The 54016-nt window shown below is 40.0% G+C and carries 44 protein-coding genes; 12 read left to right on the top strand and 32 right to left on the bottom strand.

Annotation, left to right across the window (positions count from 1 at the left end; translation table 11 throughout):
- Positions 1 to 3381, top strand: a 3381-nt coding sequence (locus tag RM553_RS17750; protein WP_311536304.1) for a DUF5689 domain-containing protein, incomplete at its 5' end; no start/stop codon positions are given.
- Between the two features lie 139 nt (positions 3382 to 3520).
- Here RM553_RS17750 and RM553_RS17745 read toward each other — a convergent pair.
- The 3 genes from RM553_RS17745 to proC are packed head-to-tail and all read right to left on the bottom strand — an operon-like array spanning position 3521 to position 6351.
- Positions 3521 to 4720, bottom strand: coding sequence for a glutamate-5-semialdehyde dehydrogenase (locus RM553_RS17745; RefSeq protein WP_432271472.1), 1200 nt, complete (start codon positions 4718 to 4720; stop codon positions 3521 to 3523).
- A gap of 30 nt (positions 4721 to 4750) precedes the next feature.
- Positions 4751 to 5521: a glutamate 5-kinase gene (proB, locus tag RM553_RS17740; RefSeq protein WP_311536303.1), complete on the bottom strand. Its 771-nt coding sequence runs from the start codon at positions 5519 to 5521 to the stop codon at positions 4751 to 4753.
- A 23-nt stretch (positions 5522 to 5544) separates the two neighbouring features.
- Positions 5545 to 6351: a pyrroline-5-carboxylate reductase gene (proC, locus tag RM553_RS17735; protein WP_311536302.1), complete on the bottom strand. Its 807-nt coding sequence runs from the start codon at positions 6349 to 6351 to the stop codon at positions 5545 to 5547.
- A gap of 788 nt (positions 6352 to 7139) precedes the next feature.
- On the opposite strand from proC, the gene RM553_RS17730 reads away from it, so the two are divergent.
- From RM553_RS17730 to RM553_RS17710, 5 genes are all read left to right on the top strand, one after another.
- The gene (locus RM553_RS17730) at positions 7140 to 10784 is read left to right on the top strand and encodes a chemotaxis protein CheB (protein ID WP_311536301.1); all 3645 of its coding nucleotides are present in this window, start codon (positions 7140 to 7142) and stop codon (positions 10782 to 10784) included.
- The gene (locus RM553_RS17725) at positions 10785 to 13007 is read left to right on the top strand and encodes an ATP-binding protein (RefSeq protein WP_311536300.1); all 2223 of its coding nucleotides are present in this window, start codon (positions 10785 to 10787) and stop codon (positions 13005 to 13007) included.
- A gap of 30 nt (positions 13008 to 13037) precedes the next feature.
- Positions 13038 to 13595, top strand: a complete 558-nt coding sequence (locus RM553_RS17720) for a response regulator transcription factor (RefSeq protein WP_311536299.1) — start codon at positions 13038 to 13040, stop codon at positions 13593 to 13595.
- Complete coding sequence (locus RM553_RS17715; protein ID WP_311536298.1) at positions 13585 to 14142, top strand: biliverdin-producing heme oxygenase; 558 nt, start codon at positions 13585 to 13587, stop codon at positions 14140 to 14142. Before RM553_RS17720 ends, RM553_RS17715 begins: the two co-directional genes overlap by 11 nt.
- Before the next feature lie 233 nt (positions 14143 to 14375).
- Positions 14376 to 15938 (top strand): hypothetical protein, encoded by a 1563-nt coding sequence (locus RM553_RS17710; RefSeq protein ID WP_311536297.1) that lies wholly within the window; start codon positions 14376 to 14378, stop codon positions 15936 to 15938.
- A gap of 79 nt (positions 15939 to 16017) precedes the next feature.
- Here the strand turns inward: RM553_RS17710 and RM553_RS17705 are convergent, their stop codons facing one another.
- The 8 genes from RM553_RS17705 to RM553_RS17670 form a co-directional block, all read right to left on the bottom strand.
- Positions 16018 to 16596: a pseudouridine synthase gene (locus tag RM553_RS17705; RefSeq protein ID WP_311536296.1), complete on the bottom strand. Its 579-nt coding sequence runs from the start codon at positions 16594 to 16596 to the stop codon at positions 16018 to 16020.
- Between the two features lie 23 nt (positions 16597 to 16619).
- On the bottom strand, positions 16620 to 17003 hold the full coding sequence (locus tag RM553_RS17700) for a DUF3037 domain-containing protein (RefSeq protein WP_311536295.1): 384 nt from the start codon (positions 17001 to 17003) through the stop codon (positions 16620 to 16622).
- Positions 16981 to 17772 carry a HipA family kinase gene (locus RM553_RS17695; protein ID WP_311536294.1) on the bottom strand — a complete coding sequence of 264 codons (792 nt, stop codon included), beginning with the start codon at positions 17770 to 17772 and terminating at the stop codon, positions 16981 to 16983. The genes RM553_RS17700 and RM553_RS17695 overlap by 23 nt, the downstream gene beginning before the upstream one ends.
- Before the next feature lie 14 nt (positions 17773 to 17786).
- Entirely contained in the window at positions 17787 to 19925 is a 2139-nt protein-coding gene (locus RM553_RS17690; protein WP_432271473.1) for a M3 family metallopeptidase, read from the bottom strand.
- Positions 19926 to 20023: 98 nt separating this feature from the next.
- A complete protein-coding gene (locus RM553_RS17685) occupies positions 20024 to 20638 on the bottom strand; it encodes an alpha/beta hydrolase (RefSeq protein ID WP_311536292.1) in 615 nt (204 codons plus the stop codon).
- Entirely contained in the window at positions 20638 to 21597 is a 960-nt protein-coding gene (locus tag RM553_RS17680) for a ring-cleaving dioxygenase (protein ID WP_311536291.1), read from the bottom strand. Before RM553_RS17680 ends, RM553_RS17685 begins: the two co-directional genes overlap by 1 nt.
- A gap of 146 nt (positions 21598 to 21743) precedes the next feature.
- Positions 21744 to 22097, bottom strand: coding sequence for a SpoIIAA family protein (locus RM553_RS17675; RefSeq protein ID WP_311536290.1), 354 nt, complete (start codon positions 22095 to 22097; stop codon positions 21744 to 21746).
- Positions 22098 to 22194: 97 nt separating this feature from the next.
- Positions 22195 to 23118 (bottom strand): cation diffusion facilitator family transporter, encoded by a 924-nt coding sequence (locus RM553_RS17670; RefSeq protein WP_311536289.1) that lies wholly within the window; start codon positions 23116 to 23118, stop codon positions 22195 to 22197.
- A 131-nt stretch (positions 23119 to 23249) separates the two neighbouring features.
- Here RM553_RS17670 and RM553_RS17665 point away from each other — a divergent pair, with 131 nt between their 5' ends.
- Complete coding sequence (locus tag RM553_RS17665; protein WP_311536288.1) at positions 23250 to 24332, top strand: acyl-CoA dehydrogenase family protein; 1083 nt, start codon at positions 23250 to 23252, stop codon at positions 24330 to 24332.
- A 5-nt stretch (positions 24333 to 24337) separates the two neighbouring features.
- On the opposite strand, the gene RM553_RS17660 is transcribed toward RM553_RS17665, so the two are convergent.
- Together RM553_RS17660 and RM553_RS17655 are read right to left on the bottom strand one after the other, a co-directional pair.
- Positions 24338 to 24742 carry a hypothetical protein gene (locus RM553_RS17660; RefSeq protein ID WP_311536287.1) on the bottom strand — a complete coding sequence of 135 codons (405 nt, stop codon included), beginning with the start codon at positions 24740 to 24742 and terminating at the stop codon, positions 24338 to 24340.
- A gap of 5 nt (positions 24743 to 24747) precedes the next feature.
- Positions 24748 to 25302, bottom strand: coding sequence for a hypothetical protein (locus RM553_RS17655; RefSeq protein ID WP_311536286.1), 555 nt, complete (start codon positions 25300 to 25302; stop codon positions 24748 to 24750).
- A gap of 98 nt (positions 25303 to 25400) precedes the next feature.
- On the opposite strand from RM553_RS17655, the gene RM553_RS17650 reads away from it, so the two are divergent.
- Complete coding sequence (locus tag RM553_RS17650) at positions 25401 to 26654, top strand: cation:proton antiporter (RefSeq protein ID WP_311536285.1); 1254 nt, start codon at positions 25401 to 25403, stop codon at positions 26652 to 26654.
- 71 nt (positions 26655 to 26725) lie between these two features.
- On the top strand, positions 26726 to 27340 hold the full coding sequence (gene wrbA / locus RM553_RS17645; RefSeq protein WP_311536284.1) for an NAD(P)H:quinone oxidoreductase type IV: 615 nt from the start codon (positions 26726 to 26728) through the stop codon (positions 27338 to 27340).
- Positions 27341 to 27537: 197 nt separating this feature from the next.
- Here the strand turns inward: wrbA and RM553_RS17640 are convergent, their stop codons facing one another.
- Positions 27538 to 28998, bottom strand: coding sequence for a glycosyltransferase family 2 protein (locus RM553_RS17640; protein ID WP_311536283.1), 1461 nt, complete (start codon positions 28996 to 28998; stop codon positions 27538 to 27540).
- 338 nt (positions 28999 to 29336) lie between these two features.
- Between RM553_RS17640 and RM553_RS17635 the strand changes: the two genes are divergently transcribed.
- Positions 29337 to 29822, top strand: coding sequence for a DUF4494 domain-containing protein (locus RM553_RS17635; protein WP_311536282.1), 486 nt, complete (start codon positions 29337 to 29339; stop codon positions 29820 to 29822).
- A gap of 436 nt (positions 29823 to 30258) precedes the next feature.
- Entirely contained in the window at positions 30259 to 34749 is a 4491-nt protein-coding gene (locus RM553_RS17630) for an ATP-binding cassette domain-containing protein (protein WP_311536281.1), read from the top strand.
- Positions 34750 to 34914: 165 nt separating this feature from the next.
- On the opposite strand, the gene RM553_RS17625 is transcribed toward RM553_RS17630, so the two are convergent.
- From RM553_RS17625 to RM553_RS17595, 7 genes are all read right to left on the bottom strand, one after another.
- On the bottom strand, positions 34915 to 35898 hold the full coding sequence (locus RM553_RS17625; protein ID WP_311536280.1) for a type II toxin-antitoxin system HipA family toxin: 984 nt from the start codon (positions 35896 to 35898) through the stop codon (positions 34915 to 34917).
- The gene (locus RM553_RS17620; RefSeq protein ID WP_311536279.1) at positions 35895 to 36227 is read right to left on the bottom strand and encodes a HipA N-terminal domain-containing protein; all 333 of its coding nucleotides are present in this window, start codon (positions 36225 to 36227) and stop codon (positions 35895 to 35897) included. Before RM553_RS17620 ends, RM553_RS17625 begins: the two co-directional genes overlap by 4 nt.
- A 5-nt stretch (positions 36228 to 36232) precedes the next feature.
- The gene (locus RM553_RS17615; protein WP_311536278.1) at positions 36233 to 36442 is read right to left on the bottom strand and encodes a helix-turn-helix domain-containing protein; all 210 of its coding nucleotides are present in this window, start codon (positions 36440 to 36442) and stop codon (positions 36233 to 36235) included.
- Between the two features lie 349 nt (positions 36443 to 36791).
- A complete protein-coding gene (locus RM553_RS17610) occupies positions 36792 to 36998 on the bottom strand; it encodes a hypothetical protein (RefSeq protein ID WP_311536277.1) in 207 nt (68 codons plus the stop codon).
- Positions 36999 to 37266: 268 nt separating this feature from the next.
- Positions 37267 to 37617, bottom strand: a complete 351-nt coding sequence (locus RM553_RS17605) for a hypothetical protein (protein ID WP_311536276.1) — start codon at positions 37615 to 37617, stop codon at positions 37267 to 37269.
- 125 nt (positions 37618 to 37742) lie between these two features.
- Positions 37743 to 37922 (bottom strand): hypothetical protein, encoded by a 180-nt coding sequence (locus RM553_RS17600; protein WP_311536275.1) that lies wholly within the window; start codon positions 37920 to 37922, stop codon positions 37743 to 37745.
- Positions 37923 to 37936: 14 nt separating this feature from the next.
- Complete coding sequence (locus RM553_RS17595; RefSeq protein ID WP_311536274.1) at positions 37937 to 38113, bottom strand: type I restriction enzyme endonuclease domain-containing protein; 177 nt, start codon at positions 38111 to 38113, stop codon at positions 37937 to 37939.
- Positions 38114 to 38660: 547 nt separating this feature from the next.
- Between RM553_RS17595 and RM553_RS17590 the strand changes: the two genes are divergently transcribed.
- Complete coding sequence (locus tag RM553_RS17590; RefSeq protein ID WP_311536273.1) at positions 38661 to 40673, top strand: hypothetical protein; 2013 nt, start codon at positions 38661 to 38663, stop codon at positions 40671 to 40673.
- A 284-nt stretch (positions 40674 to 40957) separates the two neighbouring features.
- On the opposite strand, the gene RM553_RS17585 is transcribed toward RM553_RS17590, so the two are convergent.
- From RM553_RS17585 to RM553_RS17535, 11 genes are all read right to left on the bottom strand, one after another.
- Positions 40958 to 43960 carry a type I restriction endonuclease subunit R gene (locus RM553_RS17585; protein ID WP_311536272.1) on the bottom strand — a complete coding sequence of 1001 codons (3003 nt, stop codon included), beginning with the start codon at positions 43958 to 43960 and terminating at the stop codon, positions 40958 to 40960.
- Positions 43957 to 45213, bottom strand: a complete 1257-nt coding sequence (locus RM553_RS17580; protein WP_311536271.1) for a restriction endonuclease subunit S — start codon at positions 45211 to 45213, stop codon at positions 43957 to 43959. The genes RM553_RS17585 and RM553_RS17580 overlap by 4 nt, the downstream gene beginning before the upstream one ends.
- A 21-nt stretch (positions 45214 to 45234) precedes the next feature.
- Positions 45235 to 47394: a KAP family P-loop NTPase fold protein gene (locus RM553_RS17575; RefSeq protein ID WP_311536270.1), complete on the bottom strand. Its 2160-nt coding sequence runs from the start codon at positions 47392 to 47394 to the stop codon at positions 45235 to 45237.
- An 85-nt stretch (positions 47395 to 47479) separates the two neighbouring features.
- On the bottom strand, positions 47480 to 47902 hold the full coding sequence (locus tag RM553_RS17570; RefSeq protein WP_311536269.1) for a hypothetical protein: 423 nt from the start codon (positions 47900 to 47902) through the stop codon (positions 47480 to 47482).
- A 1-nt stretch (position 47903) separates the two neighbouring features.
- Complete coding sequence (locus RM553_RS17565; RefSeq protein ID WP_311536268.1) at positions 47904 to 48695, bottom strand: hypothetical protein; 792 nt, start codon at positions 48693 to 48695, stop codon at positions 47904 to 47906.
- Positions 48696 to 48829: 134 nt separating this feature from the next.
- Positions 48830 to 49927, bottom strand: a complete 1098-nt coding sequence (locus tag RM553_RS17560; protein ID WP_311536267.1) for an SEFIR domain-containing protein — start codon at positions 49925 to 49927, stop codon at positions 48830 to 48832.
- A 58-nt stretch (positions 49928 to 49985) separates the two neighbouring features.
- Positions 49986 to 51578, bottom strand: coding sequence for a type I restriction-modification system subunit M (locus RM553_RS17555; RefSeq protein ID WP_311536266.1), 1593 nt, complete (start codon positions 51576 to 51578; stop codon positions 49986 to 49988).
- A gap of 233 nt (positions 51579 to 51811) precedes the next feature.
- Positions 51812 to 52483: an SLATT domain-containing protein gene (locus RM553_RS17550; RefSeq protein WP_311536265.1), complete on the bottom strand. Its 672-nt coding sequence runs from the start codon at positions 52481 to 52483 to the stop codon at positions 51812 to 51814.
- A complete protein-coding gene (locus RM553_RS17545; protein ID WP_311536264.1) occupies positions 52480 to 52626 on the bottom strand; it encodes a hypothetical protein in 147 nt (48 codons plus the stop codon). Before RM553_RS17545 ends, RM553_RS17550 begins: the two co-directional genes overlap by 4 nt.
- A 252-nt stretch (positions 52627 to 52878) precedes the next feature.
- Positions 52879 to 53547 (bottom strand): hypothetical protein, encoded by a 669-nt coding sequence (locus RM553_RS17540; RefSeq protein WP_311536263.1) that lies wholly within the window; start codon positions 53545 to 53547, stop codon positions 52879 to 52881.
- Between the two features lie 166 nt (positions 53548 to 53713).
- On the bottom strand, positions 53714 to 54016 hold a 303-nt coding region (locus tag RM553_RS17535; protein ID WP_311536262.1), incomplete at its 5' end, for a helix-turn-helix domain-containing protein.

Here is a 54016-nt window from a genome sequence, read left to right as displayed (position 1 = left end):
ATTGTTTTTATTAATGAACTGCATTATGATAATGAAAGCTCAGATGCCGGGGAAGGCGTGGAGCTGGCAGGAACAGCCGGAACAAATCTGGACGGTTACAGCCTCATTTTATATAATGGATCCTCAAGCCAGCTGAAACCTTATGAAACCGTTAATCTTTCCGGGACTTTTGCTGATCAGCAGAATGGTTATGGAACTTTGGATTTTGCAGTTGAAGGGATTCAAAACGGCCCCGATGGGCTGGTTTTGTTGAATCCTGAAGGAGATGTAATCCAGTTCCTGAGCTATGAAGGTACTTTTACCCCTGTTGAAGGGCCTGCTGCCGGGATGGAAAGCACAGATATTGGCGTGGAAGAGGGAAGCAATACTCCGGCCGGATATTCCCTTCAGCTAACCGGGGAAGGCAGTTATTATTCAGATTTTACCTGGGCGCCGGAAGCTGTAAACACTTTTGGGCAGGTAAATAACGGGCAAACCTTTATTTCGCCGGAACCTGTATTATTTATTAATGAATTGCATTATGACAATGCGAGTACCGATACCAATGAAGGTGTGGAAATCGCAGGAACCGCCGGGACAGACCTTAGCGGGTACAGCATCGTGCTTTACAATGGCTCCAGCAGTCAGTTAAAAGATTATGGAACGCAGTCCCTTAGCGGCGTTATACCTAATCTCGATAATGGCTTTGGAACGCTTGCTTTTCTTATAGATGGGCTTCAAAATGGTAGTCCGGACGGCCTCGCTTTAGTAGATCCTGAAGGAAATGTATTGCAATTCCTTAGTTACGAAGGCACGTTTATTCCTGTTGAAGGCCCGGCAGCCGGAATGGAAAGTATAGATATTGGAGTGGAGGAAACGAATTCCACCCTGGCAGGTTATTCTTTGCAGCTGGAAGGAACAGGAACAAATTATGAAGATTTTACCTGGCAGGAAGCAATTGCCAGTACTTTTGGCGCGGTTAATACCAATCAGTCCTTTGGTTCGGGCCCGGTAGAGCCTGAGCCGGAACCAGAGCCGGGAATTACTGAACCTATAGATATTGCAGCAGCAAGAGCGACCAGTATTGGCACTAAAGTTATTGTTGAAGGAACACTTACAGTTTCAGATCAACTGGGGAATACAGCCTACATTCAGGATGAAACAGGCGGAATTGCCATTTTCGGTGATTTGGTTACAGAAGAAGGCCTTTATAATATAGGGGATAGTTTAAGAGTAACCGGGGTTAGGGCTGTTTATAATGAATTGATACAGATTTCAGATGTGGAGTCTGTTGAATATCTTGGGGTTGCTGAAAATCCTATTGAACCGGTTAGCATCAGCCTTGCTGAAATGGAAAATTACCGCGGCCAGCTGGTACAAATTTCCGATATGCTTTTTCCTGAACCGGGACAATTGTTCTTCGGAAATGCCAATTACCAGGTTTCTGACGAAAGCGGAAGCGGGGAATTGCGTATTGATGGAGATGTGGAAGGCTTGGTTGGAAAAACCCAGCCGGAATCCTGCGCAGAAGTTGTTGGCGTGGTAGGAAGGTATAATGATATCAATCAACTGCTTCCAAGAAATGAAGCCGATTTGCCTTGTGCTGAAGAATTTAACCCTACTTATCCGGGCTCTGATATTTCCAGGGATCTCACACTTGATGCTGCTACCTGGAATATCGAGTGGTATGGGGATGAAGCAAATTCTCCTGCTGCGGGCAGTGAAAATTCAGATGAGGTTCAAAAGGAAGCAGTAAAGGAAATCCTCCTTGGCCTTGATGCCGATGTGATCGCGGTGGAAGAAATTTCAGATGAGGTGCTTTTTGATGAAATGATTTCAGAAATGCCCGGGTACGATTATGTCCTTTCCGATGCTACTTCTTATCCGGATAGTCCCGGAGGCCAAAAAGTCGGGTTCGTCTTTAAAACTGAAACAGTTTCTATAAACTCCACAAGAGCCATGTTTACTTCCCTCCATCCTTTTTATGATGGAAGTGATGCCGGTTTACTTGTGGATTATCCTGCTGAAGTGGACCGGTTTTATGCCAGCGGAAGGTTACCTTTTCTAATGAACGCAGATGTCACTCTTAATGGTGCGACCAGCAATATTAACTTTATCGCGCTTCATGCCAGGGCCAACAGCAGTTCCGGGCCGCTTAACCGCTATGAAATGCGAAAATATGATGTAGAGGTGCTGAAAGATTCTTTAGATGCTCATTATGCGGATAAAAACGTTATGATCCTTGGGGACTATAATGATGATGTGGATGAAACTGTGGCCGATGTGAGCACCAGCGTTTCCAGCTATGTGGAATATGTAAATGATGCTGAAGATTATACTGTTTTAACGGCAATTTTGAGCGAACAGGGATACCGCTCTTACGCTTTTAATAATGATGTAATAGATCATATTACTGTTACCGATGAATTAGATGATAATTACATTGATGGTTCCGCGCGTGTTCATTATGAATTCTATAGCAGTGATTATACCTATACCGCATCAGATCATTTCCCGGTATCGGTACGGCTTCAGCTAAAACCGCTTTCCGCTTCTGTGGAAGGACAGGGTAACATTTGTAATGATGCTGAGACAGGTACATTAACCGCGAATGTTGAAGGTGGGATTGCGCCATACACCTTTAAGTGGAGCAATGGTGAAACCAGCCAGACTATCACAGGTTTGAGTGAAGGAACCTATTCTGTGGTAGTGGAAGATGCTTTAGGAAGCTCCGCTACGGCAGAATTTACTATTGAAGCTTATGATGCCATTGTTGTTGAAATGATCGAAGACCAGACATATTATCTGGGATATGACGGGGAGCTGGTTAAACTGGAACCGGAGAATATAAGCGGAGGTTCAGGGAAGTACACTTATTTATGGAGTAATGGAGAAACTACAAGAGCGATTGAAGTTACGCCTGAAGAAACCATTACCTATACTTTAGAAGTTACAGACGAAAATGGATGTACTGCTTCCGGGAGTGTAACTGTAAATGTGGAAGATGTTTCCTGCGGAAATAACAAATGGCACGAAAAAGTACAGGTTTGTTTCAGGGGGAAATCCCTTTGTATTGCAAAAGCAGCGGTTCCCACATTTTTAAGAAGAGGAGCCAGCCTTGGGAGTTGTAATGAGGCGCCGGTGGTGATAAAGGAAGTTAAGGCTTTTCCAAACCCAACAAGGGGAGCGGTAAACCTGGAAATAATTTCAGCGAAAAATGAAAAAGTGTCTGTTGAGGTCTATAATCTTTTTGGAAGAAGGGTGTTAAAAGATAACCTAAAACTTTCCGAAGGGAAAAATATACACCACATGGACCTGAGCCGCCAGTTTAGAGGAATTTATGTAGTAATTATTCAAGGTTCAGACTTTAAAACAGATCCTCTCAAGATTATAAAAATCTAATTACTTATCTACCTGAATAAAAGAAAGGCTGTCTAAATGGGCAGCCTTTTCTGTTTTCATAAAGTCTTAAAAAAACTTCCTGAAAGTTAAAAAGCCATCCTTTTCGGACGGCTTTTTTATTCTTATAAATTAGGAATTTTTAAGCCCTTATGTGGCCTTCTCCCAATACATAATATTTATTGGTAACCAGTTGCTTTAAACCAAGCGGGCCACGGTGGTGAAGCTTATCTGTACTTATAGCCAGTTCAGCGCCAACACCCATCTGTCCGCCATCGGTGAATCGGGTGGAAGCGTTGTGATATACCGCAGCACTGTCTACCTGTTCCATAAATTTAACGGCTTCTTCTTTATCGGTAGTGATAATAGAAGCAGAATGCCCGCCGGAATATTTATTTATTTTTTCAATTGCGGCGTCCAGCCCATCAATGCTTCCAATTACCATTTTCATGGCCAGAAATTCTTCATACCAGGTATCTTCTGAAGGAACTTTAGATTGCGAAGTCGCAATTTTAGACACTTCTTCATCCACAAGCACTTCCACTTTATGATCTTCCATAAACTGGATGAGCTCTTTAATCCGCTCTTCATACTGCGGAAGGTTTTTATCTACCAGTACCTTATCCAGGGCATTACAACCGGAAATCTTATCGGTTTTAGCATTTAAAATTACCTTTTTGGCAGTTTCGAAATCGGCATTTTCAGAAATATAAAGGAAGTTATTTCCCCTTCCGCTAACTAATACTGCTCCGGTGGCGTGTTCCTTTACAAAAGCGATCAGTCTTTCGCCTCCACGGGGAACAATCAGGTCCAGTTGTTCTGGCGGATTTTTTAGAAATTCCTGGGTTTCTGTCCTGCTCAAATGCAGCAGTTTAATCCATTCTTTTCCAAGTCCGTTTTCTTCCAGAGCTTCATGCCAGCATTCTTCCAGGATTTTATTGGAATGTATAGCTTCTTTACCACCTTTTAGGTAAATCTTGTTGTTGGCTTTAAAGGCAAGAACAGAGGCTTCAATGGTCACATCTGGACGGGATTCATAAATGATCATTATGTTCCCGAAAGGAGCGGTTTTATTGGTAATATCCAGGCCGGTGTCCAACTGCCTGTGCTCAATTACCTGCCCAACGGGATCGTCCTGCTCCATTACTTCTTTAACAGACTGGATCATGCCATTTACCTTCTTATCATCAACGATCAACCTGTCATACATTGCCTGATCGTCTTTATTGAATGCCTCAAGATCTTTCTTGTTGGCCTCAATAATTTCCTGTCGCCTTTTATCCAGGATCTGCATCATGGATTTCAGCACGTTATTTTTAATTTCCGTATTTAAAAGTTTCATCTCTTTCTTTTTAATTTTTTGATTCGTTCTTTACTCGGTGAATTTTGTTCCCACCGGTTTACCGTCCATAATATCTAAAATCACATTCTCGTTTTTACCATTTGCGATGTAAGTAGTGATATTCTTGGAAGCGGTACTTTTGGCGATCTTTATTTTGGATTCCATTCCGCCGCGGCCTTCACCTTCACCTTTTCCAGATTCCTGAACATATTTTTCTACATTCTGGTCCACCTGTACTTTATTTAGTTTTTCTGAATCTTCATCATCAGGATGTCCGGTGTACAATCCATCAGTATCGCTAAGGATTATAAGCGAATCTGCGCCAATTAATTCTGCTACCAAACTTGCCAGTTCATCATTGTCTGAGAACATAGACATGGTTACAGAAACGGCATCATCCTCATTTGCTATTGGTATAATTCCTTCGGAAAGTAAAGACTCGTAACAATTAATCATGTTCTCGCGGTGGATCCCGGGACTAAAATCCCTTTTTGTAGCCAATACCTGTGCACAACGCATTCCGTAGTCATGGAAAATGCTGTAGTAATGGCGCATCATCCGAGGCTGTCCAACTGAAGAAAAGACCTGTCTCCTTTTAGAAGCATCCTTAATTGCGATTTCTCCTAAAATTTCTTTTCCTGCAATGGCAGAACCTGATGACACAAGCACCACGTGAATATCCTGTTCATAAAGAGTTGCGATTTGCCTTACAAGGTTTTTTAGAACGGGACCAACAATCCTGTTGTCTTTATTGGTCATTACATTAGTTCCAACCTTTACGACTATTCTTTTTTTATCCATTTTATTTGTTTTACAGATAAGTTTTATTCTTCTTTTCCCAGTTCCACAGCTCTGTCAAACGCTGCATACGCTGCATCTTTAATCAATTCCTTAACATTATTGTCTTCCATAGAATCCAGGGCTGCACGTGTGGTCCCTCCTTTGGAAGCCACTCTTTCCATCCAGGTGTTTGGAGAAAGGTCGCTCTGGTTAAAAAGTTCCACTGCTCCTTCAAAGGTCTGGCTTACCAATACCTTGGAGTCATGTTGTGAGAAGCCCATTTTAAGGGCAGCTTCCAGCATAGACTGCATAAAGTAAAATACATACGCCGGCCCGCTACCGGAAATTCCTGTTGAGGCATCTATAAAGTTTTCATTTTTAACCTTGATGGATTCCCCTGTGGTGTCCAGTAAATTTCTCACCATTAGAAGTTCCACGCGCGAAACCTCTTCAGAAGCGGTGTAAGAAGTAACGCCTTTTCCTACCTGGGCAGGCAGGTTAGGCATGGACCTTACCACTTTCTTTACCCCTAGACCATGCTGAATTTTATTTATGGTGATACCTGCCATCAGGGAGACAAATATTTGTTCCTGGTTAACAAGAGGTTTTATTTCTGAAAAAAGATCGTCACAGTGGTAAGGCTTAACGGCCAGAAACACCACATCGGCTTCCGGCAGGCAGTCTTCAATTTTATCAAAAACGTCAAAATGATCAATACTGCTTAAGGTGGTCAAAACTTCTGCTGATTTGTCAAAAATCATAAGGTTCCTTCTGTTTAGCATACTGGACTTTGCCATGCCTTCAGCATAAGTAAGACCCATATTTCCTGCTCCGATAACTAGTACTTTCATTTTATATTTTTTGGTTTTTAAATCTTTCACCCATTGGGCTCAGTTAATTTGTCTTTTTATGCTCAAACATCGTGCGAGTATTCCAAAACCACCTGTATCTACAGGAGGTTTCAGTCTTTCAAGATAAAGTAAAAATCATAATTTTAGTAACTTAATTTCATGAAATAAGGTTTTAGATGCTTTATAAAAAAGGTTTTGTTGCCTGCGAGGTGTGGAATAGAAAGGACTGAGCAAGTCTTGCAATCTACTGAAACAGGAATGTAAAACCGCAATTCTTAATACATCTTGCATCACAGAAATGCTGTTTTCCCTCCTATGATTGAAAATAATTATCCCCTATAGAGATTCTATATAGACTGCGAGTCTGACAAAAATATGCTAATATGGCAGATTACCTCATATTGGGTCGTTTTGGCGGGAATTTCTTTGATAGGAAAGTATGAGGTAAAATCGAACCATAAAGTATTACGCTACTAAATAAATTATTTTCATTTAAAGGTGGGGAATTTTATCCTCATGTCATTATTTTATTGTGGAAGAATTACTTCTGCTCTAGTTTCCAAGAAAGAATGTTTTAACTATTATTAATATAATTTACCTTTTTATTAAGAAATTTTAAGAAGTCAAGGTGTTAATTTCCCAATTGCTCTTCCAATAGGCGCAAAAGTTGTTGGATATAGAGTCAGAATTGTTTGAAAACATCAAGAAACACTCGAATTTAACTATTAATTTTGATTTTTTAAATTTTATCGTATTTCCCCGTAAACAGGGATTTATCACTACTACGCATGACCAAAAATGACAACATTCTTTCTCAGGTTTCAGAATCAGAAAACGCGGTCCGGGATTTTAGGATAATCGCAGTTGGAGCAAGTGCAGGAGGACTGGAAGCTTTAAAAGCTTTTTTTAGCGGTATATCTGAAGAAGACAATAATGCCTACATTGTAATACAGCATCTATCGCCAGACTATAAAAGTATGATGGGGGAAATCCTGGCAAAATCTGCACACCTTCCCATAGAACAGATTGAAGATGGAAAGGAGATAGAACCGGGAAGAATTTATTTAATTCCCCCTGTGAACAATCTTATCCTGGAAGAAAACAAGTTTCGCCTCCTGAAAAAGCCCCAGGACCAGAAACTTAATCTTCCAATTGATATTTTTCTGGAATCCCTTGCAAATGCCAGGGTGGAAAAAGCGATCGCAATTATTCTTAGTGGTACAGGGAGTGACGGTACCCGTGGGATTAGGGCGATTAAGGAGAAAGATGGAATGGTGATGGTACAGGATCCGCAGGAATCGAAATTTGACGGAATGCCCAATAGCGCCATAAGCACCGGCCTGGTGGATTATATTCTCCCAATAGAAGAGATGGGGCAGGAGTTACAAAATTTCATCAATGCGCCTTCTGTGGTCAAATATACCGAGGAGAATATAGAATACGATGAAAATTCCCTTATTAAGATCCTGCACCTTATAGACCAGGAAACCCAGCTCGATTTTAGCGAATATAAATATTCCACTTTAGCACGTAGAGTGGCGCGCCGGGTAAATGTGTGCAAATGTAATTCCCTGGAGGAATATTATTATGTACTGAAGTCTAATCCGGAAGAAATAGATTGCCTGTACAGGGAGTTTCTTATTGGTGTTACCAAATTTTTTAGGGATGCCCGGGTTTGGGAAATAATGGAAGATGATGTTATTCCGGAACTAATCAGTAAAAAGAAGGACGGGGATGTCTTCAAAATATGGGATGTGGCCTGTAGTACAGGGGAAGAGGCTTATTCCCTTGGTATGATAATAAATGAAGAAATTGAGCGACAGAATAAAAATATTGAAGTAAAAATTTTTGCTACCGACATTGCTGAAAAGCACCTTGAAATTGGCAGCAAAGGAATTTACCCGGAGAGTATCATCGCCGATATCCCGCCAAACCTTGCAGAGAAATACCTTATAGATTGCGTGGAAGGTTATCAGGTGGTTGAAAAAATCAGGCGTATGGTGATTTTTTCAAAGCATAACATAATTAAAAATCCTCCTTTTAGCAGGATGGACCTGGTTTTATGCAGAAACCTGCTCATCTATTTTCAGCCTTCCATTCAAAAAAAGGCGCTAAATGTCCTGCATTATGGATTGAAGGAAGATGGATTTTTGGTGCTGGGAACCAGCGAAAGTGTTAATACTCACCGTGAATTTTTTGATGATGTGAGCCGGAAGTGGAAAATTTATCGCAATGTTTTTCCGCGAAAGCGACTGCAAAGCGAAACCTTAAGGTCTTCATCCTCGAGGCTTTCCACAACAAGGCCTGAAAAGAAAAAAATGCCAGACACTTCTACTGGTGTCGAAGTAAGTACTAAAACGAAATTCATCAATGAGCTTAGCGAAGCCATTCTGGACCAGTTTGGTGGTGCAAGTGTTTACGTGGATTCGGACTATAATATAATGCACGCCATTGGGGAATTTCGAAAATATGCCAACCTGCCGGTAAGAGGTTTCTCTGTAAACCTGCTTGATATGATGGGGGCAGAGGTAAAGCATGTTGTACTTAGTACCACCAAGGAAGCAAAAAAGGGAAATTCCAAGGCTGTTTATCGGGATGCCATCTACCAGCATCAGGGGGAGCCAAAGGCGATGGATGTTATAGTAAAACCATTCACACAAAAGCACCTTGATGATGAGCTAAATTTTGTGATTACTTTTGTTGAAAAAGAGGTTGATCTTTCTGAAATAAAAGAAGTACAAAAATCCACGCCGGACAGCAGGACCCAAAATCATATTGCCGAGCTGGAAGATGAATTGAAGAAGACCAAGGAAGACCTTCAGCAATCGCTTGAAGAAATTGAAAGCAGTAACGAAGAGTTGCAGGCAGCAAATGAGGAACTTCTTGCTTCCAACGAGGAACTGCAAAGTACTAATGAGGAATTACAGAGCGTAAATGAGGAAATAAATACGGTTAATGCAGAAAATATCCAGAAAATGGATGATCTCGCAGCATTAAATTCCGATATGAACAACCTGTTGGAGAGTACGCAAATAGGAACTATTTTCCTTGACAGAAATCTAAGAATTAGAAAATTTACGCCCTCTATAAAGGAACATTTCAGCTTTATCAATTCAGATGAAGGGCGCCCTATAGAACATTTTACAGACAATATTGGAAAACGAAACCTGGTGGCTCGATGTAAAATGGTCTTAAAAAATGGCAAAACCCTGGAGAAACAGATTACTTCCAAGAAAGGTAAAAATTTTCTAAGAAGGATCTCTCCATACCGTGATTCTTCCGGTAAAATAAGCGGAGTGGTGGTTACCTTTATAGACATAGAAAACCTGGAAAAATCTCGCAAAAGATTAATTGCCAGCGAGAAAAGGTTTAAATCTTTCTACGAGGAAGATCCGGTAATGCATTTTAGTATAGATCCAACCACGTCCCTCGTGGTGCAGTGCAACCAGGAAGCAGTGGAAAAACTTGGTTATGAAGACAAGGAAGAAATTATAGGAAAACCATTTTTTGATTTGTATGAGGAGGAGTCCCAGGTAGAGGCTTTAAAGCTGAATGAAATTTTCAGAAAAAAGGGAGAGCTTAAAAATGTTGAGCAGGAAATGCTTACCAGATCAGGAAAAGTGATTCCCGTGATCATGAATTCCACCATAGAAGTAGATGACGACGGCAATGGGATTACGCACAGATTTACCTGCGTGGATATTTCTGAACTTAAAAAAGCACAGGAAGAATTGAAAGAACAAAAGGCTGACCTGGAAAGGGCCAATAAAGACCTGGAGCAGTTTGTTTCTATTTGTTCACACGACCTTCAGGAGCCGCTTTCTACAATAAAATTTGGGAGTGATATCCTGGGAAAAATTTATGCTGAAAAACTGGATGCCAAAGGCAAAGAGTATATTTCTTATATAGATCAGGCTTCCAATCGTCTGGCCGATCAGATAAAAGCTTTACTGGAACATTCCAGGATTGGCCGCAATACTAAAAAGTCTCTCGTGAATACACGGGAACTTGTGGAAGTGGTAAAATATGATCTGGGAAAAAGAATTAGGGATACAAAGGCAAAAGTACATGTGGGGTCCCTTCCAAAAGTAAGGGCTTATGAAGTGGAGTTAAGGTTACTCTTTCAGAACCTGTTGAGCAATGCCTTAAAGTATAAAGCCAAAGACAGGGATCCGGAAATCAGGATTTCGGCCTATCAGGAGGGAAATTACTGGGTTTTTTCAGTAATGGACAACGGGATAGGAATTTCTGAAAAAGATCAGAAGGAAATATTTACCATTTTTAACCGTGTTCCTACCGAAGAAAAATATGATGGAACCGGGGTTGGCCTTGCACATGTAGAAAAGATCGTACATTTGCACGAGGGTACATTATGGGTAGATTCGCAGCCTGGAGTAGGCAGTACTTTCTACTTCAAGATTAAAAGAAAATAGATGGCTCCATTCACCCATTCCTATTCTGAAAAAGTAAATGTTACAAACTGTGACCGGGAACCAATTCATATTATTGCCCGGGCCCAGGCTCATGGAGTTATTCTGGTATGTGACAAACATTCCCTTAAAATCACCCAGTGTAGTGAGAATGTAGAAGAATTACTAGGGTTTGAACTTAAAGGAATCTTATCCAAAAAACTTTCGCAGGTAATACCTTCTGCGCAGGCGGAAAGGCTTCAGCAAAAAATTTCCAGTAATGAAACCCTGCTTCCGGAAGAAATCCAGATAAACGACGTTAAGTTTTTTCTTATTCCACATCTTTCCGGAGAAAATCTCATTATAGATTTTGAACCTTTTGGAGAGTCTATAGATCCTATTCTTTTCCAGGAGCAGCTAACCAAAATTCTTGGGGAGCTGGGTAACACCGGCTCTATAAAGGAAATGTGCCAGCAGGCGGTTTCCCTGGTTAAATATTTATTTGATTATGACCGTGTGATGATGTACCATTTTGATGAGGAATGGAACGGGGAAGTGGTAGCCGAAGTGCGGGAAGAGGGAATGGAAAGCTGGCTTGGTTTGCATTACCCCGCTACTGATATTCCAAAACCTGCGCGGGAAATTTTTATGAAACAGGGCGTGCGTATAATAAGTGATGTAAATTATCGCCCATCACCAATTTACCCGGAATTAAGCCCGATTAATAATGAACCCCTGGATATTTCAGGTTCAGAATTAAGAGGAGTTTCTCCAATTCACATTGAGTATTTACAGAATATGAAGGTGGGGGCTTCCCTTACCGCTGCAATTATTTTAAACGGAAAGCTTTGGGGCTTACTGGCATGCCATCATAACAGTCCAAAATTTATCAATTATCACCAGCGGCAATCCTGTAAATTCCTAACCCAGGTATTATCAAACAAACTGGCGCTGAAAAACACAAATACTTTCCTTAAAAAAATAAAAGAATCAGAAAAAATAAGGAAAGAGCTTGTGATGCAGATGAATTCCATAGCAGATATTGTTGCTGCCTTGGTAAAATATAAGCCCAGATTCACAGATCTAATAGAATGCAGTGGCGGCGCCATATACAGAAATGGCAAAATATGCCTTTCCGGCAGTACACCTTCAGAAGAGGAAGTGATGAATCTTATTCTTAATTTTCTTGGGGACCGGAAAGAAAAAGTATTTCAAACCAAGAGCCTAAAAAAAGTATATGCACCTGCTGAAGTATTTAAAGATAAAGCTTCGGGAATTTTATCTGTTCGCTTAGGGGAAGAGAAACAGGATTATGTTATCTGGTTTAGGACAGAGGCAACAAAATCTGTTAGTTGGGGAGGAAATCCTGAGAAGAATGGATATGTAAAGAATGGGGTGGAATATCTTAGTCCCCGAAAATCTTTTGAGAGGTGGACACAAAAAGTTTCCGGAGTGGCAAAAGCATGGGAATCCTTTGATATTGAAGCAGCACAAAATCTGCGGGATAGCATTACCCATGTTGTTGTTAAAAAGCAGAAAGATGAAATAGATGATTTGAACAGAAATCTTTCTGATGCCAATGCCGAACTGGAAACCTTCAGCTACAGTGTGTCTCATGATCTTAGGGCACCTCTGAGAGGAATAGACGGTTATGCCCGTATCTTAAAGGACAACTACCAGGAGAAGCTTGATGCCTACGGCCAAAACGCCATAAATACGATATTAGGTTCCGCTGAAAAAATGGAAGAACTTATTGAGGATATTCTTTCATATTCCAAAGTTGGACAGACCAAACTGGTAAAACAGGTATTTTCACTTCAAAATCTTGTGGAAGAGATTATTGCTTCCCAAAGCCTGGAAACGCAATATCCAAAGACAAAGGTGAATATGAACGATTTGCCAAAAATTACAGGAGATCGCAGGATGATAAAACAACTTATGGCCAATCTCCTGGAAAACGCCTTTAAATATTCCTCTGGTAGCCAACAACCTGAAGTAGTTATAGGATGCGAATCTGTTGGTGGGGAAAATATTTTTTATGTTAAAGATAATGGCATAGGTTTTAACCCGGAACACCAGGATAGAATTTTTGATGTATTTTCGAGGCTTGCAGGAGAGGAATACTCCGGGACGGGAGTTGGATTGGCCATTGCAAAAAGAGTTGTAGAAAAGCATGAGGGCTCTATATGGGTTGAAACGAAGCCCGGGCTTGGTTCTGCTTTCTTCTTTACACTTAAAGAAGAGTAGTAGCCCAGGCAACAATTTAAGGACAGAAGAATGATAAAGACCGCTTTAAGAATATTACTGGTAGAAGATGTGCGAACCGATGCCGAGCTTTTGGAGCATCATATCAAAAAAATTGTAGAGAAACCTGAGATAAGGGTGGCAGATAACCTGGAAGATAGTGCTGCTTTGCTGCATAGCTTCGCTCCAGATGTGGTAATTTCAGATTACAACCTTCCCACTTGTAATGGGCTGGATGTGTTAAAATTAGCTAAGGAGTATGATGCTGCAATTCCATTTATTTTTGTAACCGGAACAATTGATGATGACGAATTAGCTGCCAATACCATACTTTCCGGTGCGACAGGTTTTGTATTAAAAAAGCACATGAAAAACATGTCAGAAAAACTGAATCCCTTGCTTAAAAAAGTGGTTTTTCATATGGTAGAGAAGGAAGAACTTCGTGAAAAGATCAGGAAGAACAGGATAAGCATTAACCAAATTTATAAGTATCTGGACGATATTAATATAGATAATGAAGAGCAACGGCAAAACGTTGCCAGGATTAAGCAAAATATTGACAATATAAGTTATCGTGAAGATGCTGACTGAATTGAGAAAAGCTACAGCTGTGTTGCATGAGCAGCTGGAAAAAGAAAACAACGCAAAGTTAATCCTTAACCACACTATTACGCCAGAGCAGTATAAGGAACTCCTTTATCAAAATTACATAGCATACTATTGTACTGAAAAGGAAATTTCGCGCCAGCTTCAGGACTACCGGGAAAGTAAATATCTAGCCCTGGAAAAAGATTTGAAAGCTTTGAATATTCCCGCAAAAGTACCCGCCTCTATCGCCCAAAAATTTTCCTGTAATTCTGAAATTGAGGCTTTGGGTGCAGCGTATGTTGTTGAAGGTTCTGCGATGGGAGGAAAAATTATTTCTAAAAATTTAACAGAATGTTCCAAATTATCTCATATAAAGAACCATTACTTTTTCAGTGGGAAAAGAGAGGATATAAAATCCTGGCGTGCTTTTACAAAAAAGCTGGAATCCAGGAGCTTTTCAGATGAAGAAATTCGTACGGCACAATCTAAAGCCAGGGAAACTTTCCGCTTTTTCTCAATCGCATTTATGATTCAAATACCTGTTTTTTAATAATTTAGCTTCGGTAAAAATTAAGGGTTAACCCCCATTCACTTTTCTTTAAGATATCTTTAGCTTAGTTCCTGTCTGAATACAAGATCATCCCTTCATTAGATCTCAGGCATCTATTATCCCAGCAATACGCCCTCAAATCAAGCTCTATTTTCGTACCCTCTTCGGGCCTGTCTTTGTTGTGGAATAAATTCAGAAATGTTAAAATTTTATACTAACCAAATTTTATTATTATGAAAAAATTTAAATTATTTCTAATGGGTTTTTTGGCTTCCGCGATGTTGCTGGTGTCCTGTAGCAAAGATGAACCTGTTAATGAAGCCACTGAACAGCAGGAAGTCGCCACTCTTACCTTTGGTGCCACACTTAACGATCTTCTTAACCGCGCGGCTAACACAAAACAACATTTTTCTGATGTTCCGGAATGTTCTGATGCCGCACCAGCCACTGTAATGGTTGTTTTATCTGAGGGAGGAATTGATATGGATCCCGTAACTATTAATGTCTTATCAGATGATCTGGACAGTGATGGTGATATGGATTATTTCACCGATTATTCTGAAGATCTGGAATTAATGCCAGGTACTTATGAGCTTGAAGAGTTTATTGTTTATGACGCTTCAGCTAATCCCATCTGGATAGCACCTATAGATGATGATGATAGCGGCGAATATGATGGTTACGTCATGGATGCCCTTCCCATAACAATTAATCTTGGAGCAGGTGTAAAGAAATATGTAGATGTGGAGGTTTTATGTTATGATGAAAGACAGGTAAATGAATACGGGTACCTGTTCTTTGATATTATTCCTAACCAGGCAATTGAATTTTGCGTGTTTGGTAATTATTGTACTGATAACGGCAGGCATTATCCAGCGGAATATTCTGTTAATATCTGGTTAGGTACAGATGATACAGGAACTGTACTTTATACTGATGAAACAAATTCAGTAGAAATGGATAATAATGGCGATTATGCCGGCACACCTTTGTGCTTCGCTTTACCCGACACCGAGGGTGAAGACCAGTATTATATGGAAGTGACCCTTCTTAATTCTGATGCCTATCCCGATGTTACCGAAGAAGTGGTGTACTCTGCAGTACTCACAGATGAAGAGGTGAGAGAAATGTTTGATGGGGAAGACGCGGTAGATTACTACCACTTTGGAATAAATTGTGGTGGCGGTGGTCCTGTAATAAGCGAAGATACCCATATTTATATTTACTTCGATTCTTCCGGGTCAATGAATTCCACATTGAGTCCGCTACAGGAAATGAGGAATACACTTCTTAAACAAACTTTACTGCCTTTGTATGGTAACGATGAAGATGCATATGATAATCAGGTGCGGGTGATATCAAATGGAAATGAAAGAACTCTCAACTTCTTGAATATCGAAGGTGAAACACCTGTAGGAGATGTTATTGTTCTTGCTTTCCAGGATGAGGCTGAATTTATTTATCATGATGGATCTCCTACTTGGGACTCCTCAACAGGAAGAACAAGTACTTACGACAGTGATATAGCAATCCTGCGCGGCCGGTTAAGCGGTTTTCCAGCTAATTATTACCATGGGGTGGTATTCCAGGTAGAGACTTCTACAACAGGTGCTTATGCCAACTTCAGAAAATTAATGGAATATGTAAGTTCCAGCACGGGTAACTACAGCGGCCAGTACGGCCTGGGGGACCGGCCTGAAGTAGCTTACGAGTATGGAGTAACTCCTGGAGCTTCTGCTCAATATTATGCAGATCTGATTGTAGATGCTTTAACAGGCCTAGGATACAGTTTATAGTTTATAGATTGTGTATTTCTATTTTGTTTCGAAAAGAAGGTGGCGGATATTAGCCGCCTTCTTTATTTTATCAGAAAATTTAGAACTCGAATTTTTTTAATATTTTTACTTCTCCCGCTTGCATTTTATCTAAAACCTCTTTTCCTATCCTTACCCTCACCAGGCGTAAAGTTGGAAATCCAACGGCTGCAGTCATCTTTTTAACCTGGCGGAATTTTCCTTCAGTCAAAGTCACTGAAATCCAGCTGGTAGGCCCATGACGTTCATCCCTAATTTTTTTAGCTCTTTCAGGAAAAACAGGTGTGCCTGTTAACTTCTTTGTTTTGCAGGGAATTGTGCGGTAGGTTTTTCCATTGATGCTTATTTCTACTCCCTGTTGAAGGCTTTCTATAGCTTCTTCAGTTATCAGCCCGTCCACCTGCACATAATATTCTTTTTCAACCTTGCGCCCGGTAACTTCGGCACTTGCTTTACCATCCGTGGTCAGCAATAATAATCCTTCAGAATCCTGGTCCAGCCTTCCGACAGACATTGTCCCTTCCGGAAAATCATGAAGTTCTCCCAGGAGCTTTTTCTTCTTCCTGGGCTTTTCATTGGTGATAAACTGGCTAAGATATCCATAGGGTTTGTATAACTTGAAGTACTTATGGGAGGGCATAAAATTGATTTTTAAAACCTGGTTTACAATACCAATTCAGCATATAGCCTTTCCAAAGTGTTGTCCAGGTCGCAACTTAGTCCGGAATGCGGGCGTGATGTTTGAATAGATGCACTGCGTGTGGCGGTAAGCCATCTAAACCGGGAGGCGAGATCCATCTTGGCAATTGGGCCGCCATCTTCCAAACCTTTACAAATTTTTTCAAAGGAGCAAAGGTTAATTTTTAGCTGCTCCACATCGGTTTCTGCGGAAAATAATTTTAATCTTTCTTCGTCCAGCTGGCAGGCAATTTTTAGGAATTTGTTCCCTTTGCTGAACAAAATTATTCCAACGTTAATAAATTCTTCCCGTTCTACATTAGGCACAAGCCTTACCACGGCATATTCATATAAGATTTTTTCGGGCATGCTGCGCTTCTTTTATAAATATTTCTGAATTTTCCAGTCTCCTCAACAAGAACTGAACATAGGCTTCTTTAATTTCTTCCGCAGGATCTAATGTTTCGCGCCATTGCAGCCATTCTTCAGGAATAAGGTTTATTATATCACGGATTTTATCTTCAGTTAAAATTTGTTGGAACTCCTTATCTACTTCCTCAAGCATGGATGCCTGTGGCAGCAGAACATGGTCTTTTATAAGTGAAAAGGGACTTGTGCTATGTTTTTCTTTATTTTCCCAGGAATGGTGGAAATAGAACGAGGCTCCGTGATCTATAAGCCATAATTCTTTATGCCAGATAAGCATATTGGTGTTCCGGAAGGTGCGGTCTACATTGGTGATTAGGGCATCCAGCCAGACAATCCGGGAAGCGAGGTTTTCATCTACCTGGTTTACCGCGGGGTCGTAGGTAAGGGCGCCACAGAGAAAGTGCAGGGCCAGGTTTAAGCCACGGCTAGCCTTGAGCAAATCCTGGATTTCTTCGTCGGCTTCAGTTCTGCCAAAGGCTTCATCTAGATCGGCAAAAACCAGTTCGGGTACTTTTAGCCCAAGTGTCCTGGCAATTTCGCCCCCAATGTATTCAGCTATCAGCGCTTTGGTTCCATGGCCGGCACCTTTAAATTTCAGTACATATTTAAAGTCATCATCAGCCTCAACAAGCGCAGGTAAAGAACCCCCTTCGCGCAAGGGGGCAATATACCTCGTTACCATTACCTCTCTCAATTCTGTTTTAGTCATCCAGGCTGGCGGTTTTACTGTTTCTCCGGAACCGGAAATCCCCTGTCCCTCATCAGGGCATCAATGTTGGCATCCCTCCCGCGAAATTTCCTGTAAGCTTCTGCAGGATCCATGGCATTTCTGGGTGCAAAAAGGAACCTCACCAGTTTATGTGCCACTTCTTTATCATAAAATCCGCCGGGAGCTTCGGCAAAAGCTTCCGCGGCATCAGAAGTTAGAACATCTGCCCAGAGATAACCATAATACCCCGCGGCATATCCTTCACCTGAAAATACATGTCCAAAATGGGGAGAACGGTGCCGCATTACGATTTGTTCCGGCATGCCTAGTTCTTCCAGCTGCTCTTTTTCAAATTGCCCGGGATCGATATTTTCAGGATCTGTGGTATGGTATTTCATGTCCATAAGGGCAGAAGCTAAAAATTCAGTAGTGGCAAATCCCTGGTTAAACGTAGAGGCCTTTTTGATCTTCTCAACCAGCTCCTGTGGGATTACCTCCCCGGTTTCATGATGCTTAAGGAACTTATTAATTACTTTATCTGTAGAAAGCCAACGTTCCAGCAACTGCGACTGGAACTCGGTATAATCTCTCACTCCGCTTTGCAAAGTAGGATATTTTACATCTGCAGAAAGAAAGTGCAGGGCGTGCCCAAATTCATGAAAGAAGGTTTCCGCATCGTCCCACGAAACCAGTACCGGCTCGCCCGGGGCAGGTTTAATAAAATTTGAATTATTTGATGCCAGCACGGGTTTTCCGCCCATGAGCTCGGTAGCACTTCGGTAAGTTGTTGCCCAGGCGCCCGAGCGTTTTCCCTGCCGCGCATAAGGATCTAAATACCACAATCCCACAATTTCTCCGGAATCTTTATCGCTCACTTCCCAAACCTTTACATCGGGATGAAAAACAGGCACGCTTCCCTTTTCAACCGGGGTAAACTCAAAGTTGAACAATTCTCCTGCAGTAAAGAAAAGCGCCTGCGTTAAATTGCCCAATTCCAGGTATTGTTTTACTTCCTCACTGTCCAGGTCATATTTCTGTTTTCTGACTTTTTCGGCATAATAGCGGTAGTCCCAGGGTTTAATGCTTATTCCTTTATTCTCCTTATCGGCGATTTCCTGCATATCAGCCACTTCTTCTTCAACCCTTGCCAAAGCCGCAGGCCATACGGCCATCATTAATTCCATGGCTTTTTCAGGAGTTTTGGCCATCCTGTCCTGCAGCCTCCATTCCGCGTAATTATCATAGCCCATTAATTCCACACGCTCATCCCGTAATTTTAGAATTTTTGAGATCACTTCGTTATTATCGAATTCGTCCTGGTTATCTCCGCGGGAATAATAATTTCTCCAGACTTTTTCCCTGAGTTCCCGTTCATTCGAATATGTAAGAAACGGATCCATTGAAGACCTGGTATTGGTCACCGCATATTCCCCATCGTGGCCGCGATCTGCCGCCGCGGTAGCTGCAGACTTAATATAAGATTCCGGAAGGCCTCCAAGCTGACTTTTATCCAGGTATACTACATAGTTTTCCTCTTCAGCCAGAACATTGTTTGAGAATTTTGTGTAAAGCTGGGAAAGTTCCCTGTTAATATCAGCGTAACGCGCTTTATCCGCTTTATTAAGATTGGCGCCATTCATTTCAAAATCTTTATAGATCAGTTCAACAGTGCGCTGTTGCTGTGGAGGAAGTGAATCTTCCTGTGCCTTTTTATAAACGCTTTTTATACGCTGGAACAGCTTTTCATTCTGAGAAATCTTTGAGCGGTAAGCTGAAATTTCAGGAGATAAAGCTTTCTGAACCTTCCTGAATTCGGGGCTGGAAAGATTGCTGCTGTAAATTCCGTAGTAGGTAAATGCCCGGTCCAGAGGTTCTCCCGCTTTTTCCATAGGGATAATGGTATTCTGGAAAGTGGCGGGTTCAGGATTATTTGCAATTTCAGCTATTTCAGCCAAATGCATCTCCATGCCTTTCTCTATGGCAGGTTGTATTAAATCTACCTGCATTTGGTTAAAAGCAGGCACTCCCTGGTAAGGGCCCTGCCATTCGGCAAGCAGTATATTTTCGATATTTTTATTCATATTCTCCTGGGCCTGTATGCCTGCTGAAAAAGAAGCAAAGGCAAACACACCAATTAATTTTAGTGATTTCATCTTCATTTCATGTGGATTTTTCCGGCAGGAAGATACAAACTATCGCGCAATATTACCAGTTTTCCCTGCCACTGAAGTTTTCTTCTGAAGAAAATAATTTAGCTGAAAAGAAGCCGCTTTGCTTTTTCAATTTCATCTGAAATAATGGTATGCGGCCTGTCTTTATATACTTCCAGGTGCACGGCAGCTCCGGATTTTTTCAAAATTTCAACTGATTCCTTTACCCTCGCAAGGGGAACGTGTGCGTCTTTATCTCCGGTGCCAATAAAGATCTTTGTTCCTTCAAAATTGCCATTATATCGCTCCGGTTTTAATTTTTCTCCAACAAGGCCGCCGGTAAAAGCTACAATACCGGCATACCTGTTAGCAAATCTCGCGGCGACTTCAAGGCACAGGCATGCGCCCTGAGAAAAGCCCATCAGGTAAATCTTGTTTAGCGGGATATGTTGCGCAGTTTCATCGATCAGCCTCTTTACCACTTCTACTGCGGAAGAAAGCCAGGGTTCGTTTTCCTCTTCAGGAGCTATAAAACTTGTAGGATACCAGGTATGGTTTGTGGCCTGGGGCGCGGCTAAATAAGTATCTTCACCCGGAAAATACTGCGCCAGTTGTAGAATATCTTCAGCGGAAGCCCCGCGGCCATGAAGCAGGATAATCGCTTTTTTCGCCTTACCGGGAGCCGTTCCTTTTTCAACAATATTATACTCGTGCATTAATCTCTGAATTTTTCAATGTTAACTTCAACAGGTTGCAGTCCTTTTTCAATTTGAGCGCGATTTGGCTCTTCCCATTCAGGCAGTTTTAATTCTTCCCCGAGGTGTTCCTTACTTTCATCAATAGCAAAACCAATATCATTGGTGGCAACTTCAAACAAAACACCGCCAGGTTCCCTGAAATAAATGGAATGAAAATATTGCCTGTCCAGCACCGGGGTGGGTTGTAAATAGCCTTTTTTCAGGAGCCGCTCACGAAAGTCCAGTTGAGTGGCATCATTGGGCGTGGCAAAGGCTACGTGGTGTACCGTGCCGCCACCACCAAGACCGCGTTGAGCCTTAGGATCATTTATAATATCAACATAACTGCCGGGCTGATCTAAAGTAGTAAAACGAACTCTATTTTCTTCTTCGAGAATAGTTTTGTGTTCCATATCTTCGGTGAGAATGGCGGTTGTGGCCCTGGGATCGCTTTGGGCAATGGTGATGCCGTAAAAGCCCTTAATGGCATATTCCGGCGGAATCTGGCCGTAGGAAAAACCAGGCCTTTTGTCTTCGCTATTGGCCACCAGTTCTATGCCCATACCGTCACGATCTTCAAAATATATTGAGGTTTCCCTGTTAAAATGCTGTGCCGGTTTGTGATAGCTGATGTTGAATTTGTCCAGCCGGCGCATCCAGTATTCCAAGGAATTCTCAGGAATAGAGAAAGAGGTAACCGTTACCTGTCCGTTTCCTTTTCGCCCCTTTGCAATCCCGTCGTAAGGAAAAAAGGTAAGTATGCTCCCCGGTTGCCCCAACTCGTCTCCGTAATAGAGATGATAAATATCCGGCGCGTCGAAATTTACAGTTTTCTTTACCAGCCTTAGCCCCAGGATTCCGGCATAAAAGTCCACATTCTGCTGCGGATTGGAGGCGAAAGAGGTTATATGATGCAGGCCTTTGATTAAATTTTCCATGTAATTTTTATTTGAATAAATATACGCTGTTAGTCCAACTTAACAGCAAAGATAATAAATGTTTTAACAACAATTGTATATACAAATGTATTGTTTTAAATAAAGCCTGTCTTGTTCCACGGGAGTGGAGGACAGGCTTAAAATTTTTAGGCAGATGCTATCCAGGCTTTTGCCGCTTCTCTTTCATTTAATTGGAAATATTTTACTTCGGCATCGGCAAAAGGTTTCATAAGCTGGGTAAGCCCTTTTTCCCATTTTTCGGCGCCAACCATGGCTACTTTTTGTAGGTTCTCGTTATTTTCAAAATCAAATTTTGCATCTTTCCACATGGCGCTGAGCGACCATCCGTCAAAATCCTGCATTTCAAAATACCAACGGATTTTTCCAAATTCCCTGATCTTTTCCTGTAAAAAAGGAATCATTTTTTCGTAATCTTCATCAGTAAGCTTTTCTTCTGCCGTAGTGTAAACTATATTTTGCTCTGATTTCAATTGAATCATAACTTGCGGGTTTTGTTGAATATTCAGTTCAACTTAAATTTCCGAAGAATTCCTGCAGCTGCCAAAGTTTAAATATGAAGCTTTTTTTAAATGCCTGTTAATGTTTATGCTCAAAATTAACTTTTTCCCCACTTGAGTCTGCATTAAGGCTACAGCTTTCGGTGTCCAGCTCAGTTTCTATGGTATAATGATCAAAATTATACTCCTGCAGCAGGTCTTTCACTTTTTCCTTTACTTCCAGTAGTTGCCTGAATTCGGTAATATTATTGAGCTTTATATGAGCCGTAAAAACATGATTTTCTCCCTCCAGGGACCAGATGTGCACGTGGTGCAGGGAAGCAACATTTGTAATTTTTTTGATTTTGGCCTTAATTTCTTCTGAATCTATATCTTTTGGTGCGCCCTGAAGAAAAATAAAAAGCGTTTCCTTAAGCCGTTTGAATACATTCCACAAAATATATATGGTGATCAAGAGGGAGAGGGCAGGATCCAGATAGTGAATATCCTGAAATTTAAGCACAATGGCCACGATAAGCACCGCCACCCAGCCCAGCACATCTTCCATTAGATGCCAGGAAACCACTTTTTCATTCAGGGTTTTGCCACTGCTCAGCTTCCAGGCGGCAAATCCATTTACCGCCACACCTACAACAGCAAAAATAATCATGCCTTCAGCATTGGAATGTTCCGGTTCCAGGATTCGGCCTACAGCTTCATAAATAACATAAATAGATCCCCCAATAAGCACCAGGCTGTTAATTAACGCTCCCAGCAGGGAAAACCGCCGGTATCCAAAAGAGAATTTATTATCTGCTTTCTGTTTGGATTTGTTATCCAGGTACCATGATGTTCCAAGGGAAAGGCTGTCCCCCAGGTCGTGAACGGCATCTGAAATAATCGCGATACTGTTTACATAAAGTCCTCCTATAAATTCAAGGATTGTAAACGCCAGGTTTAGGAAAAAGGCAATTTTTAAATTCTTTCCAGAAGTATGGTGGTGATGATGGTGATCGTGAGACATAAGTTTAAAATTAAAACAAATTAGATTTTGCCGGACCTGTGATATGTAAATTTCTTCAATTTTATTGAGGTACAGGACAAGAATTTAATAGAATTTTCCTTTCATTCGCAATGAAATACAAATTTTATAGCATGTGGGAACAAGCGATAAGTGCCGTACAGAACGAGGATGTAAAATGGTTAAAGGACAACAGCGATAGTTTTAGGGAATTTTTCAGGAGGGAAAACCTTATGGAAAAGGGGAAATTAAGTCCTGAAGCTTTGGAAATGCATTACCGGCACGGACTTTTTAAAATGTTCCTCAGCAAATCCTACGGCGGCCTTGAAATTCCTTTACATAAAGGTGGTAAATGGATTGAAAATGCCGCCTATCTCGATGCCAATTGGGGCTGGTTGCTGGCCATAGGCGTTGGCGGGGCCTATTTTGCCGATTACCTCTCACCAGAAACAGCGCAAAAATACTTCAACCCTCCTGAGGCACTGGTTGCCGGAAGTGGAAAGCCCAGTGGGAATGCTGAAAAAGACGGGGATAGCTGGCAGGTAAACGGATCCTGGCAATATTGTAGCGGGAGTGAACAGGCTTCCATGTTTACCGCGGTAACGCGCAGGGGAGGTAAAAATTTAGCATTTGTATTGCCCATAGAACAGGCTGAAATTATACGTGACTGGAATAAAATTGGAATGCAGCTCACCTGCAGCCATAGCATTGTTGCCAAAAATGCTGAAATTCCTCCTGATAATTTTTTTGACCTTTCCGGCCAGCCGCGGGATTCTTCTTATCCGCTGGCCAGTTATCCTTTTATGCTCTTTGCCCGTGCCTGCTTTGTTCCTGTGGTCACCGGGATTTGTAAATCGCTCTGGGACCATGCTTCAGAATTAATGGAAAGCCGTAAAGAAGATTGGCAGAATTTTCAGCCGGGGCGCTATGAGTATCTTCTTCAGCAAAAGAAAGAATTTTTGCACCGCAACCGGCACCTTAGCAGCCATTTTTATAAAAGCCTTAGAAAAAGCTGGCAAAACCATACCGAAGGCAAACCTGTACTGGAAAAGCAGGTGAGCAAGCTGGGGCTTGACCTGGCGGAATACCAATACACTTCCAGCGCCGCGATTATTCCTAAACTAGGTATGCAGGTTTTGGAAAAAGATCATCCTATCCAGGAAAAATGGCAAAATTTACAAACCGCTTATCAGCATATGTCTTTTCAGGAATATTAATTATCTCAATTACTATTACTTTTTCTGCCTTTTCTTTTTTTCTGAAGAAAAGCCAGCCCTACTGAAACAAGTACCGAAATACAGGCGGTTGTTCCAAGCGCACCTCCAAAACCTGCAAAAAACCGGCTGGAGTTAAGGTAAATCAGCGAAAAAATAATTCCGGAAAAAGCAATCAGCAGATAGTTACCCACTACATTTTTGGAAACCATTCCTATAAAGCTTGCTCCCATAAAAACCAGAGGAATATGCCTGATAAAATAAGGGGCAAAAAAATGGGGAAAAAAGTAAAAGAATAAACCCACGGCAAGGGATAACAGGGCAGAAGCTCTTACCGCTCCCATCTTTAAAAAATGATTGGCAAGGTAAGTTGCTGTTGCGGCGAATGCCCCTGTTATGGTGAGTACTAGCATTTCCATTAAGTAAAAAAGAACAGGAAAATTGAAGTTATGGCCACTCCGCCAAATGCCACCGAGCCTAATTTACCGCCGTACCCCCGAAAAATGTTTTTGGAACTTATATAAAAAACCCCGGTAATGAAACCTGCAAGAATAATGAAACTCCAGTCTTTAGTTACTTCGGGCCCCGTCATCCCGATAAATGCGCCGCAATAAATGGCAGCGGGAATCTCCTGTGTAAAACTGTTTTTTGTGCGGCAGAAGTGAGGAATGTAGGAAGCTATACTTCCGGTAATACCGGCAGCTATAACGGGGCCTAAGTCTGCCTTGTGGTGTAAATAAAAAGTAGCTGCACAACCTGCCATAACAAAAAGGATATGATACAGGTCTTCAAGAAAATGTTCTTCCTCTTCCCGCGGAGCCTTAAAATATGCAATGCTGATTAATGCAGAAATAAAAACAAGAATTGCCAAAAGAAGAATAGTATCCATCTTTTCATAGAAGATAGCCGCCAGAAAAGAAAGATGCAGCATTATAAACAGGAAAAAAGCTGTTCTGCGGATGATTCTAATCATTAGCAATTAATTTTCGGCAAAATTATAAAAAAACGCAGAGGGGGAATAATTATCCTCTGCTTCTAAAATTTTTTTATCTTCTGAAAAAAAATGCTCTTATGGATTATTTCCTCATAATTACCATTCTTGTAAGCCTGGCGGCGGTCTTTGGTTACATTAATGTAAGGTTCCTTAAATTGCCTAATACCATTGGGCTCATGCTTATTACCATACTTTTTAGTTTAGGAGTAATTGGCCTGGCTGCGTTTGATGATACACTGCTGAATGTGGAAAAGGAGATTATCACCAATATAGATTTTGAGGAAATTTTGCTGGAAGTGATGCTGAGTTTTCTGCTTTTTGCCGGTGCTCTGCACACCAATTTTGAGCAACTAAAGATACAGCGCTGGCCCGTGTTGGTTTTTGCTACCCTGGGCGTTCTTGTTTCTACCTTTTTGGTAGGTACTCTTATGTTTTATGTGCTTCAGCTTATCGGTTTAAACATAGATTACATTTACTGCCTGTTGTTTGGCGCGCTAATATCCCCTACAGATCCCATTGCGGTTTTGGGAATTCTGAAAAAAGCCGGGGCTGCAAAAAATCTCGAAGCTAAGATTGTTGGGGAATCCCTTTTTAATGATGGGGTAGGAGTAGTGGTTTTTCTCACCATTTTTCAGATAGCGGGTTCTGCGGAAAGAAATATTGATGCCATGGCTATCCTCGAACTTTTTTCTGTAGAAGTAGTGGGGGGAATTGTACTTGGGCTCATTTTGGGATATGTAACTTATTTGCTGATGAAGTCTATAGACGATTATGATATTGAAGTTATTATTACCCTTGCGGCGGTTATGCTGGGAACGGTGCTGGCGCATCATTTTCATCTTTCCGCACCTTTGGCCATGGTTACAGCCGGATTGCTGGTGGGGAACGATACCGTACGCGCCACTACAATGTCTGAAATCACCGAAAGCTACGTAGATAAATTCTGGGAACTCCTGGATATTCTTCTTAACACCATTCTTTTTGTGTTAATAGGGATGGAAATGCTGGTATTAAGTTTTAGGGGAGAATATATCCTCGCCGGCATTATAGCAATTCCGGTAGTGCTTTTTTGCAGGTATATCTCGCTGCTGCTGCCCATTAATTTCTTCAAAAAAAAGCTTGCGTTCGCACCAAAAACAAATTTAATAATGACCTGGGGCGGACTGCGTGGCGGAATTTCCATAGCGCTGGCACTTGGCCTGCAGGCCGAAATGCACCGGGAACTTTTCCTGGTGGTAACTTATGTGATCGTCGTATTTTCAATATTGGTACAGGGGCTTAGTATAGGGAAGCTGGTAGAAAAATACTCTGTTGATAAAACAGGTGCCTGAGAATTTAGGTTTTCCTTATAAAATTTTAAAGACATTTATTTTAACTTGAAGCAAACCAAAAAAAGTGAAATATGAAAGAGGTAAAATTAGCAGTAATCTATTACAGTTCAACAGGAACCAACCATCAAATGGCAAAATGGGCTGAAGAAGCCGCTAATGATTTAGGAGCAAAAGAGGTGAGGTTCCGCCGAATCCAGGAGACTGCTCCTGAGGCGGCTATTAATCAAAATGAAGACTGGAAGAAGCACCTGGAAGCAACAAAGGATGTCCCTACTACTTCTCTTGATGACCTGGAGTGGGCAGATGCCATTATCTTTAGTGCACCCACCCGCTACGGCGGACTTCCATCACAGGTGCAGGCATTTTTTGATACTACCGGGGGCCTGTGGTTCCAGGGCAAATTAGCGAATAAGGTGGTAAGCGGGATGACCAGCGCCCAAAATCCGCATGGCGGGCAGGAAACTACCTTGACCGCTCTATATAAAACCATGTTTCACTGGGGAGCCATTCCCGCAGCACCAGGTTATACCGATGAGGTGATGTTTGGCGCCGGAGGAAATCCTTACGGGGTGAGCACCGAAGCCGGAAAAGACAAGCTGGATGATAAGGTTAAAAAAGCGGTAACCCACCAGGTTAAAAGAACCCTTCAGCTATCGGGCTGGATCAAAAAAGGATTGCAGGAATAATTTCTTTATCTGTTCAGAATAAAAAAAGCCGGGGAATTTACTCCGGCTTTTTTGTTAATTCAGATGCCAGGTTATGCGAGTACTCTGCCTATTGTTCCATATTATTTAAAATGAAAAAGCTACCAAATTGCTTCAGTAACTTTTTCATATCCATAGGAACATTTAGTGAAAATTCCGCTTATATCCTTTCTGAGGTTTTATCTTTTCTTTGGCAATTCGCGGGTTAGCCAGCCTCTTCTATTTGCGGTGGCCATCGCGTAAGGGGCAATCCAGAACAGGCCGAAAGTATAGAACAGGCTGTAGGAGTAAGCCCAAAACGCTTCGGAGATGTTATATTTCCTGGCGTAAAAGAAGGCTGGAAGAGTGGAAAAGATCAGGATACTCAGCAGTGTGGAACTTATAAATAAAACAGGGTGCAGTAGCAACAACACGATCATGATAATGAACAGCGGATAGGTGGTGAGCATTTGCATCCATTGGTTAATCAGTAAAATACGCGGGCCCGATTTGGATCCATTCCTGAAGGTTTTGAAAGCAAATTTCGACATCATGAGGTTTTCACGCACATTACTTCTTTCCCAACGCGTGAACATCTTATGTAAACTGCTGAATTTTTCAGGGATATTGGTCAGCACATAAGCATTGCGCTGAAAGAGCACATGGTAGCCCTGCTTCAGTATCATATTGGTCATGGCGCGATCTTCCCCAATATCGGTAGGCTGTCCCATAAAGGTTTGGTTGATCCATTCCGGCAGGCAGTTCATTACTGCTTTTCCACGATAAGCCGCCAATGCACCCGGGGTACAAAGAACCGAACCTAAAACACTTTGAGCAGATCTTATAAACTCAAAACTGAATACAAAACTTACATTCAGCATGCGGGGAATAATAGCCTTTTCGTTGTTTAATACCCGTACATTACCTGCCACAGCACCACAGTTCTGGTTGGTAACAAAAGGGGAAACCAGGTTGCGTAAAGTGTCCTTTTGAACAATCGAATCACTGTCCACGGTTACAAAAACTTCCCCTGTACCCATATTAAATCCGCGGTAGAGAGCGTGTCTTTTTCCCTGGTTGTGGGGCTGCTGATAAATGGAAACCCGTTCTCCCAATTCTTCTTTGGCTATTTTCATCCATTCCCAGGTATCATCTTTACTTCCGTCATCAATGGCAATTAATTGTAATTTTCCAGCCGGATAGTCACTATTTACCAGGCTTTTTAAAGTTGAATACACCTGTTTTCCTTCATTGTAGGCGGGAACTATTACGGTGCAGGTGGGTAATTCTTCATCTGTAACCGAAGTTACGGGCTTATAGCTAAAGAACAATTTTGCGATATATGCCAAGAAGCTTAACCTGAATATCAGAAGGAAGCTGGTGAGGATTAACAGGATCATGCCACCTACAGTATTCATTCTGCCAAGGTTCATCTCCTGAAATTCGGGCTGCAAAAGGTAAACCGAAAAGGCTCCTCCAAGCAGGAGCATAAAAGTAGCTGCTAAAGTAAAAAGATGCCTTTTGGTAAAACTTGCTTTCCGGTAGTTTTCTGTAGCCTTCTCTTTTTCCGCTGAAGTTTTTTTAAGTTTTTGCAGCGAATCATCGTGTTTTATATTTTCAGCTGAAACTGAAGAGGATAATTTGAGGTCTTGTGTTATCATATTTTTTATTTTATCGGTTTTACATTACCCGGGCTATGGTTTCCCAGGTAATATCATCATCGTCCGAAGACCTATAGTCAATTCCCATACCGAACGGCAATTTGCTGTAAGTCAGGCCTGTTTATAGTAATGATGTAGAATAAAAATTGGTATGGCTGGGAAAATATGTAGATAAAATACACACCCAAAGGAGAAGCATTCTGCTCAAAAAGACTTTTTGAAAATAACTGAATTCACTTCATAAAGGAGATGAAAACAAAATTGTGAATATCTTTTGCCTGGATTAAATGCCAGGCTGATTGGAGATTTTATTTTTGCCATCCTAAAAAAAAGAAACGATGAGCGTAACCTGGTATGAGTGTAAAGTAAAATACACCAAACGACATGAAACTGGAGAACAAAAATTAACTACGGAAATTTATTTACTGGATGCTGTTTCTTTTACAGAAGCAGAAGCCAGAATTAGTGAAGAAATGGGAAAAATTACCAGCGAAGACTTTAGAATAATGAATATTAAAGTCGCCAATTTTTCTGAAGTACACCCTTTTGAAAATTCGGACAGGTGGTTTAAGTCAAAAGTGTGCCTTGTCGCAATGGATGAAGAAAGTGGCAAGGAGAAAAAGACAAATATTTATCTCCTGGTGCAGGGCAACGATGTAAAAGAAGCGTTTGAAAATACCTCGAAGGCAATGGAAGATACCATGGGCGATTATAGTATTCCAGCCATTGCAGAATCACCGATAGTAGATGTTTTTCCATATTTTACAGGAGAAGAAGAACAATTAGAGAAATTTAATGTTCTGGAATCGGCTGAATCAGTCTAATCATATATGTCGGTTAAAAAATGTGTTTACCGGGGGCTGGAAAGCCCCTGTTAAACATAGAAAAAACAGTAAACCTCAGAAATTGCCTTTAATTTGCTGTACAGTGCATAGGTTGGGTGCAGCCAGGCACTAAATTAATACCAGTTCCCAAATAGCTCTTTCATTATGGGGCATTATTCCTGAATTACCTCCTCAGATATATCAATTTTAAGATATCAGTTTCAGAAGATTTTCGTTCAGGTGTGACATTTTATTTGTTCTATTGCGGTAGGAATACCTTTGCTAATTCTTCACAATTTACTTTTTCAATTTGATAAAAAAGGAGCAGCGGTTTATTTTTCAGCCAATAAAATTTATGCACTGTTTTCTTGAAAATTCCTTTTTTAGCCTTATTATCCTTCTATATTCACTTTTTTAAAAAAAGGAGAAAACCTCTATGCACATCACAAATGCCTACCAGAATAATCTTAAAAATATAAGTTTAAGCATTCCTGAAAATCAACTGATTGTGGTCACCGGATTATCAGGCTCGGGAAAATCATCCCTGGCCATGGATGTTATTGCAAATGAAGGGTACCGCTATTTCCTGGAAAGCCTTCCTGCTTATAATCAACAAAACGGGCATTTGATACCCACTGCAGATGTAGATGATATTGCAGGTTTGCCACCGGTTATTAAGGTGGAACAGTCGAAACGGTTTCAGTCTATTAATACTACCTTCGGGACACTCTCTGAACTGGCTGCTATCTTCAGAATAATATTTGCCCGTTATTCTTCAGAAGAAACAATGAGCAAGTCGCTCTTTTCTTTTAATCATCCAAAAGGAGCTTGTGAGCGTTGTCGCGGGATTGGTGAGGCAGAATATATTGATTTGGAGAAGTTGATTGGTGATGAAAACAAAACCCTTAGGGAAGGTGCAATCACTACCACCCTGCCTAATGGCTATATCGTATATTCCCAGATTACCGTAGATGAATTAAATAAGGTGTGTGAAGCGCATGGTTTTAATGTAGATGTCCCCTGGAAAGAACTGACGGAAGCACAAAAGGATGTAGTATTAAATGGGAGTGAAAAAATTAAAGTTTTCTATGGAAAACACAGCATAGAGTCACGGTTGAGGTGGAAAGGCTTTAAAGCCAAGCCAAGAGAAGAGGGGTTCTATAAAGGAATACTTCCCATTATGACCAATATTTTAAGGCTGGACCGTAATCCTAACATCTTAAAATTTACCAGTTCCAGTATTTGTCCCAATTGTAAAGGCGCACGTATAAAACCGGAACATCTTAAATTTAAATGGAAAGGATTGAACTTTCAGGAATGGATGGATCTTCCTTTGAATGATTTATATGGCAGGTTGAAAAATCTTAACCTGGCGAACGGGGAAGAGGTACTGGTTAAAAAGATTTGTACGCAGTTGTACGATCTTATAAGGCTGGGGATGGAAGGTTACCGGCTAAGTGCTCCAAGTACAGCTATTTCTTCCGGCGATGGCCAGCGCATTAAACTGATACGCCAGGTAAACAGCAGCCTCCAGGGTATTCTTTATGTGTTTGATGAACCTTCCATTGGTTTATCTGAAGACTATCAGCAGTATTTACGAAGTATTTTGAACCGGTTAATTAGCCGCGGAAATACGGTGATGGTGGTGGAGCATGACCTGAATTTTATCCGTTCCGCGGACTGGGTTATTGAACTTGGCCCGGAAGCGGGAGTAAATGGGGGAGAAGTTATTTTCAACGGGCCCATCAGGGAATTTTTGACTTCGGAAAAACTCTCGAGCCCTACTTTAGCTGAATTAAAAAACTTTACCAGCAAAGCAGAGAAAGAATCTAAAATTATTTCAGCAGATTCATTTAAACCTGAATTAGGAGAATTGACGGTTGTAAGCAGGAAAACACCTCAAATGCTGAAGAAGCTTTCAGAATATGTTGAAAAAGAGAAATTTAAACTGCTTACGGTATCCGATCAGCCTATTGGGAAAACACCCAGAAGCAACCCTGCCACCTATACCGGCCTGGCAGATAAAATACGTGATTTACTGGCTAAGACTTCAGAAGCGAAAACCCTGAAACTCACAAAAAGAGCCTTTTCCTTCAATAACAAAATTGGAAGATGTGAGGCATGCGAAGGAGCGGGAGTAATCACCCTTTCTATGAATGTGATGGGCGCCATTAATCAAATTTGCCCTAAATGTAACGGCAGGCGTTTTAAACCTGAGGTATTGCAGGTGCACTGGAATAATAAAAATATTGCTGAGATCTATAATCTTGATATCGCTGAGGCTTATGATTTTTTTTCCGGGGAAAAGAAGATCACCAAAATACTCTCTTTAATGCTGCAGCTGGGCCTGGGGTATATTAAGCTTGGACAACCTTCCAATACTTTATCTGGCGGGGAAGCACAGCGAATTAAACTTACCAGGCATTTCACAAAGCAATCAAAAAAGACACTTTTAGTCCTGGAGGAACCGAGTATAGGTTTGCATCAGCAAAACGTACGGCAGTTGCTAAAAGCCTTGCACGAACTAAAAAAACAAACGGCAGGCATTATTTGTTTTGAAAATCATCCGCTATTTCAAACTTCCTGCGACAGGCTGGTGAAAAATGCACCAAAAGCCCGTGCAACAGAAAAGAAGGAGGTGGCAGATGAGCGCATGGATAAAATTTCAATGAAAGGTGCCAGAACGCATTACCTTAAAGATATTGATATAGATTTTCCTAAAAACCAATTGTCGGTGATCACGGGGATTTCTGGTTCGGGTAAATCTTCTTTGGTAATCGATACGCTGCATGGTTACGGACTGCAGGAAATGTCCAAACAGTTTTCGAGTTATCAGCAATCCAGGGTAGGAGTTAATTTTCAGCTGGAAGTAGATCATATCCAGGGCCTTAGTCCCAGCATTTGTGTAACCCGAAAGGAAAAAAGCTTTACGCAGCGTTCTGATATTGCCAAACAAACGGGAATAGATAAGATCTTACGCTTTGCTTTCTCGCGAAAAGCGCAATATGAAGGAGAGGAATTATCTGCCAGTCATTTCTCTAATAATCATGAGTTGGGGAAATGCGCCATCTGTGATGGTATAGGGATGGAATTGCTTCCTGACCTGGAAAAAATAGTTCTGGATCAGGAAAAAAGTATTGCCGGAGGGATCTTTGAACACAATAAGGCGCTGGCCTATTATGGTCAGCCGGCTAGCCAGTATATGGCAATTGTTGAAGAGTTGGGTGCGGCCTATGGTTTTAGCCTGGAAACACCATTTAAGGAGCTCACACCCGAGCAAAAAGAAATGCTGTTTAATGGTGCCGGTGAAACGGTATGGAAAGCCAACTGGAAATTTAAAACTAAAACCCGTGAAGGCATACAGGAGGTAAGTATGCAATGGGAAGGGCTTTTTCATTACTTAAAAGAAGAATATTATAAAACCCGAAAAAATAAGCACATTGATAAGCTCAAGTCGCTGTTTTCACTTGTGCAATGTGGCCATTGCAACGGAAGTGGCATAAAACCGGAAAGGTTGTCTTTTCTAATAGGAGAGAAATCCATTTACGAAATAAAGTCAATGGATTTTAATGTTTTGGAAGAATGGCTTTTTGAAGCTAAAAAGCAGGAGGAAATAGATCAAAAACTGATGTCCAATATCCAGCCTTATTTGTTCAACACCATCAAAAGAGCCAAACAATTACATATTGATCACCTGCAACTCAATCGTAAATCGGCCACCCTTTCCGGAGGAGAAAATCAGCGGGTAGCATTAATAAAACAGTTGAACTCCCCGCTAAAAGGCATTACCTATCTTTTGGATGAACCTTCCGCAGGATTATCCAGCGAAAATATCCCGGACCTTATCCATATTCTGAAAGAGTTGATTGAAAAAGGCAATACGGTGCTGGTGATTGAGCATAATAAGGAAATCATTCTTTCGGCTGACGAACTGGTTGAAATCGGCCCCAGGGCAGGAAAGTCGGGAGGCTATATTACTTACCAGGGCACACCCCGGGATTTTCTAAGGCAAGAAGATTGTCATCCTTATTTAAAGGAGCCTTCCAAAGCGGTTAAATTGAAGGGAGGCAAGGCATCTATTGCAATTCGTAACCTCTCCAGGCATACCTTAGTAAAGGAAGCACTGGAAATTCCTGTTGGCGGAATTACGGCGATTAGCGGAAAATCCGGAATTGGCAAGACCACTTTGGTGAAAGATATCCTTATCCCTAGTATTGAGGCGGGCAAAGCGGTAAATTGTAAGAGCATAAAGTTTCCGAAGGAGTACACTGGTGGACGGTATTTTGAATCTAAAAAGTTGCGTTCCCATGCCAGCACCTTACTGGTTTCTTATTTGGATCTTCTGAAAAATATAAGCAGGATCTTTGCAAAAGAAACAACGCTAAAGGCGCGTGACTTTTCTTATAAAACAAAAACGAGTCAGTGCCCCAACTGCAAAGGCAAAGGCTATGTGGAAACCAGCCTGGATGTTGCTGCAAACGCAATTGAAAAATGTGAAGTATGTAAGGGTACGCGTTATCAGCCTGATATATTGGCTCATACTGCTGGATCAAAAAATATCGCTGAGGTGCTCGCCCTGAATATCACAGAATTAAAATCATGGCTAAAGGAAACCGGAATTTCTGCAAAAATTGATGAATTCCTCAACCAATTAGCGGAAATCGGATTGGCCCATCTTAGGTTAGTCCAGCCGGTACAATCTCTTTCTTCGGGCGAGAAGCAACGATTATTGCTATTGAACTGGCTGCAGGAGCGTGCCAGTGATGTGCTTTACATTTTAGATGAACCCAGCACGGGACTACATTATGCTGATATTGATCTCTTGTATACGATACTCAGGAAACTAAGCGAAACCAATGATATTCTGGTGATTGATCATAATAAATATTTACTGGAGAAGATAGGAGTGGGGGTGGTTTTAAAATAATGAATTTGGGCTTTGGTATAGCTTAAATTCGTGGTTTTTATATAGGGAAAGGATGGATTATTTTCCAATACAGAAGTTTTCATAATTCACACGTCAAAAAACAATTTTTTTTACTTTCTTTAATCTTTAGAGAAACTAGGCTAAAGTTTAAACTTTCGGACATCATTACTCTTTATTCAGTTTTTTTAATCGTGTTTGATAGGCCTGCAAATAGTTTCTTTTTGTTTTCTCATCTAAAAAGGAAGCCTTAGTCAGGGTGTCCACCTGTTCGGAACCATTGAGTATGGAAGCCATGGTAGTATTAAACTGTTTCGAGGACAGGCCTACTTGTTCCGCCAGGACTTTAAATTGTCCAGCCACATCTGTTTGAGCCAGGTGGGCTGGTAATAGACCACCATCTAATGCAAAATCACTATCCTCAATATGAATACGGGTATTTAGCAGGTCATAAGCTGGACTTAAGCGATGGTCTCCCATTGGTGTTTCAAGAATTGCAAAATTCTTCAGGTGAGCATCTCCATTGGAAAACAAGTAGTTGAACAACAGGAGTTTAAACAATTTCGGTGTTTCTACGCGGTAGGCGGGGAGATATTTCTTCATCAGTTCAAATAACTTCAGGTAATTCCCTTCGTATTTATAATGTTCCCCATGGGTCTGTGGGGTTTTACCGGCCAGTGAAGCAAAATCCTCTTTGGCCTTTTTGCTGCCATCCGACTGTACATCAAATCGTTTGGTGATGTAGGCCGGGGCGCCGTTTTTAAAAAAGATGAGCGCATTTTCTGCGGTCTCGATCCCGTATACCTGCCGTGCAATCTGCATGGTCAGATGCTCATTGGCGGGCATCTGGTCCCGTTTTTTTCCGGAATTAGGAATAGGTTTTAGAATATAGGTGCCGCGCTCTCCTTTTTTGATCAGTCGTAGCTTGTTCTTTTCCAGCAATACTGAAAATTTTTCCTGAACCCCTGATATGGATATCCGTTTTTGATTCTCTTCAAACAATTTATCCGTTGGAGCATTTGAATTTGGGGCCTCATAGGGAAGGATGTGGGACACCTTACGCCCGTCGAATACCCGTTTTAGGCTGGTTCGGCTATAGGTGCCAAAACCCGGGGACAGGGTCCCGGGACAATTTGTAAGCTTTGCTATCATACGGAGGCTTCAAGCTTTTTAACGGTTATGGCCCCTACGGTATCATAGCGGGCCGTAGACATCAGGATCCCAAAATAGTCGTTGGCATCCAGGCGCTCTGCCTTGCATACAACTTGTCTATTTGTTCCTTCCGGAATCATATTATAAAAAAACGGAAATAAATATGGGGAATGGTATTCCTGTTGGGACCGGGGCAGGGTGAGACTAATAGGAGGATTGTCCGGATCGGCCATCCAGCGGTCCAGATAACGGAAGGTAAAACTGCCGTCATCATGCTGTTGGAGCATACCGGCCTCTGTTCCTTTATATAAAATAGCGGCTTGTCTCATTTAAGCTATATCTTTTTAACCTGGAGGGTAATCTCCAGCCCTAGTACATCAGTAATCTTTTGCAAGGATTGTAAGGTAGGATTGGCCTGTCCGGTCTCGATCTTATACAGAGTAATGATCCCTATATCGGCCATCTCTGCTAATTGTTCCTGAGTAATACGCATGTGATCACGTCTTTGTTGAATAAGCTTTCCGAGGTGTGCGATTGCTTCCATTTTTTATATTGAAAAATCCATAGTATAGTGAGGATTCATGAGTCAAAATAATTGGCAGATTCAAAAATACATTAAAATCCACATTTTAATGAGGAATTAGATGTTTTTATGCCGAATTGCATAGAAAATACAATCTAATCCATATTATAATGAGGGTTTATGCGGTATTTTTTGGAGATATTAGCGGGAAATATTAGCTGAAAATATCGGAAATCACTATCAATCTTCATTAAAATTTTTTAGAAAAGCAATAGAAGGAAAATAATTGCCTTCCCAGGTTAGCTAGATTTGCACGTCAAAATGGTACTTCAAAAAAAACCTTTCATTTAAAAATGAATTAAATAATTTCCTAATTCACAATTTCATTAACGAGATCTATTCGCTCTAATAACTTATTAACCAGCTCTTCCTTAGTAACAAAGTATTTCTTGTATTTACCAGTGGTCTTTCCATTTTTAATAGAAACGGTAACCCTCCAATTACCATCGTTTAATCGACTTACTAATTCAGGAATTTCCTTAGATGGAATAAAGAGGATATTTTCGTTCATTTCCATCTTTTCCTGATTGAAAGATAGTCCAATCACATAGTAGGAGTGATGCGGCTTAAATGTATTGCCATTAAATTGTGAGGATTAAGCGATTTCTTTTATGAACGTTAAATCTGCTTTTAACCTGTATATAAATCGGGTTATATATTTTCTCTTTTAGAACAATTAGATCTATACCTCTGTCATCCATTACAGGTTTATATACGTTCAAAAGTCCCTGGCTATAGAGTAAAATGATTTCCTTAACCCTGTCTTCTCCAATATTACCCTTTGACTATGATGATAGCCCCGAAATATCTATGAAACTATCATCTTCCTTTTCTTCTGAATCTTCGATTTTAGTTTTTTCTTTGAGACTAATAGTAATTAATTCTGTGGAAACATTTACTGAAACTATATCGCCGGCGGAGAGACCATGTTTTTTATAAAATGGTGTAAAACCAAAGATTCTATTGTGGTCAGAGTTATATGTTTTAATCTTCGGTTTGTTATCCCCCGGAAACAGAACTTTTACATCGCTATTTTCGTTGGGCAATAAAGATCTTACATCTGCCGGCACGTATAAAAAACCTAATTTCTTTTCTACACCAATTAGTTTACGCTGGTATTTTATGGATTCATTCATGATTTAACTTCTTCTTTTTAGCCCTTCAAAAGCAGAAGGATTTTTGTTTTTCAAATATGCCAGTACACGATGGCTTTGAGGAGTAACAGCCAAATTGAATTCCTCTCTAAGCAAGGGACCATTGATTAAATAGCTATATACTCTTCAATTTGTTCTCGTTCTTTTTCCTTCTTAGTCTTCGCACTTCTTTCTTTCTGAATGTTATTAGGATAAATAATTGAATGAGATAATTCTTCAAGGATTAATTTCTGGTTTTCTTCGATCCTTTCCATTCTTTGAGATAATTCCTTAAGAAATTCTTCCATAAGTAAATGTGTGCTTAGGCTTCTAACGGCCAATCTTTATACTGGCCTTCGGCCTGTTCAATTACTTCCTTCAGTAAATTATCCAGTTCAGAAAATGGCACTTTGCCACGTAATTCTTTTTTTACTGCTAACCGAATGGCGGCGCGGGCGTCTTCTTTTTTGGTCCAGTATAGTTGTAGGCTCTGGCACATCCCTCTATTTTCCTGGCAGAGCAGATCACCGAAAATTCTCAAAAGACAGTCTCCATCCTAAAACCTGAAGATCTTTCTGGCAAAATCAAAAATAGCCGGGGCTGGTCTTAAAGGGTTCATGTTACAATTTTTTCCGGAAGTAACAGAGAAACAAATGCTCCCGAAGAATGTACCTGCTTTACGCGGGGTTGAGGTCTTTTGTGAAAAAAAGAATGCAAAATTATTCTGAAATGGCGAAAAAGAGAAATTGGTGCCTGAGGTAAACGCGAGCTTTCTCCTTATTTAAAAAACATCTACTGGGGCCGCCGGTTTTCTCTTTCCTCAACGCTCATAACAGCCACAAAGGTGGAGAACCCTGAAAAATGTCTCTTAAGTTTCACTTCGGGATTTTCAGGAAAACCTCATAAGTTAAGCAGGAAATAGCAGCTTCTTCTATTAGAATTTTAGAAGTAATGATTCCCTAAAGCCGTGATAAATTAAAATACCACATTTTAGGTATTGTCCTTTATTCAGGCCTACTATACATTGCTGGTAAAGTTTAAAAGGTATGAAGATCTCTAATTATCTATTTTTTTTTATAACAATTTTCTGTATTAGTAGTTGCTCAAAAGATGATGATAATTCTCCAGTTGATGAACCGTTGATATTGACGGAGATAGCTGGAAAAATCATTTATCCAGTAGAAAGTCCACTTAATAATCGCTCCTTGGAAATAAATTCCAGCGTTAGCAATAAGCTAGTTGAAGACAATGGTTACAGTATTGAAGTTGCTGAGGAAGAGCATAACTTTTTGTTCGTAGGCGATAAAAATAATGAAGTTTATTTATTAGGCTATAACTATCCTGGTCAGCAGAACCACACAATTGATGCTGAATCAACTGTAATAGCTTTGGCGATGAGTATGCCCATTGCGACTATTTTAGATTCTGAAGGCAAGGTTGATCTACTCAATACAGTGAAAGCAGATCCAGGATTTAAAGAAATAGTGGCAAAAACCCAGGAGCTTATTCTTCAAGGTTTATCACCTGTTTCGCCACATCAGAAAGATTTCCAAAATCAATTTGCATTATTTTTTAGTAATATGTTAGAGAACAATATTAATCATAATAGAACCCACTACAACAAAAAGGTTTCGCTCCAAAAGTTGTCAAACCAGAGCTCTGGAGATGACCCTGTGACCATTTATCAGGCTGGCAAAAACGTCTTATTTCAAAATTCGGGAAAACTATATAATACTTCTATCGGAATCTACAGGAATGATGAACGTATTAAGCATATACAATTAGACCGTATAAAATTTTTTGCAACTTCAATCCAGGAAGCTGCAAATACGGCCACTAATAACTTTAATGAGAGGGATGTTGAAATTGTAGAGGAATCTTATGAATTTCCAGGACATGGTCAATATGAAATAAGAATAAATACGGGAAAGGAAGGAGGACAAACATTTGAGAGTCAGGAGGCTGTATGGCACAACATGACTACATGGGGCATGGATGTACTTATGACCTTATACCCGCTAAAAGGTAAAGCGCAATGTACAAGGCAAGTGGTGAATTCTTTTAGAACGTATACGAAAGCAGCTATGGATGGAGATAAAAACATAAATTCGGTCTCAGATGGTATGGCTTTAACCTACAGTTTAACTGAAAATTTTTTAAGTGGTTTAGGCGGTAGTCTCACTTGTATGATTGGAAATAATTCATATTCTCAAATGGTAGAAAAACTGTTTAGCTGGAATTCTTTAGTTTCAAAAATTGGAAGTGGGGTTAATATGGGCATAGGAATAACCCAATGGCTTAGTGATGATTCATCTATGGAACTATGTTATGAATATAGCAGTACCGGTGTGGGAATTTGTACACAAAAGATAACAGTAGGCGATCCTTTCTTCACTATTTCGTCAAGAAAAATATCCCATGTTGCCTGGACGGGACAAAAACTATGGGCTTTAACTGACCTGAACGGAAATGGTAGTACTTATCAGGAAATGATGGAGATCAATCCCAACAATGGTGCAATAATTCGCTCTTTTCCTCCTAATCAACCCATGTGGACCTTAGAATATGCAAACGGGAGACTTTGGGATATTTATGATTGGTCTTTTGATGAGCAGAATTATGCAGAGATGTACAATGCTTCGACAGGTAATTACATCGGGAACTGGTATTACACAGAAGATTATGAGTTATATTATTACCTCACTTTCGACGGCACGTATTATTGGGGAACTGTGAATTATGATTGTGGTGGTAATTGTCAGGCCCTCATAGCCTTTGATTTAGATGGCAATGCAGTACAGGTCTTTGATGATGATCCCTCTAAACAGTTTGAAGATCTTATATTTGCTGAAGGCTTCTTTTGGGCATCTACATATGACGGTTTCATTTTAAAACTTGATAAAGATTTAAATGCTGTAGAAAGATATGAAGTAACAAATTTTGAAATCTTTGGAGAGGTCCAGTATGCGAACGAAATTGCAATGCGTTTGGAATACATTCATAATAGATTGTGGATTATTGACAGGTTTAATAATTTCTACAAAACTTCAATAGAATAAAATCAAAAGTGGCTGATCATGTTTCATTTAAAGAAGCTTCTTTGAAAACAAAAATTCTGTTTTGCTTTCAGAAGTATGGAGCCCAGGGGGGTAAAAAGGGGAATTAGCCAGAACTATAGCTTTCTCCGGGTGTGTGGGTTTGGTTAGTGAAAAGCAAAGTGCGAAAAGAAGACAAATTCAAAATCAGCTTACTAATGCTCTGCGGTCGTTGCGTCCCGATAGTTGTCGGGATTGCTGCCCTTTGCGTCATCTAAATTAACCATAAACCTTAAACTTAAACCTTCTTAAGCCTCCAGCGGCCAATCCCCATACTGTCCCTCGGCCTGTTCGATCACTTCCTTCAGCAAATTATCGAGTTCAGAAAATGGCACTTTCCCGCGTAATTCTTTTTTCACTGCTAACCGAATCGCGGCTCTCGCGTCTTCTTTTTTGGTCCAGTCGAGCTGGAGGTTTTTCTTGACGGAGTCTACTACTTTATGCACCAGGTCCTGGATGGGACCGGTTTGGTTGAGCAGCTTTTCATTGGCAGATAACAGGTCATAGAAAGCGAGTTCGTCTTCAGTTAAACCGAGTTGTTTGGTCCTGATGTCATCCTGCTGAAATTCATTGGCAATATCCAGCAGGTGCTTGATGGCGGCGATGGAATCCAAAGAATTCCGGTGGTAGTTGCTCAGCACTTTTTCCAGCTCTTCTTTCAGCTTTTTCATTCGGCGGATGTTCTTTGGCATTCGCACCCGAATCTCGTCATTGATGATCCTGCGCAGCAATTCGACTTTAATGTTCTCGTCACCTTTTTCCTTTACAATGGCCTGGAACTTATCGTCTACTATGGAAATATCGATCTTGTCCAGGTTGTACATCTTTGCCAGGTCTACAATTTCCTGCGATTCAAGGGATTTGCTTATCAGGTCTTTTATCTTTTCATTCTTTTCCCTGCGCGGACCGGGAGGGAATTTGATCTTTCTTATGAGCTGCCTTATCTTCTGAATGATCGCCAGTTCTTCCTGGATCTCCCAGATTCGGGGATCTGAACTGGTCATTGCCACCAGTTCTGCCAGCTTCCGCTCTTCAAGCAAAAAAGCATCAGTAACGGCATCAGATTTTAAAAGGCTATTTACTTTGCTGTTGGACCATTTTATCCTGTCCATATCGGACATCGCATTGACGCTTTCCGCAGAAAAATCACCCACCATAGCTTTCACTTTCTCAAATTGCTCCAGGCAAACCTTTACCGCAGCTTCTAGATCCAAAGTGGGTTTTCCTTCCCCGCCGCCGGCGGTGTATTTTTTGGTGGCTTCGGCCAGAAAGCCGGAAATGCCAATAAAATCTACTACAAGTCCGTTGGGTTTTTCTCCAAACACTCTGTTCACCCTCGCAATGGCCTGCATCAGGTTATGGCCTTTCATGATCTTATCAACATACATCGTATGGGCGCAGGGAGCATCAAATCCCGTGAGCCACATATCGCGAACGATCACGATCTTTAACGGATCATCAGACGTTCGGAAACGCTTTTTAATGGCTTCCATCGCTTCTTTGGTCCGGATGTGAGGATTCCATTCCGGCGGATCTTTGCTGATGTTCCCCGTCATGATCACCGCAATTTCAGGGCAAGCTTCCAGCGCGCTGAGGGCGTTGTACATTTTTATGCAGTTCTTGCGGCTCATACACACGATCATCGCCTTGCCTTCCAGGCTTTCGGTCCTGGCCTTAAAATGGGTGAGGATGTCTTTGGCAACTCTTGCTACACGATCATCGGCCCCGGCGGCATCTTCTATCGCGGCCCAAACGGCATTGTTCTCCTCGTCCTCATCTTCTTCCATTTCATCCAGCTCCTTATCATATTTGGCTTTGATGTTGAGCGGAACCATTTTTGGCTCGTAATAAATGGGCACCGTGGCACCGTCTTCCACGGCCTGTTTGATATCGTAAGTGTGAATGGTGGTGCCAAAAACCTGTTGGGTATCGGCATCTTTGCTATCTACGGGAGTTCCGGTGAAGCCTATAAAGGAGGCATTGGGCAGGGCGCGTCTTATGTTCTGCGCAAAGCCGCCGCTATGGAACCCGTACTGGGTGCGGTGGGCTTCATCTGCCATCACGATAAGATTGTACCGTTCAGAAAGTACAGGGTGGGAGAGCTCTTTTCCCGAAGCCAGTTCTTTTAACCGAAATTTCTCAATGGTGGTAAAGATCACGCCGCCGCCATCGGTGCTCAGCAGGGCCCGCAGCTCATCGGTGGTATCGGCGTGTTGCACGTGGCCCACCAGGTCTTTGCACAGCACAAAATTCTCATAGAGTTGCTGGTCCAGGTCATTGCGGTCTACCTGGATGAGGATGGTGGGATTTTTCATTTCGGGCATTTGCCGAAGGATCCCGGTAAGAATGGCCATCGAAATGCTTTTGCCCGATCCCTGCGTGTGCCATATAACTCCCAGCCGGCCGTCACCGTTGGGTTTTATATTTTCTACCGCAGAGTCCACCGCTTTTTTTATGCCCCAGTACTGGTGGTATTTTGCGCCTTTCTTGATTATTTTCCCGTTGTGGTCTTCGTGGAAAATGAAGTTTTGCAGGTAGTTGAGTAAGGTTTTCTTCGGAAATAATGCCTTCAGCAAGGTTTCCAGCTGAAGTTCCTGTTGCTGCTGAAGGTCATCCCCGTGCAGACTTTTCCACGGAGCAAACCACTTTAGGGAGGAGTTGTACATCCCGTGCAGGGTTTCCAGCCCATCTGAAACTACCGTGATGGCATTGTAATCAAACAACTGCGGAATATCCTGAATGTAATGCCCAATTTGCCGGTGCGCGTTTTCCACGCCCACCTCAGGATCAAACATATTCTTGAATTCAAAAATAATGAGCGGCAGGCCGTTGATGAAGACGAGCAGATCTGTGCGCCGGCTGTTCTTGCCAATGATATTTACTTCATCTGCACACACAAAGGTATTTTTCTCCGGTTCTTTGAAATTGATAGGGTAGAGGTGCCGGGCCTGTTCTTTGCCCGAAGGATCTTTCCAGGTAATGGAAACCCCCTGGGTCATTTTAAGATGAAAATCGCGGTTGCGGTGATCGAGATCCATTCCCTCGTGCCGGGTAAAAGCTGAAAGGGCTTCATTAATGGCGGTTGCCGGAACCCCGGGATAGGAATTCACTAAAAATTCCCGAAGCTCCTCCTCCAAAACCACCTTTTTGAGATCCCGCTGCAGGGAATTGCCTTCTTTATAGGTGTACCCCAATTCTGTGAGGCAGTCTATGGCAGCTTTCTGAACCGTGATCTCGATCATTTGTGTCATAAGACTTCTGTTAAGGTTTTCTCCACATCTTTCACGCGGACTTCCCCGCTGATGAGTTTGGGTAGTAAGGTGTCTCGGAGTTGTGTGAGGGTTTTATTTTCAATTGTATTTATTCTAATTAGTTGAAACCAGGGCTCAGAAATTTCACTGAAGGAATCAAAAATTTCCTTCGGAGGCTGCGGAATTTCATAGGAAAGAAAGGGATCATTTTGAACCCTTTGACGGCCTGATGTTCCCACCATTGTAGAAATGGCAAAATTTCTGAAATTGGTATCGCGAGCTAAACAATAAGTCCAATATTTGGAAACACCTTCTTTGGTCCTCATCACTAAAAATTCGGTTGAACCAAAAGCTATTTCACCAGGTTCCAAAAAATCCACAAAGGCTGTTTTTCCATTTTCAAGACAAGGTGTAATTCTGGCAAACAGCGTGTCGCCATTTTGAAATTTTGATCCGCCTTTAAATTCTTTTTGTACTACATCGGAAACTGACATTACATCTATTGGTAAAACTTTCATTTCAACAAAAGATGCTTCACTTCCCTTTTTCAAACTCAATCTTGGATTTAATTGAATCAAATCCTTAAGTTCTTTCACCTCCCATCCCTTCGGAATTTCCCCAAATTCAGAATCCATAAATTCCCCATCCTGAAATGGCCCAAAATCCACAAACCAGTGCTTGTATAAAGCCATTGCCATTTCTTCCAGGGTTTTGTTCATCTGGAGGTTGAGCTCGATCTTATCGTCTAAAGCAGAGAGGATGGAGGCGATGGATTTTTGTTCTTCACGGGGAGGGAGTTCTATTTCAAAATTCCCAATTTGAGTTAAACTAATATGTGGAATTGAAGTTCCAGTTTTGACGTTATTAATGTAATCTTCAAAAATCTTATTATTGATAAGTTGCCAAAGAAATTTTTGCTCTGCTATTTCTGATTTAGCATTTATTCGTCCCACTCGTTGTGCTAAAATTGATGGAAGGTCTTGGCTTCTTACAATAGCTCTGTTTTTACCGATTTTAGAACCATCCATTCCAACAACAATATCACCTTCTTCTACTGCATATTTATCAAGTTTTTCCATTGAGAAATTCCAGTAGCGACTGTCTTCCCCCCAACGTAAAAAACCTTCGGTAATATTCTTTCCTCGTATTACTTTTAAGTCACCCGTGTTACGATAATCTTTACTTTTGAAGGCAAAACCAGTTGACAGATTTGCAGCTTCTTTAAGCTTATATGTTTTCCAGTTTTCCGGCATTAGTAATTTTTGTTATCCTTATTATTTCCTCTTTTCTTTCTCAATTTTTTCCTCATTATGACTATCTTCTAATTGCCAATGTAAAAATTGCCTCATAGCATTCATTTCATTCTGACCTTGACTCGTATCAAAAAACTTGACTTCATTTTCTTCCTTATTTATCTCTTCCCCATACTTATCTATGATTAATTTTTGAATTTCGTTAGTATCATAATAAAGTTTTAATTTTTCGTAGGTCTCTTTTTTGAAATCTACCTTGTACGGATCAGGATAAGTGGAACTTATTATAGTTGTAGTTAGGGAATATATTATGCTTTTAATTAGACTGGGGTCAGCATATAGTAAGTTTTCAAAATAATTATATAAATGGACAGGGTTCAATTCAAACCAGAAGTCTAAGAGTGTAAAGATGTCATCCTCAAATTCAAGGAATAAATTAGATTGTTTGTTTTTGCAAAATTCAAGTGCTCTTTCAAGAAGTAGCTCATTCAAAGTTCTTATATCTTCTTTTGAAAATAATCTATCTTCTTCGTTTTTATGAACTTTAACCCATCTTAATATTTCTTCAGAAAAGTGAAAAGGTACATTTTCTGATAGGAGGGTTTTTACAAAATCAATTTTCTCCTGATAATCTGAATGTGAAGCAATTAGTCTTCTAATTGTTATAGCAGCTTGAGACCTTGGATTATAGAGTGAAAACATCATTGAACCACCTTGTCTTCCGTTAAACTTCTCTTGTACTGAAGTGACTATATTTATCAAAACTTTCTTTGAATCCCAATCCAATTCATCTTCATAAAAATAAATTTTATTTAAATAGTCTAATGGTTTAATCTGGTTTAGTATTTCTTCTGTTTCAGTTGCCAATTTATCGAGTGTTTCCTCTTTTAGACTTTCAATATAATGGTCGAAATATATATCAGATATTTGGTCACTAGGAACACTGTAAATAAAATACCTATAAAAATATTGAGGAGATGCTATTTTTTTGTCTCTGGTCCAAAAACTCTCAAGATTACTAACACTATGGTTTCCCAGAGCTTCTTTGAGATATGGAAATAATTCTTTGAGGAATTCCTTTATAGATTTAGCATCATTTTTTGCCAGTTTAAAATTCAACTTGTCAAGTCTTTCTTTTAACTCATCTTCTTTCGTTTGGTTTTTCCCTCTATCGTAATAATAGTATGATTCAATAAAATATTCTGGATTGTTCTTTATAAACTTATAATGTTCGGGATAGAAGATTTTTACTGCTTCAAAAAGAATTAAATCACGATTATTCACCTCACCGTTCAACAACGGTAATAGAAAGGATAAGGAATTTGCATATCTAACAGCTAATCTTGGGGTTGAAATCTTATGAAGAATGTATCTTGATATTGAAGATGCAATATTTTGAGCTTGCTCTTTATCAATTTCTATTTCACTTTCTTTTATTACCTGGTCTAATAACTCAAAAGTATAATTGAGTAGATCGTTAGAAAGGGCCTTAGGTATTCGCAAAGGAACTTGAACTATTTTTTCGAGAAAATTGTACCCCGATTCTTCATTTCCCCCTCCATATCTTTCACTCAAAGCAGATGCAACCATGTCATCATCAAAGGACAAAATATAATAGGTGTTAGTGAAATTTCCAGTTAGCTTGATTAATTTAAATATTGCAAACAACTCGTTTTTATCAAGTCTATCAATATCATCGATTATTACAACAATCTTTTTCTCACTTAATCTTAGAAAATCATTAACCCTGTTTTTAAGATCTTCTAGTTCAGTATCAGATAATGATTCTCCTACTCTGGACAAGTCTAAGTTAAAAACACTACCTACAGAACCATATTTTTTAAAAAATTCTCCTATTTTCTCTTTCAGGTTATTCAGTTGGCAATTGAGAGTTTCTGAAAGGTTTTTTAGGAAATTCAGTATAAGCGCATCTTCATCTTTAAATCTCCAAGGATTGAATTTAACAATTAAAACATCATTATCTTTTTTGAGAACATCTTCAATCATATTTAATACTGAAGACTTTCCCTCACCCCATACTCCATATAAGCCAAGTACTAGTCCGCTCTCAATTTCTCTTTTTAAAATTGTCTCGGCTATTCTTTTTGAAAATTTATACCTATTAAATTTATCCTCTGTTTTGTCAAGGATTGGTTTGTCCGAATTATATATTTGGCTCATAAGTTTCGATAAAATGATACATTATTTCTAATCAGCGGTCAATGCGGGCAGGACATTTAGTTTGAGACAGGTAATAGAGTTGTTTTTAAACATTGTGGGAAATTGTGCTTTCAATAACATATTTCCCTAAAAGAATCATTGTCAAAATAGCTACATAGAAAGGCCAAATAGTTTTTCCAAAAATTCCGCTTATTAAATGATATTTTCCTGACTTGAATTTTTCTGTTGACATGGAGAAATCAATGTCATCTTCATTTAATTTTCTGATCTTATTGTATAAAGCTCTAAATTTTCTTTCCTGCTGTAAGAAAAAACCATTTAGGTACCAGAAAATTACCACCGCTACTGTTGAAATTAAAAGGAAACTACCGTTCATTTCATCATCTGAGAATATAAAAATAATAGAGACAATAGAGATCGTCCAACCCTTAATTAAAAAAGAGTTATTACTCATTCTATTAATTGTGCTGTGGATAAAGTCAAGGTGTTTAAACTTTTTGTCATTCATATCATTTTATTAAAAATTTGGAATTAATTGGGTGTTGACTATATAATTTATCTAAAGCGTCTTCTGGACTATAACAGGTTGAATTAAGCCAAGACTCGAAATGGTATAAAGTCAAGTCAGTCAAATGTGTTAATTCCAAATCGTACTCGATATTCAATTGTGACCTTTGGCTTTCACTGAGAGAAATTGTGTCCGAAAAAGATTTGGTTATTTTTCTTAACCGGATGGGTGTTCTTTTTCTAATAATTTTTGTTGTACTAATTTCAGAAAAAATCCAAGGTGAATTCGTTTTCTCTGTAATTGTTCGAGTTGAAACCGAATTGGCTGTATTAAGAAAAATGACCGCCTCTGAATTGTCAATCATTTTATGTAAAGCAGAGGATAACATAAGGTGAACGTGAGTGGTAGAATAATTTCTGTTATTATAGTCATACGTTTCTCCACTTTCACTTTTACAATATTTGTTATCAATTATTTGTAGAAGTTCATTAGAGTATCCCCAAACTGTTGAATCAATAAATGTCAGTATTTTAAATTTTGAATACAGTGCTCCGGCTATATAAATTGCGTTTTTAAAGTCTTTATGGGAGTGAGATAAAAAAATATGGGATTTAACTTCGGGAAACCAATCCTCCATTATTTTATTTCCATCAAGGGTTCCTTCTGGAAGGATATAATTCTTGAGTGTTGGTTGAACAGAATTTTTTAAAATTTTAAGTATTTCTAAACCAATTTCGTGGTATTGATGAATCTCTAGTTCATCCTCAATTCTTAAATTAAATCCTCTATACATAATTTCTGTTTTTTTGCATTGTGCAGACTAAACGCTAAAGGTATTTTTTAAAATTCCCATTGTTTACTTGCGCTGGCCTTAACCCCTTTTAAAGTTTCTCAGTTCGTTATTCGAGGTTATTCGAATAGTTAACTTTAAAATTTGTGATGCTGTACTTTCTCTGTTTTCAAGATGGAATCAGCGTCCCCAAAATTAGGAATGTCATCATAATTCCTAAATTCAATTTTTTCTTTTAAAATCATTAGGTTGCAATCGACTTCAAATGGTCGTTGAGATTTTCCATCATTATTTTGGATTCCAGGTGCTAAATAATAACAGGTAAATTTCCCGTATTCTTCCTTGAATTTTGCCAAACTAGGAGATTGACCATTAACATAGATCCTATGGAATCTTTGATTTACAGCAATAAATTCAACTCCTTCAGAATCTTTTTTTGCCAGTAATATTTTTTCGGTAGCATCTATATATTCTCCTATGACTACGAAATAACCGCTTTTCTGATGTGGCACTTCACCTTCAACAATAGAAACTCTTAATCTTTCAGTCTCATCTTCTTGTCCAATTTTATCTATAAGACTAGAAAATAATTTTTGTCCTTGCTTCATGGTTTCAAAAAAGAGAATCAAAATTGGCGGGCCTTCATTGTTTTCAGTCCACAAATAACCCACACCTCCTTTCCAATTTGCTTTTTCCCAATCACTTTGCTTTATCAATTCAGAGATAAAAAGTGTTTTTCTTTCTTTTTCTGGTAATTCTCTCAACTTGCCCAATTCGGGTTTTTCAGTCTTTCTACCTCTCAATCTCCAGTATAATTTTTCATATTCATCGGGATTGTCGACGTTATAGAAAGTTGATCCCTGTAGTGGTTCAGGAATATATTCAAACTTGCCATCTGTGAAAATTATAGGAATGTATTTAGTGTTATTTGCTCCAGCGTTATAAAGTTGTTGATAGATCAGAGTGCTTTCCCATTTTATACCATTTCCTTCTTCGTCGGTTCCATCTACACGTTTATAATAAGTCTCTGTGCATACAACGAGAATAAACTCAGAGCTCTTAACATTTCTGTCCATCCATTTTGGCCAACCTTCAGGTGGTGAATCTTCGTATTGGTCAAGAGCACAATCTATTCCTTCACTTCTTAACCTGTTGGATAATTTAAGAACTCTGTCTTGATGTTCTTTACTATCGTGACTATAGCTTATAAATATTTTTGGGTTATTTTCTTCCATTTATAGATTCGGTCATAGTTTTACACAGAAATTTGCTCGTCATTAACTCAATATTGGTTCACAGCATCTTCTTAAAATTCGCCTTAATCCTTTCTTTCAATTCCTCTCCTTTTTCAAACTGCTCTAACAACTGGGCCTTGAGGCCCTCCATCTTTTCTTCAAATGGAATTCCGTCGTCCTCTTCAGCTTCGGTTCCAACGTAGATCCCCGGTGTTAATTTGTAATCTTGTTTTTGTACTTCGGCTATGGTTGCTGCTTTAGAGAAACCTTCCACATCGACATAGCTCTCGACTCCGCTCGAGCTGACATTACGCCATTTGTGGTAGGTTTCGGCTATTTTATTAATATCATCATCACTAAAAACCCGCAATTTTCTGCTGGCCATTGTGCCCATTTTGGAGGCGTCCAGGAACAGGATCTCGTTGTTGCGCTCGCGGTGGGTGCCGTCTTTTCCATCGCGGTTTTTGCTCAGGATAAAAAGGCAGGCGGGGATCCCGGTGGTGAGGAACAGCTTATCGGGCAGGCGAACAATGGCATCTATCATAGAATTGTCCACCATATGCTGCCGCACGTTTTTCTCTCCTTTGTTGTTGGAAGTCATCGCGCCGTTTGCCATTACAATCCCGGCAGTCCCGGTGTCGCTTAAATGGTGCCAGAAGGTTTGCATCCACATATAGTTGGCGCTGCCATCTGTAGTGAATTCTTCTTTGGGTCCAAATAACCTTGGATCGCCATCGGGCAGATCTTCTGGATGCCAGTTACTCACATTAAATGGCGGATTGGCAATTATAAAGTCGGCTTTCAGGTTTGGGAATTTATCGTCGAGCAAAGAATTTCCCAGTTTGATATCAAAAGAAAGGTCCCGCAGCATCAGGTTCATCAGGCACAATCGCAAGGTTTGCGCGGTCATTTCCTGTCCGTAGATCGCGATGTCTTTTTTGTTTCCGCCGTGTTCTTTGATGAATTTCAAGCTCTGCACAAACATACCTCCACTCCCACAAGCCGGATCAAAGATGCGGCCTTTGAAAGGCTCCAATAGTTCCACCAGCAGCCTTACAATACTTCCGGGTGTAAAGAACTGCCCCGCACCCGAACCTTCAGCCATAGCAAATCGGCCAATATAATATTCATAGATACGACCCAGAATATCGCTTTCTGGATTTTCCTTTTCAGAAAATTTAGGGTGGGAGAGGAGGTTGATAATTCCGCCGGTTTGTTTGGGAGATAATTCGCTGCGCACAAAGATCCGCGGTAAAATATTCACCAGCTGGGGGTTGTACCCCGTCAAAAGTTCCTGGATCACATCAAAGGCATCATCAACCTTCACCTTGATATCATCCTGCTCGGCATTATCCTTCAAATATTGCCAGGAAGCCGTTTCCGGAATTTTAAAGGTGTTTCGGGAACGGTATTCATCCCGGTCTTCCAGGACGTAATTGATCTCTTCGGTATCTGTAGTGTAATAACTGGATCGAGGATCCTTAAGCTGCTCCTTCAATCCCTCGCGTACCACTTCATAGCGTTCGCTAAGGTGCTTTACGAAAACAAGTGGAAGGATGTAATTTTTGTAGTTATTCTCAGATACAGCGCCGCGCAATTCGTTCGCCGCATCCCAAAGTTCTTTTTCGAAATCGATATCTGCTTTTGCCATGTATGCGTAGGTTGTTCTTAGCTTTTAAGTTAATAGCCTGAATATAGTGATTTGGATGCAATGAAATATTCCTGTAGGGTGGGAATATGGCAAATATAAGGGAAAAGGGGGAATTAAATTGGAAAGATCCTCCTCACTTGGTCTATCTGTTGTGATTTTTGTATTAGTCCTATAGGTCTATAATTACTAGAGGATTTAATAAATACTGTCTTATTTTAATCCATATATGATTTCTACATAGACTGGCTGAAGAATAATAATATAAATATGGATGGGGGTAGGATAATAAATAAAAGATACCAGCCATATACATTCCAAAAATATAATCTCTGAGTTTTATCTATATTGAGGTGTTTGATTTTATCAGGTTCATTCTTTTTCAAATATTCAATATTTTTTACTAGGAATAGGTCATAATCTAATCCTGAATGATTGCCTGAAGTGCTCAATACATTTTCATATTTGCCTACAATATCATTTGCAAAATTTAAAATTTCATCATCGTTAGGGTTCTTTTGCAAAGTTTTAAATATCCTTAACCTGTTGTAAAGTTCAGAAATTTTCAACCCACTGTCGTGGTGTGTTTTTGCTACTAATTCATAATTTTGTGCATTTTCAAATTGGGTGAAAACTAAAACTAAAATAGATAAACCAGTTATTGTAAAATTGAGCAATTCTTGACTGACACCAAGTTCTAAATTGAAGACTGTTATTAAACTCGCGATAATCAGATATGCGGAAATAATAGTTAAACCTGCGTTAGAAGCTTTTCCTTTGGTTCTCAATCGCTTATCACAATTAAACCGGGCTCCTCTTGTAGCCCACAATTTGAAGTTTAGTTCTTCAAGAAAACTTTTACTAAGATAATTGCCAGGCGCGTCTTTCTCTATTTTTGATGTTTTCATATTTTATGAGAATAACAGACTGTAAAGGAGGTGAAATTAGCAAGGGTAATATAGTCTTTAAAATTTTTCTCTGAAACGGCGCCTCTAAGTTCGTTGGCCACGTCCCAGAGTTCCTTTTCAAAATCGATATCTGCTTTTGCCATTTATGAGTAGGTTGATCTTTTATAGCATTTATTTTACAGCCCGGAATTTAATGATTTGGCTGCAATAAAAATATTCCAGTAGGGTGAGAATATGACAAATATAAGGGAAATGGGGAAATTTTTAAATGTTCGAATCTTGATATAAGATAACCTGATAAAAATATGTGGTTTTTCTTTCGAGACCAATCATAGATTTTTAAAGCTGTTGATCAAATTAATTATTTTCTTTCTAACGCTGCCGGCTATTGGAGATTAATTTTCTTTATTGCCAGTAGTTTTTTTTCTCATAATTAGTGTTATATCAAAGTAAAGATAAGGTATCACGAAAATTGCTGTACCCATTGCAAGTCCGTAATTTCCCGTTGGTATTGCTATAAAAACATTCAGCCATATTAAAAAGGCACAAAATGGATAAGTGAATAATCTAATCATTATATTCTTTAAAGACCATTCCTGTTCTGATTTTTCGCTGTCAACTTCAATGTCTAATAATTCAAAAATTTCATTTAGTTGCTCCTGTTTTTCAAAACGATAAATGCGGGTTGTAATCAGAACAAAAATTGCTAAAAACAATACTACTGTCAATGCTAGTGGCCAAAAATTTTCCCAGGCTATATTCGTAATATCTTGAGGTGTAAATAAAAAGATTAAAAATGATATGAATCCAAAATAGAAAACGAGCCCCACTGGATTTAATCGGTCTGTAATGTCTATAAGGTTGTTTTTTGAATCTAGTTTAAAGGTGAAAACTGGATAAGTTACTCCAGTCCAAAAGCTTTGGCTCCACACTACAATTTCGGAAGGTTTAATTTCACCTTTTGCTCGATAATCCCGAGTAACAACTGCCACAAGATGATTAAAAAAGGAATCAGCCTTTTCTACATCGATTAACTTTCTAATATCTGTTTTTGTTATTTCCAAATTCTATTTCAAATTACTGGTAAAGGAATAATAAAATGAATTATTGTGTTGGTAAAATTACTTGGTTTAGTAAGACTTAAAAAGGGTATTTATTCCTATTTAGGAGATAAAATAGCAGGAGTTAATTATTCATATTTCCGGTTTAATATAAAATCTTCCCTAAACACTATTTTCTCAGATAATCATTGCTATTATATTGGAAGAGCTCGTTTATAGAGACCTGGAGTTCTCTCGCAATCTTTAATAATGTTTCAAAGGTAGGATTTGTATTCCCTCTTTCAATTTCTCCAATTGTTTTTTTAGCATTACCTGTTCGTAGACCTAATTCTTCTTGAGAAATTGGCTTATTCGTTTTTGGATTGATAACTTTTTCCCTGAGTTCAAAAATTCTTAATCCAAGTGCTTTCTTCTCTTTAATGATTTTTTCTTCCAACATTAATATAAAAGTCCATTTTTGAAAAGAAAATTT

Origin of the sequence: Autumnicola tepida (genome assembly GCF_031846485.1) — a bacterium.
Lineage (GTDB): Bacteria > Bacteroidota > Bacteroidia > Flavobacteriales > Flavobacteriaceae > Autumnicola > Autumnicola tepida.
This window is presented reverse-complemented; position numbering and strand designations above follow the sequence as displayed.

What these genes read in the sequence shown, in the direction of transcription:
- RM553_RS17745 (WP_432271472.1), bottom strand. Translation starts at nt 4,720, where the DNA reads ATGAAACTTTTAAATACGGAAATTAAAAATAACGTGCTGAAATCCATG.
- proB (WP_311536303.1), bottom strand. Translation starts at nt 5,521, where the DNA reads ATGGATAAAAAAAGAATAGTCGTAAAGGTTGGAACTAATGTAATGACC.
- proC (WP_311536302.1), bottom strand. Translation starts at nt 6,351, where the DNA reads ATGAAAGTACTAGTTATCGGAGCAGGAAATATGGGTCTTACTTATGCT.
- RM553_RS17730 (WP_311536301.1), top strand. Translation starts at nt 7,140, where the DNA reads ATGACCAAAAATGACAACATTCTTTCTCAGGTTTCAGAATCAGAAAAC.
- RM553_RS17725 (WP_311536300.1), top strand. Translation starts at nt 10,785, where the DNA reads ATGGCTCCATTCACCCATTCCTATTCTGAAAAAGTAAATGTTACAAAC.
- RM553_RS17720 (WP_311536299.1), top strand. Translation starts at nt 13,038, where the DNA reads ATGATAAAGACCGCTTTAAGAATATTACTGGTAGAAGATGTGCGAACC.
- RM553_RS17715 (WP_311536298.1), top strand. Translation starts at nt 13,585, where the DNA reads ATGCTGACTGAATTGAGAAAAGCTACAGCTGTGTTGCATGAGCAGCTG.
- RM553_RS17710 (WP_311536297.1), top strand. Translation starts at nt 14,376, where the DNA reads ATGAAAAAATTTAAATTATTTCTAATGGGTTTTTTGGCTTCCGCGATG.
- RM553_RS17705 (WP_311536296.1), bottom strand. Translation starts at nt 16,596, where the DNA reads ATGCCCTCCCATAAGTACTTCAAGTTATACAAACCCTATGGATATCTT.
- RM553_RS17700 (WP_311536295.1), bottom strand. Translation starts at nt 17,003, where the DNA reads ATGCCCGAAAAAATCTTATATGAATATGCCGTGGTAAGGCTTGTGCCT.
- RM553_RS17695 (WP_311536294.1), bottom strand. Translation starts at nt 17,772, where the DNA reads ATGACTAAAACAGAATTGAGAGAGGTAATGGTAACGAGGTATATTGCC.
- RM553_RS17690 (WP_432271473.1), bottom strand. Translation starts at nt 19,925, where the DNA reads ATGAAATCACTAAAATTAATTGGTGTGTTTGCCTTTGCTTCTTTTTCA.
- RM553_RS17685 (WP_311536292.1), bottom strand. Translation starts at nt 20,638, where the DNA reads ATGCACGAGTATAATATTGTTGAAAAAGGAACGGCTCCCGGTAAGGCG.
- RM553_RS17680 (WP_311536291.1), bottom strand. Translation starts at nt 21,597, where the DNA reads ATGGAAAATTTAATCAAAGGCCTGCATCATATAACCTCTTTCGCCTCC.
- RM553_RS17675 (WP_311536290.1), bottom strand. Translation starts at nt 22,097, where the DNA reads ATGATTCAATTGAAATCAGAGCAAAATATAGTTTACACTACGGCAGAA.
- RM553_RS17670 (WP_311536289.1), bottom strand. Translation starts at nt 23,118, where the DNA reads ATGTCTCACGATCACCATCATCACCACCATACTTCTGGAAAGAATTTA.
- RM553_RS17665 (WP_311536288.1), top strand. Translation starts at nt 23,250, where the DNA reads ATGTGGGAACAAGCGATAAGTGCCGTACAGAACGAGGATGTAAAATGG.
- RM553_RS17660 (WP_311536287.1), bottom strand. Translation starts at nt 24,742, where the DNA reads ATGCTAGTACTCACCATAACAGGGGCATTCGCCGCAACAGCAACTTAC.
- RM553_RS17655 (WP_311536286.1), bottom strand. Translation starts at nt 25,302, where the DNA reads ATGATTAGAATCATCCGCAGAACAGCTTTTTTCCTGTTTATAATGCTG.
- RM553_RS17650 (WP_311536285.1), top strand. Translation starts at nt 25,401, where the DNA reads ATGGATTATTTCCTCATAATTACCATTCTTGTAAGCCTGGCGGCGGTC.
- wrbA (WP_311536284.1), top strand. Translation starts at nt 26,726, where the DNA reads ATGAAAGAGGTAAAATTAGCAGTAATCTATTACAGTTCAACAGGAACC.
- RM553_RS17640 (WP_311536283.1), bottom strand. Translation starts at nt 28,998, where the DNA reads ATGATAACACAAGACCTCAAATTATCCTCTTCAGTTTCAGCTGAAAAT.
- RM553_RS17635 (WP_311536282.1), top strand. Translation starts at nt 29,337, where the DNA reads ATGAGCGTAACCTGGTATGAGTGTAAAGTAAAATACACCAAACGACAT.
- RM553_RS17630 (WP_311536281.1), top strand. Translation starts at nt 30,259, where the DNA reads ATGCACATCACAAATGCCTACCAGAATAATCTTAAAAATATAAGTTTA.
- RM553_RS17625 (WP_311536280.1), bottom strand. Translation starts at nt 35,898, where the DNA reads ATGATAGCAAAGCTTACAAATTGTCCCGGGACCCTGTCCCCGGGTTTT.
- RM553_RS17620 (WP_311536279.1), bottom strand. Translation starts at nt 36,227, where the DNA reads ATGAGACAAGCCGCTATTTTATATAAAGGAACAGAGGCCGGTATGCTC.
- RM553_RS17615 (WP_311536278.1), bottom strand. Translation starts at nt 36,442, where the DNA reads ATGGAAGCAATCGCACACCTCGGAAAGCTTATTCAACAAAGACGTGAT.
- RM553_RS17610 (WP_311536277.1), bottom strand. Translation starts at nt 36,998, where the DNA reads ATGGAAATGAACGAAAATATCCTCTTTATTCCATCTAAGGAAATTCCT.
- RM553_RS17605 (WP_311536276.1), bottom strand. Translation starts at nt 37,617, where the DNA reads ATGAATGAATCCATAAAATACCAGCGTAAACTAATTGGTGTAGAAAAG.
- RM553_RS17600 (WP_311536275.1), bottom strand. Translation starts at nt 37,922, where the DNA reads ATGGAAGAATTTCTTAAGGAATTATCTCAAAGAATGGAAAGGATCGAA.
- RM553_RS17595 (WP_311536274.1), bottom strand. Translation starts at nt 38,113, where the DNA reads ATGTGCCAGAGCCTACAACTATACTGGACCAAAAAAGAAGACGCCCGC.
- RM553_RS17590 (WP_311536273.1), top strand. Translation starts at nt 38,661, where the DNA reads ATGAAGATCTCTAATTATCTATTTTTTTTTATAACAATTTTCTGTATT.
- RM553_RS17585 (WP_311536272.1), bottom strand. Translation starts at nt 43,960, where the DNA reads ATGACACAAATGATCGAGATCACGGTTCAGAAAGCTGCCATAGACTGC.
- RM553_RS17580 (WP_311536271.1), bottom strand. Translation starts at nt 45,213, where the DNA reads ATGCCGGAAAACTGGAAAACATATAAGCTTAAAGAAGCTGCAAATCTG.
- RM553_RS17575 (WP_311536270.1), bottom strand. Translation starts at nt 47,394, where the DNA reads ATGAGCCAAATATATAATTCGGACAAACCAATCCTTGACAAAACAGAG.
- RM553_RS17570 (WP_311536269.1), bottom strand. Translation starts at nt 47,902, where the DNA reads ATGAATGACAAAAAGTTTAAACACCTTGACTTTATCCACAGCACAATT.
- RM553_RS17565 (WP_311536268.1), bottom strand. Translation starts at nt 48,695, where the DNA reads ATGTATAGAGGATTTAATTTAAGAATTGAGGATGAACTAGAGATTCAT.
- RM553_RS17560 (WP_311536267.1), bottom strand. Translation starts at nt 49,927, where the DNA reads ATGGAAGAAAATAACCCAAAAATATTTATAAGCTATAGTCACGATAGT.
- RM553_RS17555 (WP_311536266.1), bottom strand. Translation starts at nt 51,578, where the DNA reads ATGGCAAAAGCAGATATCGATTTCGAAAAAGAACTTTGGGATGCGGCG.
- RM553_RS17550 (WP_311536265.1), bottom strand. Translation starts at nt 52,483, where the DNA reads ATGAAAACATCAAAAATAGAGAAAGACGCGCCTGGCAATTATCTTAGT.
- RM553_RS17545 (WP_311536264.1), bottom strand. Translation starts at nt 52,626, where the DNA reads ATGGCAAAAGCAGATATCGATTTTGAAAAGGAACTCTGGGACGTGGCC.